Source organism: Streptacidiphilus sp. MAP12-16, assembly GCF_041262165.1.
In the GTDB taxonomy this organism is placed as follows: Bacteria; Actinomycetota; Actinomycetes; order Streptomycetales; family Streptomycetaceae; genus Streptacidiphilus.
On record NZ_JBGCBY010000031.1, the window covers coordinates 1 to 56,351 of the forward strand.

Below are 56,351 nucleotides of genomic sequence, written 5' to 3' on the forward strand. Positions count from 1 at the left end.
TAGTACACCCCCGGCTGCTCCACCTCGTACACCGGCACCACCATCACCAACCCCAGCTCCCGCGCCAACGCCCGCATCCGCGTCACCGTCGGCCCCTCGGGCACCGCCTCAGCCCACCGGTAGTGCTCCTCCTCCTGCACCTGGCAGAAGTACGGCGCATTGAACACCTCCTGGAACCCGATCACCTGCGCCCCCTGCGCAGCCGCCTCCCGCGCAAACCGCTCATGCAGATCCACCATCGAGGCACCATCCCCCGTCCACTTCGTCTGGACCAAGGCGGCACGAACAACACGGGCTGCGGACATGACACACCCTCGCCTTCCACCGGACAGGTCCGGCACTTCCGTTAGGGACGGGTCTCGCACACGCACGTCGATCTACGTGCGTAGAACCTAGGACTGCCACCATCAAGCTGGCAATACGTCGGTCGTAACACGGCGGAGACGTTCATGTTTCCCACCCCGCCGGAAGATCACCCTCATGGCTGATGAGATCCTTTGCTCCCGTACCGAAGGAGACTGCCCCAGTGCCACGCCTCGTCACCCCGCGCCGTTCCGCCGCCGCCACCGCAGCGGTGGGAGCGTTGGCTCTGCTCACAGCCTGCTCCTCGGGCGGCGTCAGGACCACCGCGGCAGGCACTCCCTCGGCCGGCACCAGTGCGAGCGCGACCACCGGACCGAGCCCCACGGCGGCACCCTCCACCGCGCCCCCTTCCCCCTCGCCGACCCCGGCTCCCTCGCAGACCTCGTCCGTCGCCGTCCCGTCCGGCGCCCCCTCCGCCGTCGCGTCCCCTGCCGACGCGGCGCCGACGGCCGGACTGTTCTCAGCGCCGTCGGGCCGGGCCCAGCCGACCTGCGGCGCCCCGGCCGGCGAGAGCTGGGTGTCCGTCTACGCGGCCCCGATCCAGGACGGCGAGGGCGTCTACGTCCTGAGCAGGAAGACCCTGGCGTCCTGCGACGCCGGCCTGGACCCGACCGTGACCGTGACGGGGACCAACAACACGTCCTACTACCTTCCGGCGAGCGCCCAGGTCATCCTGCTGACCACCGCGCACACCGAGGCCCCGGCCTCGGTGTCGGACTTCCAGAAGCTGGTCACGGCCCATGCCGCGGGGAAGAACAGCTCGGGCAGCTACCTGTGGCCGACGAACGGCATCTTCACCCTCAGGGTGGACGGGAACCAGCACATCACCTTCGTCGGCGACGGACCCCGTTCGTCCTGACGCGCGCCGTCAGGTCCGCCAGAGCGAGCTGATCAGCGCCCGTACGGAGACGGTGAACAGCCGGTCGGGGTCCGGTGGTTGAGCCAGAACGCCGGCCAGCGCCGGATCCTGCTCCGCCGTCTCCGCATCCCACAGATCCGGCTCCGCCGGATGCTGCCTGGGCGCGCGCTCCCGGTTACGTTCCACCAGCACAAAGCCCACCACCTGGAACTGCAGCGCCCGCACCGCCTCAGCCGCCGCCGCGCCGCGCAGCCCTGCGGCGTGCGCCTCGTGCACCAGGGCCCGCTGCGCCGGGAGCATCATCAGCTCGGTCAGGCCCCGCTCGTGCACCAGCGCGATCAGATGCGGTCGCTCCCGCAGCTTGCGGCGCAGCGCCAGCGCCACCGACTCGGCGCGCAGCGCGGGCGTCGCGCCCCGCGCCCGGATCTGCCCCATCTCGCGCACGGTGCGCTGCACCAGCTCGTCCAGCAGCGCCTCCCGGTTGCCCACATGCCAGTAGATCGCGGTGACGGCGGTGCCCAGCTCCGCGGCGAGCCTGCGCATGGTCAGCGCCTGCGGGCCCTGCGTCCGAACCAGCTGCTCGGCGGTCGCGAGGACGGTCTCGCGACCGATCGACGGCGCGGTCCTGCGTGACTGACGATCCATCACCTTTGGTCCCTCCCCTGGAAATCACGCTCAGGCACGGCTCTTTACCCTTCGCGCGGATCGGAGTAACAGTGTTACAGACCGACGCGAGGAGAGGATGGTCCAGCCATGGCCCGAGTACGGTACGGCCCGCGCAGCGAGGCGGAGATCCAGGCGGCGAAGAGCAGTCGCGCCGTCCTGCCCGACATCTGGTCCACCGGCGTGGTGGCGGTCTGGGAGAGCGACCCCGAGGCGGTCGCCCAGGTGCTGCCGCCACCGCTGAAGCCGACCGAGCGGGCGCTGGTGCGGGTGAACATCAGCCAGGTCGACCTGTTCGGCACGCCGCTCGGCGCGGGCTCGTTCGCGGTGAGCGCGCAGCACGGGGCGCACACCGGGTGGTACCCGCTGGTGATGCCGATGAGCACGGAGCGCGCCCTGATCGGCGGCCGAGAGGTTTTCGGCGAACCCAAGAAGCTCGGCGAGATCACCGTGTCGCGCGACGGCGACCGGGTCACCGCGACGCTCGCCCGGCACGGCATCACCTTCGTCGAGGTCCGCGGCCGGGTGAGCGGCGAACTGCCGCTGCCGGAGCCGGTGGAGAAGCTGGACTTCTACTTCAAGTTCCTGCCCGCCGTGGACGGCGAGGGCTTCGACCTGGAGCCGGTGCTGGTGCACTGCCTGCGCAACGAGCGGGTGCGGCGGCTGGAGCGGGTCGACGGCGAGGTGGTCCTGCGGGAGTCCCCGTACGACCCCGTGGTGGACCTGCCGGTGCGCCGGCTGCTGGAGATCACCATCGGCGAGAAGACCTCCGACCAGCGTGGGCGGGTGGTCGAACGGGTAAGCGCGCAGGCGCTGCTGCCGTACATCCACCAGCGTTACGACGACGTGCAGCAGGTGCTCGACGCCCCCGCGACGCCCGCGTCCGCCGGGAGCGAGTAATGGAACTGGTGCCGGGTCAGGTCGCCGTGGTCACGGGTGCGGCGAGCGGTATCGGCCTGGCCATGGCCGAGCGCTTCGCCGCCGAGGGCCTGCGCGTGGTCCTCGCCGACGTCGAGGAGCCCGCGCTGGACAAAGCCGTCGCAGGGCTGCGCGAGCGCGGCGCCGAGGCGGTCGGCCAGGTCACGGACGTGTCCGAACGGACCTCCGTCGATGCGCTGGCGGACGCCGCGTACGCGGCCTACGGCGCGGTGCACGTGCTGTGCAACAACGCGGGCGTCGGCTCGGGCGCCGAGGGCAGGATGTGGGAACACGAGCCCAACGACTGGAAGTGGGCCTTCGCGGTCAACGTCTGGGGCGTCTTCCACGGCATCCAGGCGTTCGTGCCCCGGATGCTGGCCGGCGGCGCGCCCGGACACCTCGTCAACACCTCCTCCTCGGACGGCGGGATCGCGCCACTCCCCACCGCCTCGGTGTACGCGGTGACCAAGGCCGCCGTGGTCACCATGACCGAGTCGCTGTACGCGCACCTGCGCGCGGAGCGGGCCCCGATCGGCGCGTCCGTGCTCTTCCCTGGACCGCACATGCTCCGCACCGGGCTGTGGGAGTCGCACCGCAACCGGCCCGAGCGCTTCGCCAAGGAGCGGCCGAGGAGGACGCCGTACCGCAGCCTCGCGCAGTGGGAGGCGGCGATGAGAGCCGCCGGACAGGAGATCGACTTCACACCGGTCGAGGCCGTGGCCGGAACGGTCGTCGACGGCATCCGCGCGGACCGGTTCTGGATGCTGCCCGCGAGCGAGCACAGCGACCGGCAGATCCGGGCCCGCTCGCAGTCGATGCTGGACCGCAGCAACCCCGCCTACCTGGAACGCTTCATCCTGGAGGAGGACTGATGGACAGCCAGCAGCCCTACCTGATCATCTCGTCCGACTGCCACGCCGGGCTGCCCACCGAGCAGTACCGGCCCTATCTGGAGTCGGCCCACCACCGGGCCTTCGACGCGTTCCTGGCCGAGGCGGAGGGGCGGCGCGAGCAGGCCACCCGGCTCGGCGTGCGCAACGAGGCGTTCGCACAGAAGTGGTTCGAGGAGCACGAGGAGGGCCTGCGCGGCGGCTGGGACGCGGCGCAGCGCGACAAGGAGTTGGACGGCGACGGCGTCGCGGGTGAGGTCGTCTTCCCTGACGCGGACGCCGTGGACAGCACGACCGCCGCGCCGTTCGGTGTCGGTCTGGGACTGAGCGGGGACCAGGACCCGGTGCTGGGCATGGCCGGGGCGAAGGCGCACAACCGCTGGCTGGCGGAGTTCATCGCCGACGGCGCGAACCCCGAGCGGCACTGCGGGGTGGCGCTGCTGCCGATCACCGGCGAGGTGGACGGGGTGGTGGCGGAGGTCCGGCGGGCGCACGCGTCCGGGCTGCGCGCCGTGATGATCCCGTCCATGTGGGTCGACAAAGCGCCCTACCACGACCGCCGCTACGACCCGGTGTGGGCGGTCTGCGAGGAGCTGCGGATGCCCGTGGTCACCCACTCCGGCGCGGCCCCGCGCCACGAGTACGGCGACCACCTGGGCATCTACGTCACCGAGGTGACCTTCTGGCCGTCCCGTCCGCTGTGGTTCCTGCTCTGGTCGGGCGTGTTCGAGCGCTTCCCCGGCCTGCGCTTCGGCGTGGCCGAGTCCGGCTGCTGGTGGCTGCCGAACCTGCTCTGGTTCATGGACCGGCTCTACCTGGGCGCACACGGCGGCAAGAAGCTGTCGCCGTTCTCGGAGCTCACGATGGCCCCGAGCGCCTACGTCGACCGCAACTGCTTCATCGCGGCGACCAACACCAAGCGGCGGGAGCTGGCCTACCGCTATGAGATCGGCGTCGACAACATCTGCTGGGGCAGCGACTTCCCGCACCCGGAGGGCACCTGGCCCAACACCCGGCAGTGGATGCGGACCACCTTTCACGACGTGCCCGTCGCCGAGACCCGGCGGATGCTGGGCCTGTCCTGCGCGGAGGTCTTCGGCTTCGACCTGGAGAAGCTGCGGCCGGTGGCGGCGCGGATCGGACCGACCCCCGCGGAGCTGGGCCAGCCCGAGGACCAGTCGGCCGTCGACGCCGCATGGGCGCCGGCGAAGGACGTCGGCCGGCACTGGCTGACCGGGCACGACTTCCCGTTCATCGGGACGGCCGCGCCGACCGAGGGGAGGACGCTGTGACGCACGCTCAGGAGCAGCCCGAGCGCTACACCGTCGTGTCGGCCGACTGCCATGCGGGCGCGGACCTGCTCGACTACCGGCCCTACCTGGCCTCCCGACACCACGACGCCTTCGACGCCTGGGCCGCGACCTACGTCAACCCCTTCGCGGACCTGCAGGCGCCGGAGGCCGATCGCAACTGGGACTCCGCGCGGCGGCTCGCCGAGCTGGAGCAGGACGGCATCGTGGCCGAGGTGGTGTTCCCCAACACCGTCCCGCCGTTCTACCCCAGCACCTCCCTGACGGCCGCTCAGCCGACCGCCGAGGAGTACGAGCTGCGCTGGGCGGGGCTGCAGGCGCACAACCGGTGGATGGCGGACTTCTGCGGCCTGGCGCCCGGGCGCCGGGCAGGCACCTTCCAGATCCTGCTGAACGACGTCGGGGCGGCCGTGGCCGAGGTGCGCCGCTGCCACGCGGCCGGACTCACCGGCGGCGTCGTGCTGCCCGGCGTGCCGCCCGGGTCGCCCGTGCCCGAGCTGTACTCGCGGACGTACGACCCGCTGTGGGCGGCGTGCGCGGAGCTGGACCTGCCGGTGAACCACCACGGCGGCTCGGCGGGTCCCGAGCTGGGCGACGAGCCCGCCGCGCGGGCCGTGTTCATGGTCGAGACGACGTGGTTCTCGCACCGGGCGCTGTGGCACCTGATCTTCGGCGGGGCGTTCCGGCGGCATCCCGGGCTCACGCTGGTCCTCACCGAGCAGGGGTCGGGTTGGATTCCCGGTGTGCTGGACATGCTCGACTACTACCACCGGCGCCTGGTCGGGGCCGCGACCAGGGCGGCCACGGCCCCTGGTGCCAGGACCGCGGAGTCGAAGTTCGGTGCCGGCCTGGCCGAGGCGATGGGCGACGGGCCACGCACGGTGTGGGAGCGCAACTGCTACGTCGGCGCGAGCTTCATGCGGGCGCACGAGGTGCCGCTGCGTGAGCGGATCGGCCTCGACAAGATCATGTGGGGCAGCGACTTCCCGCACGACGAGGGCACCTGGCCGTACACCACCGAGGCGCTGCGCACCGCGTACGCGGGCCTGCCGTACCCGGAGGTGGCCGCGATGGTCGGCGGAAACGCGGCGCGGGTCTACGGGTTCGACCTGCCGGCCCTCGACGCGCTCGCCGCCAAGGTCGGCCCGCTCGTCAGCGACGTGGCCCGGCCGCTGGCCGCTCCCCCACCGGGCGCGACCAGCCCGGCCTTCGCTTCGGGAGGCTCCGTCCGGGTCTGGTGAGGTCATCGGGTCTGGCGAGGTCATCGGGGCAGGACGGGGGAACGACAACCCTACGGGTCGGTAACAACCTCTAGCCAGCGGCGTTCCCCCGTTCTACGCTGCGGATCATGCCGAACCTGCCCGATGCCGTGCTGTGGTCCGTGCCCGCGTTCGTCCTGCTGACCGTCGTGGAGATCATCTCCTTTCTGGTCCACCCGGACGAGGACGAACAGGGGTACGCGCGCAACGACACCGCGACCAGCCTCACCATGGGGCTGGGAAGCCTGGTGACCAACCTCGGCTGGAAGATCCCCGCCTTCGCGCTCTACAACCTGCTGTACGCGATCACTCCGCTGCGGATACCCGTCCACTGGTGGACGACCGTGCCGCTGATGCTGCTGGGGCAGGACCTCTGCTACTACTGGTCGCACCGCAGCACGCACCGGGTCCGCCTGCTCTGGGCGCAGCACGTGGTGCACCACTCCAGCAGGCACTACAACCTGTCCACCGCGCTGCGCCAGCCCTGGACCGACCTGACCTTCGGCTTCTTCTACCTGCCGCTGATCCTGCTCGGGGTCTCCCCCGCCGCCGTGGCGTTCTGCGCGTCCGTCAACCTGGTCTACCAGTTCTGGATCCACACCGAGCGGATCGACCGGCTCCCGCGCCCGTTCGAGTTCCTGTTCAACACCCCCTCGCACCACCGGGTCCACCACGCCTCCCAGGGCGGCTACCTGGACCGCAACTTCGGCGGCATCCTCATCGTCTGGGACCGGCTGTTCCGGTCCTTCACCCCGGAGACCGACCGGCCCGTCTACGGCCTCACGAAGAACATCACCACCTACAACCCGCTGCGCGTGGCCACCCACGAGTACGCGGCGCTCGGTCGCGACCTCGCCTCGGCCCGCAGCTGGCGCGAGCGCGCCGGATACCTGTTCAAGGGGCCGGGCTGGCGCCCCGCCGACCTGGCGGCCGTCCCGGCCGAGGACACGCGGGTCGCCGCGTGAGGCGCCCGCGCCTCACCGCGAGGTGGGCGACGGGCTATCCGGTGGGGTACACGGCACTGGCGGTCGCCCATCTGGCGTTCATCCTGGCCGGGCTGACGCTGGGTCGGGACATCACCAAGCCGCTGCTGATGCTTGCGCTCTGCGCCGCCGTGGGCGGCCTGCGGGCGCCGCGGCTGCTACTGGGCGCGCTGCTCGCGTCCTGCGCCGGGGACACCTTCCTGATCTTCGGCGGGAACTGGTTCCTGCTCGGCATGGGCGGTTTCGCCATCGCCCACGTCTGCTTCGTCACCGTATTCGTCAGGAACGGCGCGCTGCGCGACCGGCCCCGGCTGCTGCGCACGGCCGCCCCCTACGCCATGGCCTGGGCGGTGCTGATCACCCTGCTCTGGCCGGACCTCACTCCGGCGCTGCGGATCCCGCTCGCCTGCTACAGCCTGCTGCTCACCGCCACTGCCGTCACCTCCGCCTGCGCGGGGCTGCGCACCGGAATCGGCGGCGCGCTGCTCCTGCTCTCCGACACCCTGATCGCCAGCGGGCTGGCGGGCTGGCCGCAGCTGCCTGCCGCCGGCTTCTGGGTGATGTCGACCTACCTGGTCTCCGAGTACCTGCTCGCCACGGGCGTCCTGGCGCTGGAGCCGCGCGGGGCGGTTGCCGCGGCCGAACGGCAGGACGCGACGCAGAACGTGACGCCGTCCGTCAGCACGTCCTGAGCTCCGGCCCGCGTAACCGGAACCGTCAGGGCCGGGGCCGGGTGCTGGAGGAAGCGTTCGGACCGGCCGAGGACGACTGACCGACCGTCACAACGCCAGATCGACGACCACCGGGGCGTGATCCGAGGTGCCCTTGCCCTTGCGCGCCTCCCGGTCGACATAGGCGTCCGAGACCGCGGCGACGAAGGGCTTGTTGCCGTACGCCAGGTCGATCCGCATCCCGTTGTTCTTGGGGAAGGCCAGCGCCCGGTAGTCCCAGAAGGTGTAGGGGCGGTCGTACTTGAGAGCCCGCGGGAAGACGTCGGCCAGCCCGCCGTCACGCAGGTCGGCGAGAGCCTGCCGCTCGGCCGGGGTGACATGGGTGCTCTCGGCGAACACGGCCGGGTCCCACACGTCCTCGTCGGTCGGGGCGACGTTGAAGTCCCCGAGGACCGCGAACGGCCGCTCCCCCGCCGCGTCGTCCCGGACCGCCTCGCGCAGCGCGGCCAGCCACTCCAGTTTGTAGGCGTAGTGGGCGTGCCCGACCTCACGCCCGTTGGGCACGTACACCGACCACACCCGAACCGGGCCGCAGGTGGCGGCGATGGCGCGGGCCTCCTGTTCGGGCTCGGGAGCGATCAGCGCCTCCTCGGTACCGGCGTCGTCGGCGAGGAAGCCGGGCTGGGTGGGCAGCCCGCGCACCACGTCGTCCAGTCCGATCTTGGAGAGGATCGCCACGCCGTTCCAGCGTCCGGTGCCGTGGGCGGCCGTCTCGTAGCCGAGCTCGCGGACCGCCTCGTAGGGGAAGGCGTCCGTGGCGCACTTGAGCTCCTGGAGGCACACCACGTCGGGAGTGGCCGAGGCGAGCCACTCCAGGAGCTTGGGCAGGCGGGCGTTGACCGAGTTGATGTTCCAGGTGGCGACGCGAACGGTCATCGGCAGACTGCTTCCGTGCGGTGGCGGGCGGGTGGGTCTCGAGCACTGACCAACCTACCGCCCGCCACTGACAACGGTCCGCTACTGCGGTCCGACCGGCCACACCACCGCTGCCGCGCCGCCGCCCCGGCGGACCGGCTCGGCCGCCGCCTGGAGCCTCCCGTCCGGGAGCGACTGGATGCCCGTCGCCGCGCCGATCTCCGGGTTGGGTGCGAACACCTCGCCGACGGCGGTCAGTGCCGCCGCGTCCGGCGAGGCCAGGAACGCCGGCTCCGCGTCGGACCGAGCGCCGTTGCGCTGGCTGGCCCGCGGCGCGGCGATCGCCTGCTCCAGGCTGAGGCTCCGGTCGACGTGGCCGAGCAGGGTCTGCAGCACCGTGGTGATGATGGTCGAGCCGCCGGGCGAGCCCAGCGCGAAGTCGAAGCGGCCTCCCTTGAGCACGATCGTCGGAGACATCGAGGAGCGCGGCCGCTTGGCCGGTCCGGGCAGGTTCGGGTCGGGCACCCCGGCGACGGCGGGGGTGAAGTCGAAGTCGGTGAGCTCGTTGTTGAGTAGGAAGCCCCGCCCCGGCACGACCATGGCGCTGCCGCCGGTCTGTTCGATCGTCAGGGTGTAGGAGACGACGTTGCCCCAGCGGTCGGCGACCGTCAGATGCGTGGTGTTGGTTCCCTCGTAGGTGGTGGGTGCCGCGATTCCGGCGGACGAGCAGGTGGGCGACGGGTGGGCCGGATCGGCCGGGGCCAGCGGGCTGGTCAGGCTGGAGTCGGGCTTGATCAGGCAGGCCCGCGAGTCGGCGAAGCGCTCCGAGAGCAGTCCCGGTGTCGGCACGTCGACGAAGCGCGGGTCGCCGACCCACCGGTTGCGGTCGGCGAAGGCGATCCGGGTGGCCTCCAGGTAGTCGTGCAGGTACTGGCTGGATGAGGCGTGCCTGAGGTCGAAGTGGCTGAGGATGTTGAGGGCCTCGCCGACCGTGGTGCCTCCGCTGGAGGAGGGTGCGATCGAGTAGACGTCCAGGCCCCGGTAGTCCACCTCGGTGGGTGCCTGCCTGCGTACCTGGTACGCGGCCAGGTCGGCGGTTGTCAACTTCCCGGGCCGGGCGTTCCAGCCGGAGGCCGGGTCGACCTGCGGGTGCTGGACGAGCGACGTGACGTCCCGTCCGATGTCGCCCCGGTAGAGCGCCCCGGTGCCCTCGCGCTCCAGCTCGCGGTAGGTCGCCGCCAGGTCGGGGTTGCGGAACAGGGTGCCCACGGCGGGCGGCTTGCCGCCGGGCAGGAACAGGGCGCGGGTCGCGGGGAAGGCCGCGAAGCGGGTGGCGTTGGCGGCGGTCTGCTGCGCGAACGTCCCGTCGACGACGAAGCCGTCCCGGGCGAGCTTCTCGGCGGGCTTGAGCGAGTCGGCGAAGGAGCGGGTGCCCCAGAGCCGCAGCGCCTGCTGCCAGGTCTGCGCCGTGCCGGGAGTGCCGACGGACAGTCCGCTGCTGACGGCGTCCGCGAAGGCCAGCGGCTTGCCGTTCTCCAGGAACAGGCTCTGGTCTGCCGTGGCGGGGGCGGTCTCGCGCCCGTCCAGGGTGCTGACCCGATGGGTGCGGGCGTCGTAGTAGACGAAGTACCCGCCGCCGCCGATGCCCGAGGAGTAGGGCTCCGTCACGCCGAGCGCGGCAGCCGCCGCGACCGCCGCGTCCACGGCGTTGCCGCCGCGGCGCAGCACCGCGATGCCGATGTCGGTGGCCTCGGCCGACACGCTGCTGACCGCTCCGCCGTACCCTGCCGCCTCCGGCGACTTGGGCGCGGGCGGGAGTAACCCGCCGGCGCGGGCGGCGGGTGCGGTGGTCAGCGCGACCAGGGCGACGGAGAGGAGCAGGGCTGGTGCGAGACGTCCGAGTGCTCTCATACGTGCCTCCCATGACGGTGTACGGACCATTCCGTCACAACGCACAGGGGTCCCACAAGAACGCCTTGACACTCCTCACCGGTCGAACGGGGGGTCGGTGGCGGGAGGGCGCGCGGGATCGGCGATGATGGCGTGGCGCGAAATGCGGCGAAATCCGGATCAGCGGTCGCCGGATCAGCAGTCAGAGTTCCCAGGCAGAGTTCAGAGGCGGGCAGGCGAGGGTGATGGCAGTTCTTGCGGTCGGCTACTCAGGACCGCCCGCGTGGCAGTGGTCCGACACGGTGGCGTCGTGGACGCTGGAGCCGGTGGTCGTGGCGCTGTCCGTGGTCCTGGGCGCGCTGTACGCGGTCGGCGTGCTGCGGGTGCGCCGCCGGGGCGACCGCTGGCCGCTCGGCCGTACCGTGGGCTGGTTCTCGGGACTGCTGCTGTGGGTGTGGGTGACCTGCTCGGGCGTCGGGGTGTACGAGCGGATCCTGTTCACGGACCGTGCCGCGCAGGTGATCCTGCTGCTGATGGTGGTGCCGCTGCTGCTGGCGATGGGCGCGCCGGTGTCGCTGGTGGTGGAGTCGGCCTCGGAGCGGGGCCGGGAGCGGATGCTGCGGCTGCTCCGCAGCGGCCCGTCGAAGGTGCTGATGTTCCCGGCGGTGTCGACGGCTCTGCTGATGCTCCCGCCGTGGCTGTACTACTACACACCCTGGTACGAGCACACCATGACGAGCTCGGGCTGGAACATGGGGCTGCATGTGGCGCTGGTCGCGCTCGGCCTCGCCTACTTCTGGCCGCGCCTGCAGATCGACCCGGTCGGGCACGAGTACCCGGCGCTGGTCGGCGTGTTCATCACCATGGCTGAGGTGATCTTCGACGCGGGTCTGGGCATGCTGCTGATCTACGGTCGTGGAACGGTGGCGCAGCACTACTACGAGGCCCTCGGCCGTCCCTGGGGTCCGACGATCCATCAGGACCAGGTGTGGGGCGGCAACGCCCTGTGGGTGCTGGGCGACCTGGCCGGGCTGCCGTTCCTGGCGGCGCTGGTGCGGCGGATGATGGTGAAGGGCCGCGCCGAGACGGCGGCGGTCGACGCCGCGATCGACGCCCAGCTGGCCGCGCAGCGCACGGCGCTCGAGGAGGCTCCCGACGGCGAGCGGAGCGCTGGCATCCCCGCCGACCCGGAGCGGATGCGGCCGTGGTGGCTGGACGATCCGAACCTGGCGCACCGCTACGGCGGCGAGCGCGGCTAGGACCGACTGGCACGTGGTGGCTGCGCGCTACCTGCGGCCCTTCATGTAGTCCTCGTACATCCTGACGATATCCTCGGTCGGGCCGTCCGCGTTGATCACTCCGGACTCCAGCCAGATGGTGCGGTCGCAGGTGTCGCGGATCGAGTTGTTGTTGTGCGACACCAGGAACACCGTCCCGGCCTCCTTGCGCAACTCCCGGATCCGGTCCTCACTGCGCTTCTGGAACGCCGTGTCCCCGGTCGCCAGCGCCTCGTCGATCAACAGCACGTCATGCGTCTTGGCCGCCGCGATCGAGAACCGCAACCGCGCCGCCATACCCGACGAATACGTCCGCATCGGCAACGAGATGAAGTCCCCCCGCTCGTTGATCCCCGAGAAGTCCACAATGCCCTGGTACTTCTCCCGCACCTCCGCATGCGACATGCCCATCGCCAGACACCCCAGCACCACGTTCCGCTCACCGGTCAGATCGTTCATCATCGCCGCGTTCACCCCCAGCAACGACGGCTGCCCATCGGTGTAGATCGACCCCGACGCCGTCGGCAGCAACCCCGCCACCGCCGACAACGTCGTCGACTTACCCGACCCGTTCGAGCCGATCAACCCGATCGCCTCACCCTTGTACGCGGTGAAACTGATCCCCCTGACCGCATGCACCTCCGACAACGCCGGAGACGCCTTCCGCTTCACGATCCGCGACAACGCCGACGTCGCCGAACCCCGCCCCGCACCCGCCCCATAAATCTTGTAGATGATATGGACATCGTCCACGATCACCGTCGGAACCCGCCCGCCGTAGTCAGCCACGGCCGTACTCCTCCTCCGCCTTCCAGAAGAAGACGTACCCGCCGAGACCGATGCCCAGCGCCCAGGCGAGGGTCAGCAGCCAGACATGGCGGGGCAGGCTGCTGGCGGGAACGGAGGCCATCAGGGCGTAGCGCATCAGGTTGTTGAAGATCAGCGCGGGGTTGTTCTCGAGGATCACCGCGACCCAGTGCGGAGCCTTGTGGGTGAAGGTGTTGACGCTCCAGAACACGCCCGAGGTGTACATCCACGTCCGCATGATGAAGGGCATCAGCTGCGCCATGTCGGTGGTCTTCGCCCCGATCCTGGCCATGAACATCGCCAGACCCGCGTTGAACATCGACTGCAGCAGCAGAATCGGCGCCACCAGCAGCCAGCGCAGCGTCACCGGCTCCCCAGTGACCAGGATGATCACACCCAGCACGCCCATCGAGAACATCAGCTGCTGCAGCTGGATCACCGTGAACGCGATCGGCAGGCACGCCCGCGGAAAGTGCAGCGCCCGGATCAGCCCCAGGTTGTCCGCGATCGACCGCGTCCCTGACAGCACCGCCGACTGCGTGAACTGAAACACGAACACGCCCACGCACAGATAGGCGACGAAGTTGGGGATCCCGTTCCTGGTCCCCAGCAGCACACCGAAGATCAGGTAGTAGACGGCCGCGTTCAGCAGCGGCGTCATCACCTGCCAGATCTGCCCCAGCTTCGCTGCCGTGTACATCGCGGTCAACCGCGCGGTCGCGTACGCCACGATGAAGTGCCGCCGCGACCACAGCTGCCGGGTGTACGTGACGAGGTCGGGCCTGCGACCGCTCACCGAGAGCCCGTACTCGGCCGCCAGCTCGGCCGCGCCGACCGACCTGACCGGCTTCTCCACTGTGCCGCTGTACTCGGTCACCTACCGACGTTCTCATGTTCCGAGCGCGACGGCAGCGCGGGTACGGCCATCGCGGGCACGGCCGGCGGCCGTGCCCGCGACGCTGCGACGAGCGCTCAGATGACGGGCGGACGCCCGAGCATGGTCATCCGCCAGACGGTCCGCCAGCTGATCGGCCGGCGCGGCCCGCAGGGCTTGCGCCAGCCCTCGGCGAATCCGGCGAACCAGGCGCGGAGCGCGTCCGCGGGCGGCCGCCGGACCAGCGTGAGCAGCATCCACGTGCCCAGGTAGAGCGGGACCAGCGGCGCGGGCAGGTTGCGCCGCGCGAGCCAGACCCGGTTCCGGGCGACGTTGTGGTTGTAGACGGCGTGCCTGCTGGGCAGGGTCTTCGGGTGGTGCAGCACGATGTCCGCGCGGTACTCGATGTCCCAGCCCGCATCGAGCGCCCGCCAGGCCAGGTCGGTCTCCTCGTGGCCGTAGAAGAACTCCCCGGGGAGCTGTCCGGCCTGGGCGAAGACGGCGCTGCGAACCGCGCAGGCACCGCCGAGGAAGGTGGTGACCTTGGACGAGTGCAGCGGGTCGGCGGCACGTAGCCGGGGGACGTGGCGGCGCTGCGTCTCCCCGGTCTCGGGATCGGCGATGCGGAAGCTGACGATGCCCAGGCGGGGCTCGGCAGCGAAGGCGGCGCGAACCTTCACGACGTCGTCGTCCTGCGGCAGCAGGCCGTCGTCGTCGAGGAAGAGCACGATGTCCACGTCGGAGCCGTCCGGGCCGAACGCCTCGATGCCGACGTTGCGCCCGCCGGGGATGCCGAGGTTCTCGTCGGTCCGGACGCCGCACACCCCTGCGGGCAGCGGCGGGACCTCGACGCCGTTGGCGACGACGACCACCTCGACGGCGGGGCCTTGCTGGGCGGCGACGGAGTCCAGCAGCGCCTTGAGCTCCACCGGTCGGGTGCCCTGGGTGAGCACGACCGCGCCGACCCGCAGCTCCGCGCCGGCCATGGCACTCACCTCAGCCTGCTGGACAGGACGATGCTGAGCAGGTGCAGGAGCGTCTGCAGTACGGCGATGGCGGCGAGCGCCGCCACGGCGATCCGGGTGAACAGCAGGTCGCCGTGGACCGTGTCGGCGATCCCGGCCGCGAGCAGCACCAGGGACGCCTCGACGCCGCCGATGAGGCGGTGGAACTTGAGCGCCGCTGCTAGCTTGCGGGCCTTGGCCACGCCGGATGCGCGAGGCACGGAGGCGGAGTCCTCGACGGCGGTGAGGCCGCGCCGGATCCGGGCGACGTCCACGAGGTCCGTCTCGGCCTTGATCAGGATCGCGCCGAGCGCGGCGACCGTCCCGAGGAAGGCCCACATCCAGGCCGGTCCGCCGTGCTGCTTGAACAGGTCCGCGGCGCGCAGGCCCGCGCCGGTGAGCAGCGCGGCCTCGGACAGGTAGTGGCCGACCCGGTCGAGGTACACGCCGGTGGTGGAGGTCTGCTTGCGCCAGCGGGCCAGCTCGCCGTCCACGCAGTCCAGGCCCAGGTAGACCTGGATGAGCAGGGCCGCGAGGACCGCCCCGGCGAGACCGGGAACGAGCAGCGCCGCGCCGGCGAGGACACCGGTGAGCATCATCAGCCAGGTCAGCTGGTTGGGGCTGACCGGGGCGTTGACGAGGTGCCTGGTGACGCGCGAGGAGATGCGGCGCATGTAGATGCGCCCGGCCCAGTGCTCGCCCGAGCGGCGGTCGAGCAGGCCCTCGGGGTGGGCGACGGCGCGGAACTCCGCGAGCGTGGGCTTGCTGCCCTTGCCGCTGTTGCCGCCGTTGCCGTTCATGTCGTTCTGGGGCCGTTCAGGAGCTGACGTGTTTGACATAGTCGGTGTACGCGTCCCGGATCGCAGAGGGGTCGAGGTCGAGGTGTTCCAGGATGGTGAACCGTCCTGGGCGGGTCTGCGGAGCGTAGTGCACTGCGGCGACGAACTCCTCGTCGCTGAAGCCCATCTGAGTAGCTGTCACGGGCAGGTTGTGCCGGGCCAGGACGGCTCCCATCTGCCCGGCGAGGTCCCGCTCGCCGCGCAGGTAGGTGGCGAAGGCCGCGCCGAGGCCCACCTGCTCGCCGTGCTGGGCGGAGCGCGTCGGGTGGAGGATGTCCAGGGCGTGGCTGATCTCGTGGCAACCACCACTCGCGGGGCGGCTGCTGCCCGCGACGTTCATGGAGATCCCGGTGAGCACCAGAGCCTCGGCCAGGGCGCCGAGGAGGTCGTCGTCCGCGATCGTGCCGGGATGACGAAGGATCGTGTTGCCGGCGGTGCGCGCCATCGCGGCGGCCAGGCCGTCCACGCTCTCCCCGGTCTCGCGCTGGGAGAGTTCCCAGTCGGCGATGCAGGAGATGTTGGAGATGGCCTCGCCGATCCCGGCGGCGACGAAACGCGCGGGAGCCTGCCTGATCACCTCCAGGTCGATGATGATGCCGATGGGGCTGGGCACCCCGTAGGAGCCGCGCCCGGCGTCGTTGTCCAGGGTGGAGACCGGGGAGCAGATGCCGTCGTGGGCCAGGTTGGTGGCCACCGCGACCATGGGCAGGCCGACCCGCGCGGCGGCGTACTTGGCCGCATCGATGATCTTGCCGCCGCCGAGGCCGACGACTGCGTCGTAGTGCCCGGAGCGCATCTGGTCGGCCAGCTTCACGGCCGAGTCCAGCGTGCCGCCCGCGACGGAGTACCAGTCCGCGCCTGGCAGTTGCGGGGTGAGCCGCTCGCGGAGGGCAGCGCCGGAGCCTCCGCTGACCGCGACGGCGAGCCGTCCCGAGGCGGAGATCCGCTGGTCGGCGAGGATCACCCCGAGGTCGTTCAGTGCCCCGGCCCTGATGTCGACGACCAGCGGCGAGGGAACCAGACGCGTCAGTACCGGCACGCGATCTCCCGTCCCTTGGCCAGGTCGTCGTGGTTGTCGATCTCGACCCAGGACACGTCGCCGATCGGCTGCACGTCGACGCGCTGGCCCCGGTTCACCATCTCCTGGTAGCCGTCCTCGTAGTACAGCTGCGGGTCGCGCTCGAAGGTGGCCTGCAGCGCCGACGTCAGATCCCCGGCCGCCGAGGGGTTGATCACGGTCAGGCCGATGTACTCGCCGGTCGCGTCGGCCGGGTCCATCAGCTTGGTGATGCGGCGCGCGCCCAGCGCGGGGTCGACGACGACCTTCATCTCCTCGTCGGCGAGCTTCTTCACCGTGTCGAGGGCGAGCAGTATGCCCGGAGCGTTGCCCTCGGCGGTCAGCCGCTCGTTGGAGTCCAGCATGGTGCGCTGCACCGACGCGGGGTGAACGGTGTCGCCGTTGGCGAGCAGCAGGCCCTCGGTGAACAGGTCACGCGCACACCAGAGGGAGTAGGCGTTGTTCCACTCCTCGGCCTTGTCGTTGTCGACCAGGTGGAGGGTGAGGCCGTACTGCTGCTCCAGGGCTGCCTTGCGCTCGTACACGGCCTCGGCACGGTAGCCGACCACGATCGCGACGTCCTTCATCCCGACCTCGGCGAAGTTGCCCAGGGTGAGGTCGAGGATGGTCCGGTCGCCGTCCACCGGCACCAGGGCCTTGGGGAGGGTGTCGGTGTAGGGGCGCAGACGGCGTCCGGCGCCGGCGGCCAGAACGAGGCCGATCATGTGGTTCTCCGGTCCTTTTTGGCGTGCGTGAGCGAGCTCGGCCGCGCCCATGGGGCGGGCGTGCCGTTGCGATCGTAGGCGAATACCGACTCCCGGCGATAAGCGGAGTCCTGCGCACCGTCTCCGCACGGCCTGGGCCGGCTCCGCCAACGATGATCACTATCGGCGGTCATCATCGCGGACCGTGACACCGGGCCACAACCCGCGACGGCCTCCACCCTTCCGTCCGGGCCCCGTTTCCGGATCCCGATGGGGACCTTTGCGGTGATCCGTTGGGTCCGGTACGGCAGACTGTTCGCTGGCGGGCTCCGTCGTCGACGCCGGTGGCGCGCCAATCGCGCTCCCGGCCGCCTCAAGTCGAAAGGTCCTGCATGTCGACCAGTGAACCGACCACCCTGACCGCCACCGGGACCGTCGCGTCCGCGCCTGCCGCGGCCGAGATCCTGCTGGAGTTGGTGGACGAACAGGGCCACACCATCGGAACGGCGGAGAAGCTGTCCGCCCACCTGGCCCCCGGTCGGCTGCACCGTGCCTTCTCGGTGTTCCTCTTCGACGCCGAGGGCCGGATGCTGCTGCAGCAGCGCGCCCTGGGCAAGTACCACTCCCCGGGTGTCTGGTCGAACACCTGCTGCGGCCACCCCTACCCCGGGGAGTCCCCGTTCGCGGCGGCGGCACGCCGCACCGCGGAGGAGCTCGGAGCGGCGCCGGTGCGCCTGCAGCAGGCCGGAACGGTCAGCTACGACCACCCCGACGAGGCGACGGGCCTGGTCGAGAAGGAGTACAACCACCTCTTCGTCGGCATCGCCGCCGCCGAGCAGAACCCAGACCCGGCGGAGGTGGCGGGGACGCGCTTCGTCACCGCCGCCGAACTGGCGGAGCTACGGACATCGAAGCCCTTGTCGGTGTGGTTCGACACCGTCCTGGAGGCGGCCCTGCCCGCCGTCCGCGAGCTCGCCCCGGACGCGGGCTGGTGACGCCGACCACGCAGCGCTGAGCCCCCCGCTCGGTCGCGGGGGGCCTGCGGCGGCGGATCAGTGGGTGAGCGTGCGCAGCACCCCCCGGACGCGGGCGAGGTCGGACGGGACGTCGGCGCGAACCGCGTGGCCGTCCAGGGTGACGGCGGGGGTGACGGCGGAGGCGAGGTAGGCGTTGAGGCCGGTGACCAGGAAGTCGTCCAGCTCGCCGTCGGCTATCCGGAGCACGGCCGCGCCCCCCTGGGCGCTCTCGACGGTGACGGTCGCCGCACGCTCGCCCAGCGAGAGGGCGATCGTGACCGGGCCCTCGTTGTCGCTCTGGACCAGGACGGTGAGGTAGCCGGAGTCGGAAGTGGAGTCCGGGCCCGGGCCGACCGTGCGCCAGTAGGCGTCGGCGTGGCCGGTGAGGACGCGCACCGGACCGGGATCGACGGCAGCCTCGGCAGGCGCAGCCGCCCTCAGTGCGTCCGCGAGCAGCGCGCACGGTCGCAGCCGCTCGTCCAGGTGCGGGACGTCGCCGGTGAGCTCGACGCGGTGTCCGGCCGCGAGGTGGTCGGCGAGCAGTTGCTGCACGTGAGCGTGCATGAACGCGCCGCCGTGCAGCACCAGGTGCGGGTGCTCGGCGAGCAGCCCGGGGGCTGCGCTCTCCAGGTCGAGGATGCGGTAGTCCCGCCCCTCGCTGCGCATCCGCTCGTGGAAGGCCCGCAGCGGACGGCCGCAGGCGGGGCCCGACAGGTCGTCGGCCGGGGCCCAGGCGGCGATGGCCGCGTAGGGGGCGTAGAGGCCCCAGGTCGGTCCGGTCGCGGGCCGAGCAGCGAGGAACTCGGCGCCGTGAGCGTCGAAGAAGTCCGCGAGCATGCGTACCGTTCCGGCCTTGGCCGTGGCTCGGCCCTGGGCGTCGATCGGCGGGCAGTCCGGATAGGGCGCGGCGTGCATGATGTCGAGGTCGTCGCCCCAGCCGGAGGTGGCGACGCCGGTATAGACGTTGATGCCGGTGGCCCCGGCGGCGAGGGCGAGCAGACTCTGGTGGAAGCTGGTGGCCCCGGCGGCGTAGGCGCGGTCGTACAGCTCGGAGAAGCCCCAGTTCTCCTCCAGGTTGGGGCCGGGCGCGCGCTTGGCGGCGACGACGTAGCGGGCGTGGGCGTCGCGACTGGTCGACACGACGCCCATCCAGTTGGTGAAGCCGTATTCGATGCCGTTCCAGCGCTCCGGGCGGACCCGGGCGAGCCAGTCGTCCAGCGCGTGGTGCTCGCCGGCCGGGGGGTTGAGGTTGACCAGGACCGGGACGCTCGGGCCGAGGGCCTCGGTCCAGGTGTGGTAGGCCTCGGCCAGCAGGTCGGCTTGGTAGCGGCCCCAGTCGGCGTAGGCGAGCTGCTCGCCCAGGCCGACCGCCGCCCCGGCGGCGTACTGCTCGCGCGGGGGTTCGATCCCGGTCCAGTCGGCGTGGTCGGTGCCGTGGATCTCGTTGTAGGCGTCGAGGCTGCCGTAGTGCTCGCGCAGCCCCGCGCGGAAGAAGTCCAGGCCCGGCGTGCTGTAGTCGTACGCCCACAGGGGCAGCGCGCCGTCGGTGAACAGGCCCTCGTTGGCGATCTGGACCAGGACGACCGGGCCGTCGGGTGCGGTCGTGGCCTGCAGGACCTCCTTGCCCACCGCGCGCAGCCAGTCGCCCACGCGCGAGGCGAAGTGCGCACCGAGCGGGGCGGGAAGCGGCCAGCGCTCGACCTTGCCGTCCGCGCCGCGGCGGGATCCGGACCAGCGCACGGTGTGTCCCCGCGCGTCGAGCGAGGGTTCGACCTGATCGTTGTTCAGCGGGCAGATCCAGTCGGGGAGACCGCCGTAGTTGGTCTCGGCGTGGATGAAGGGACCCGGCTTGGCGATGACGCTCAGGCCGAGCTCCTGGCAGATGCGCAGATAGCCGAGCAGGTCGCGGTCGGGGCGGGTCGCACCGGTGAAGTCCGGGGGCGTATCCGGGTCCGGCTGGTGGTGCCGCCAGGGAAAGTAGCTGGTCACGACGCGGATGCCGGTGGCGTCGCGCAGGGTGCGCAGCCGTTCCCGCCACACCGACGGGTGGTCCCGGTAGTACGGGTAGTCGGCTGTGGCGAGCAGGCCGGGGGCGCCGTCGGTGTGCAGTACGCCGTCACGGAGCTCGATGCGCACAGGTATTCCTCTCAGGGCAGGCCGAAGCGGGGTGGGGCAGATCGGGTTTGCGGCCGGTCGGACGTGAACTGCCGGGCGGTCAGCGGTCGTTGTCGAGCGGGCCGGTCTCGGCTTCGCGGCTGCGCCGGATGTTCTCGCTGAACCAGCGGCCGCTCTGCTTGACGGTGCGCCGCTGCGTCTCGTAGTCCACGTGGACGATGCCGAAGCGCTTCTCGTATCCGTAGCCCCACTCGAAGTTGTCCATCAGGGACCAGGCGAAGTAGCCCCGGACGTCCGCGCCCGCGTCGCGCGCGGCTGCGACGGCCTCGACGTGCTCGGCGAAGTAGGCGGTGCGGTCGGCGTCGTCGACGCCCCCGTCCGCGCCCGGACGGTCGTCGAAGGCCGCGCCGTTCTCGGTCACGTACAGGGGCACCGCCGGGTAGTCGCGGCCGAGCCGTACCAGCATGTCGGTGAGGCCCTGCGGGATGATCTCCCAGTCCATTGCCGTGACCGGCAGGTTCTGCGAGACCGTGCGGCTGACCGGCAGGCCGTCCACCAGCTCGCTGCCGTGCTCGTCCGTCCCCGAGAAGACGTGGCTGGTGTAGTAGTTGACGCCGAGGAAGTCGAGCGGCTGGGCGATGACGGCCAGGTCGCCGTCCTGGACCGGCAGGCGGACGCCGCGCACGGCGAGGTCGTCCACGACGTCGGCCGGGTAGCTGCCGCGGATCAGCGGGTCGGTGTAGACGCGGGTGCCGAGGCCGTCGGCGCGGCGGGCCGCGTCGCGGTCGACGGCGGAGCCGCTGGCCGCGATCGCGTGGGTGGTGTTGAGGGTGATGCCGACCTGGATCGGCTCGGGCGCGGTCTCGCGCAGTCGCTGGGTGGCGAGGCCGTGGCCGAGCAGTAGGTGGTGCACGGCGGACATGGCGTCGCCGAAGTCCTGCCGCCCGGGGGCGTGCCGGCCCGTCTCGTAGCCCAGCATCGCCGAGCACCAGGGCTCGTTGAGCGTGGTCCACCAGCGGACCCGGTCGCCGAGTGCACTCATCGCGATCTCGGCGAAGTCCGCGAAGCGGTGGGCGGTGTCGCGGGCCGGCCAGCCACCGTCGTCCTCCAACTGCTGCGGCAGGTCCCAGTGGTAGAGGGTGATCCAGGGCAGGATGTCGCGGGCGAGCAGTTGGTCGACCAGGCGGTCGTAGAAGGCCAGCCCGCGCTGGTTGGCGGGGCCCCGGCCGCCGGGCTGGATCCGGGGCCAGGACAGCGAGAACCGGTACGAGTCGACGCCGAGTCCGGCGATCAGGGCGACGTCCTCCGGCATCCGGTGGTAGTGGTCGCAGGCGGTGTCGCCGTTGTGTCCTCCGAAGACCGCGCCGGGGACGCGACTGAAGGTGTCCCAGATGGAGGCGGTGCGCCCGTCCTCGAACGCAGCGCCCTCGATCTGGTACGCGGAGGTGGCCACGCCCCAGAGGAAGTCGGCGGGGAAGCGGGTGCTGTCCACTCCCCCGCGCGGCTCCGGCGCGGCCGATCGGTCGGTGCGGGTCGTCATGGTTCTCCACTCGGGGTTGGCGCTCGGGCGCTGCAACTGGGTTTCTGGATCTGGGTTCTGGATCTGAGCTTCTGGATTCGGGCTTCTGGCATTCGGCACGGGGAAGTGAGCGCTGGGTGAACGATCAAGAGAGAGCGCTCTCTCGCCTAATGGGAGTGTTGCGCCACTTCTCCACGACCGTCAAGGGCCCCGCTCCAAAGCTCCCCTGCGTGCGAGAGATGAAGACAGGTCACATCCCTGCAACATCCCTGACTTCGAGTCTTGACAGCAACCGCGCCCCGCGCCAGGCTCCGAACAAGCGGAGAGCGCTCTCTTGGCATCTCCGCCGAGTTAACTCTTTGTTGCCGGAACGTGATTGACGTGACGCAGATTACCCTGGTTGACTCCGCGACGGAACCGGTTACGGAACCGGTTCCCGCACAGCCGCTCAATGATCAACGACCACCGATCAACGACGAACGGAGGCGGACGTGCCGATCACCATCGCCGATGTGGCCGCCCATGCCGGGGTCAGCAAGACAACGGTCTCGCGGGTCCTCAACGGCAAGGGCGAACTCAACGCCGCCACCGCCGCACGGGTCCGCCAGGTGATCGCGGAGCTCGGGTACGTTCCCAGCGCCGGTGCAGTGGGACTGGCGCGAGGACGCACCCAGATCGTCGGCATGCTCGTTCCCTCGCTGACCTGGCCCTGGATCGGCGAAGTACTCCAGGGCGTGATCGACGTCGTGGAGGCCGACGGCTTCGGCCTGCTGCTGTTCACCTGCAACCGCGGGGAGGAGTCGCTCCGCCGCTTCGCCCAGCAGGTGTCCGCGAAGTCCTTCGACGGGCTGCTGGTGATCGAACCCGAGGGCACCCTCGACTACATCACCGAGCTGCACCACGCCGGCCTGCCGGTCGTCCTGATCGACGACCGGGGCCACCAGCCGCTGTTCCCCTCGGTCGCCACCACCGACCGAACCGGCGGCGCGTCGGCAGCCCGTCACCTGCTGGAACTCGGCCGACAGCGCCCCGCCGTCGTCACCGGGCCCGAGCACTTCGGCTGCACCCAGGAACGCTTGGCCGGTTTCGCCGAGGTCTACGCGGCGGCGGGACTGCCGCTGCCGCCGGAGCGGATCCTGGTCGGCGACTTCACCTACGAGGGCGGGCGCACCGCGGTCGCGCCACTGCTGGACGGCAGTGGCTTCGACTCCGTGTTCGCCCAGAACGACCTCTCCGCGACGGGCGTGCTGCAGGCCCTGCGCGAAGCAGGTCTCCGGGTCCCGCAGGACGTGGCCGTGGTCGGCTTCGACGACGTGCCACTCGCCTCGTACAGCGACCCGGCGCTGACCACCGTGCACCAACCGCTGCGCGAGATGGGCGAAGCGGCCGCCCGGATGCTGCTCGCGCACTTCCGGGGCGCGCCGCTGCCCACTGTTCCGAACGTCCTCCCCACCAGCCTGATCGTCCGGGACTCCACCCGGTCCCGGACCTGACCCGAGCAAGGCACCGCGCGTCCGGCCGGACCACTCCGTGCACCCCGGCCGCGATACGTCACACCCAAAACACGCCCCCTCGGCACCACCCCGCACCGTCCCGCAGCACCCCGCACCACACCCGGCTCGACCTCAACCCCCGTCTACCCTCGTCTGACATCTTCATGAAGTGGGGATCCATGCGCCTCAACCGCTCCATCACCGCGCTCTTCGCGGGCAGCCTGGCGATAACCTGCCTCGCCGCCTGCAGCAGCAGCAATCCCGGGACCAAGGGCAACAACTCCGCAACCGGCGCTACCGTCCTGAAGATCGGTATGCCCGACGGGGCGATCACCGCCAACAGCAACCCCTATCTCAACTCGTCTGCGAGCGCGGCGCTGGGCTACCGCTACATGATCTACGAGCCGCTGGCGATGCCGAACGACACCAAGCCCGCCGACCCGGCCAAGCCGTGGCTCGCGACCAAGTGGGACTGGACCAACAACTTCAAGACCGTCACCTTCACGATCCGTGACGGCGTGAAGTTCTCCGACGGCTCCCCGATGACCTCCGACGACGTGGCCTACTCCTTTCAGATCCTGAAGGACAAGACGGCGCTGAACTTCAACGCGCTGGACATCGCCGACGTCAGTGCCAGCGGAAGTACCGTCACGGTCAACTTCAACACTTCGCAGTTCGTCACCCAGGCCAAGGTCCTCAAGACCTTCGTGATCCCCAAGGCGATCTGGTCGAAGATGTCCGACCCCACCACGGACGCGGTCGCCAACCCGGTCGGCACCGGCCCCTACACGCTGAAGTCGATCACCACCCAGAACGCCACCCTGGACCTGCGGAGCAGCGGCTACTGGCAGGCGCTGCCGAAGGTGAAGGAGCTGCTGTACACCTCGTACACCGGCAACGACACCATGACCACCGCGCTCACCAGCGGTGCGGCGGAGTGGTCCTACGTCTTCATCCCCAACGCCAAGACGGTCTTCGTGGCCAAGGACCCCGCGCACTTCAAGCTGTGGTTCCCGCCGACCCTGAGCGCCGACGGCCTGTGGATCAACACCACGGTCAAGCCGTTCGACAACGCGGCGCTGCGCAAGGCGATGTCGATGGTCATCAACCGCGACGACATCTTCAACCAGGGCGAGTCGGGTTACTTCAAGCCGCTGGTCTCCAGCGTCACCGGTCTGCCCACCCCGGCCGGCAACCCCTTCATCGCGCCGCAGTACGTGGGCAAGAACGCCACGGTCGACGTGGCCGGCGCCAAGGCGGTACTGACCGGAGCCGGGTTCAAGTTCAACGGCAGCTCCCTGGTGGACCCGACCGGCAAGCCGGTCACCATCACCCTGACCGACCCGGCCGGTTGGTCCGACTACCAGACCGACCTGAGCATCATCGCCGACAACTTCTCCCAGATCGGGATCAAGGCCACCATCGACAAGGCGGACGAGAACGCCTGGACCAAGAACATCGGCGCGGGCAACTTCCAGGCCGCGATGCACTGGAGCAACGGCGGGGCCACCCCGTACGACATGTACGAGAACATCGTCGACGGCGCCAACGTCAAGCCGATCGGCACCGACAGCCCCAACGGGAACTACGGGCGCTTCAACAGCCCCGCGGCGACCCAGGCGCTCAAGGACTACGCCAACGCGCCCGACGACGCCAGCCGCGCCAAGGCACTCAGCACCCTCGAGGACATCATGGTGAACCAGGTACCCATGATCCCGACCTCGGCGGGCAACGTCGGCGCTGAGTACTCCACCAAGAACTGGACCGGCTGGCCGGACGACTCCAACGCCTACGCGGGCGGGCAGCTGACCCAGGTCGGCGCCCTGGACGTGGTCCTGCACCTGACCCCCTCCACCAAGTAACTCCCCGGCCCGCAGCACAGGTACCAGAGCACACACCCTCCGCCCTCCGGTCCTCCACCCCCTCGTTCGGGGTGGAGGACCGGAGGGCACCGACACACGATGGGAATCCGGGATGACGTTGAGTCACACGTCAGAGCCGCCACCGGCGCCGCCAGACACCGAGACGGTCCTGGAGGCCGACGGCCTCACCAAGCACTTCGCGGTGCGCCGCGGCGGACGGCAGGCCATGACGCGCGCTCCACGTGTCGTCCACGCCGTCGACGACGTCACCCTGACCCTGCGGCGAGGGCGGGTGACCGCCCTGGTCGGTGAGTCGGGCTCGGGGAAGTCCACCGTGGCGCGGCTGCTCGCGCAGCTCTACCCGCGCACGAGCGGCGACATCCGGCTGCACGGCGAGTCGGTGACCGTGCGCGGGGGCAGGCGCTTCCGGGCGTACAACCGCAAGGTCCAGATGATCTTCCAGGACCCGTTCGCCTCGCTCAACCCGGTCCACACCATCCGCTACCACCTGACCCGGGCGCTGCGGATCCACGGCAACGCCGGCAGCGGTCGCGGCAGTGCCGGCGCGGCCGAGCTGCAGCAGGCGCTGGAGAAGCTGCTGGAGCGGGTACAACTCACGCCCGCCACCCGCTACCTGGACAAGTTCCCGCACGAGCTCTCCGGCGGCCAGCGCCAGCGCGTCGCCATCGCCCGCGCCCTGGCCGCCGACCCGGAGGCGCTGCTCGCCGACGAGCCGGTGTCGATGCTGGACGTGTCGATCCGGCTCGGCGTGCTCAACCTGCTGCGCGACCTCAAGGAGCGGCTGCACCTGGCCATCCTCTACATCACCCACGACATCGCCTCGGCACGCTACTTCGCGGACGACACCATGGTGATGTACGCCGGGCGGATGGTGGAGGGCGGCGACAGCGAGACCGTCACCCAGCATCCCGCCCACCCCTACACCCAGTTGCTGATCAGCTCGGCGCCCGACCCGGACCTCGTCCTGAACGCCGGCGGCACCCGCGGGGACGCCGTTGACGGCACCGAGGACGCCTGCGGCGGCGAGCCGCCGAGCCTGATCGACCCGCCGTCCGGCTGCCGCTTCCACCCGCGCTGCCCGCACGTGATGGACGTCTGCCGTACCGAACTGCCCCCGCGCTTCGACGTACCGGCACCCTCCACCGGGACCGACGCGGCCGAGGGTTCCGACTCCCTGCACGGGTCCCACTCCCCGCACTGGGCGGCCTGCTGGCTTTTCGACCAGACCCGCGCAACGGCGGCGGCCGGGACGGAGGCGTCCCGGTGAAGTACTTCCTGCAGCGGCTCGCCTTCTACCTGTTCACCGCATGGGCCGCGATCACGGTCAACTTCTTCATCCCCCGGCTGATACCCGGCGACCCGGTGATGGCCCTGATCAACAAGAACCGGGGCCAGATCGACACCAAGGCGATCGCCTCGCTCTACGTCCTGTTCGGGCTGAACAAGCACCAGGGCCTGTGGTCGCAGTACATGTCCTACTGGAGCCAGCTCTTCCACGGCGACCTGGGCATCTCCTTCTCCAACTTCCCGACGCCGGTGTCCAGCATCCTGATGCAGAGCGTCCCGTGGACGGTCGCCCTGGCCGGCGTCGCCACCGTCGTCAGCTTCGCCACCGGCACCTTCCTCGGGGTCCTCTCAGGCTGGCTGCGCGGCTCCCGGCTGGACTTCCTGCTGCCGGTCACCACCTTCATCTCCTCCATCCCCGCCTTCTGGCTCGGCCTGCTGACGGTCGCCCTGGTGATCGCCGTCGGCAGCTCCTTCCCGGTCTCCGGTGGCTACGACCCAGGCCTGGTGCCCCACTTCGACACCACCTTCATGGGCAGCGCGCTGCAGCACAGTTGGCTGCCGCTGGCGATGCTGGTGGTCACCACGATGAGCGGCTGGATCCTCAGCATGCGCAACATGATGGTGACCGTCGGCGCCGAGGACTACATCACCGTGGCGCACGCCAAGGGACTGTCCGACCGCCGGGTCATGCTCGGCTACGCGGCCCGCAACGCGCTGCTGCCGAACGTGTCGGGGCTGTCGCTGGCCCTGGGCCAGATCCTGGGCTCCACGCTGCTGGTGGAGATCGTCTTCAACTACCCCGGCATCGGCTTCGAGATGCTGCAGGCGGTGGGGTCGACCGACTACCCGCTGATGCAGGGCATCTTCCTGTTCATCACCTTGGCCGTGCTGCTGGCGAACCTGCTGGCCGACGTCGCCTACCTGATCCTCGACCCGCGCACCCGTAGGGAGGGTTGAGCCATGGCCACCGCGGCATCCAACATCACCGTGCTCGCTCCGCAGGACCCCGAGGCGACCGCCCCCGACTCGACTCGGCCCAAGCGCCGCCACCTGCGCTTCCTCTCCAGTCCCAAGGCGGCCACCGGTGCCGGGCTGCTCCTCTTCTTCACCCTGATCGCGATCATCGGCCCGTCGATCTCGCCCTACGACCCGTCGGCACGCAGCAACGACCTGCTGCAGGGCCCGTCGGGCAAGCACTGGTTCGGCACGACGCACCTCGGCCAGGACATCTTCAGCCAGGTCGTGGACGGCACCCGCAGCGTGATGTACGTGGGCCTGCTCGCCGGTGCGGTCGCCACCGCGCTGGCGGTGCTGATCGGGGTGAGCTCCGGCTACCTCAGCGGGATCGCCTCCGACGTCCTCTCGGCGCTGACCAACGTCTTCCTGGTCATCCCCGCGCTGCTGCTGATCATCATCATCACCTCCAGCCTGCCGAGCGGCGGCGAGACCCTGGTGGCCCTGGTCATCGGCTTCACCTCGTGGGCCTGGGGCGCGCGAGTACTGCGCGCGCAGACACTCTCGCTGCGGCGGCGCGACTTCATCGAGGCCGCCCGGGCGACCGGCGAGTCGACCTGGCGCATCATCATCTTCGAGCTGCTGCCCAACCTCAGTGCCGTGATCATCTCCGGCTTCATCGGCACGGTGATCTACGCGGTGATGAGCGAGATCATCCTGGCCTTCATCGGCGTCCCCGGCCTGGCCAACTGGAACTGGGGCACCATTCTCTACTGGGCTCAGAGCCAGCAGGCCCTCGCCCAGGGCGCCTGGTGGTGGTTCGTGCCCGCCGGGCTCGCCATCGCGATCCTGGGGACGGCGCTGTCGCTGGTGAACTTCGGCATCGACGAGTTCGTGAACCCGAGGTTGCGCAACAACGGCGAGCGCGGCGCGAAGGCCGCCGACGGCCGCCCGGTCCGGATGCGGGTCGGCTTCACGCCGGTCGTCATCCGTCCGGTGGAGACTCCGCTGGAGAGTAAGGAAGACGTGCTGTGAGCAGCAAGGAGCCGGTACTCGAGATCCAGGGCCTCTGCGTCGACTACGGCCTCGGCGCGAACGCCGTGCAGGCGGTACGGGACGTGAGCCTGACCCTGCACCGGGGCGAGGTGCTGGGCCTGGCCGGGGAGAGCGGCAGCGGCAAGTCCACTCTGGCGTACGGGCTGACCCGGCTACTGCCGCCGCCGGGGGTGATCAGCGGCGGCAAGGTGATCTACCACCAGCCTGGTGGCGATCCGGTGGACGTGCTGAGGCTGAACGACGCGGGGCTGCGGGCATTCCGCTGGGCCGAGACATCGATCGTGTTCCAGGGGGCGATGAACTCGCTCAACCCGGTGCACCGGATCTCGACGCAGCTGACGGACGTACTGGCGGCGCACCAGCCGGGCATGAGCAGGGCCGCGCGGCTGGCTCGGGCGCGGGAGTTGCTCAAACTGGTCGGGATCTCCGCCGACCGCCTGGACAGCTACCCGCACCAGCTGTCCGGCGGGATGCGGCAGCGGGTGATGATCGGGATGGCGCTGGCGCTGGAGCCCCAGGTCGTCATCATGGACGAGCCGACCACCGCGCTCGACGTGGTGATGCAGCGTCAGATCCTGCGCCAGCTGGTGGACCTGCGGGAGCGACTGGGCTTCTCGGTGCTGTTCATCACCCATGACCTCTCGCTGCTGGTCGAGTTCTCCGACCGGATCGCCATCATGTACGGCGGACGGATCGTGGAGGAGGCCCCGGCGGCGCAGCTCTACCGGGACTCGCTGCACCCCTACAGCGACGGCCTGCTGCACGCCTTCCCGCCGCTGCGGGGTGAGCGCCGGGAGCTGACCGGCATTCCCGGATCGCCGCCGGACCTGCGATCGATGCCGAGCGGCTGCGCGTTCCACCCGCGCTGCCCCAAGGCGTTCGATCCCTGCGGCAGCGAACTCCCGTTGCTGGGCGTCCCCGTGGACCGTCCGGACGAGAGTCGTACGGTTGCCTGCTGGCTGCATCCAGGCGCCTGACCGCGCGCTCGCGAAGGGGCGCGGTCCCACTGACCCGGCTCGGCCGGCGGCTCCTGAGGGGGTGCCGCCGGTCGGGCCGCTCGCGCCGTGCGCCGCAGCAGCAGGACGGCGGCCGCCACCAGCAGCAGCGCCGCCGCGGCCCCCAGCACCGGCGCGGACGCAGCGGTCACCTGCGGGTACGCGGCCCCGACCAGGTACCCCGTCCCCGCCTCCGCCGAGGCCCAGACCGCCCCCGCGACCAGGCTGTACGGCGCCAGCTGCCGGTAGCGCAGCCCGGCCGACCCCGCGAGATGCGGCGCGAGAGTCCGCACCACCGGCAGGAATCGGCAGAAGAACACGGCCGCGCCGCCACGCCGCGCGAGTAGCCCGTACGTACGGCCGAGCACCCCGGAGGGTATCCGCCGTCCGAGCCGTCCCGTGCCCAGCCGGGGCCCCAGCCGCCGGCCGGTGCGCTGCGCCAGCAGGTCGCCGGCGACGACCGCGCCCACCGCGCTGACGATTACGAGCGCCAGCTGCACGGTGCCGACCCGGGCGAGGAAGCCCGAGGCGAGGAGCGTGCTGAAGGTCGGCGCGAAGGCACTGAGCAGCAGCACCGACTCGGCGAGCACGATCGCGATGATGGCCAGGTAGATCGCCGGGGGCGGCAGGTGCAGCAGCAGGTTCGCGATCCAGCTCATCGCGGTGTGCCCCTCGGGACCGCGGGATCGGCGGGACTGCGCGGTCTCAGCGCTGTGCGCCAGCTGTCACGCAGCGCGGCGAGGGCAGCGAGCGCCGCCTCCCCCAGGAACAGCCATCCGTCGGCGTCGCGTTGGGCAAGTACCCGTCGGTCGATGCTCGCTTGGTCCATGCCGTCGACGCTAACGACCTTGCCCGGACGCCGGAGTCACCCCTGAGGGCGCGGCCGACCCCCAGGAATCTCAGGGTCGTACCCCCGTCGGGTACATCTGCGGACGGAGACCGGTTCGCTCCATTCGGATGCACGAGGGTGGCCGCCGTACTCGGACGGCAGGACACTCGAAGTGAATCCCGTCCTCGGACGATCGGCACCATCGGACGATCGGAACCAGAGGTCTCGCCCATGACCACTCAGCCACCCGGGGAAGACCCTGGCCGACTACTGGCCGGTCGCTACCTGCTCGGCGAGCGGCTCGGCCGCGGTGGCATGGGCATCGTGTGGCGGGCACACGACCAGCTGCTCGACCGCGAGGTCGCGGTCAAGGAACTCAACGTCGGCTCGCTGCCGGAGGCGGAGCTGAGCACCCTCCACGCGCGGATGCAGCAGGAGGCGAGGGCGGCGGCCAGGATCGGCCACCCCAGCGTGATCACCATCCATGACGTGGTGGAGCAGGACGGTCGGCCCTGGATCGTGATGGAGCTGGTCGAGGGACGCTCGCTGGCCGAGATCATCACCGCCGAGGGCACGCTGTTGCCGCGCGACGCTGCCCGGGTCGGCGTGCAGGTCCTCTCCGGGCTGAGCCAGGCGCACCGGTTGGGCGTGCTGCACCGCGACGTCAAGCCGGCCAACGTGCTGATCGACCGCCGCGGGCGCGTCGTGCTCACGGACTTCGGCATCGCCATGTTCGAGGGGGCCAGCGGGCTCACCCGGACCGGAGAGATCGTCGGCTCGCCGGACTACCTGGCGCCGGAGCGGGTCACCGGCCACCGGCCGGGCCCGGAGTCGGATCTGTGGGCTCTGGGCGCCACCCTCTACGCGGCGGTCGAGGGCCAGTCCCCGTTCCTGCGCAACACCACCATCAGCACGCTTCAGGCGGTGATCGCCGACCCGCTGCCCGAGCCGCGCAACGCCGGGCCGCTGTTCCCGGTGATCGAGGCCCTGCTCCGCAAGGATCCGGTCGAGCGTGCCACCGCGGACGAGGCGCTGCGGATGCTGGAGGAGGTCGCGCAGGGCCGCACCCCGCCCACCCCGACCCTGCTCTCGCCCCGCTCCGGCCCCGACGCGGCTCCCGGCGGGCCCGCGCCCCAGGACCAACGGTCGTGGCAGCGCACCCAGTCGACCCCGCCGGCTTCCATGCCCGCCCCGTCGCCGCCCGGCGTGGCGCCCGGCCCTCCTCCGGTCCAGGTGCCCGGACCTCCGTCGATGTCGACCCCTCCGCCGATACCGGGCCCTCCGCGGACGCCGGCGGCGCCGTACACCCCTGGCCCGCCGTCCCCACCGGCGTACGGCCCTGCATACGGGTACGGCATGGGCACGCCGCCGACGCCGCCGTCCGGGTCGGGCGGCTTTCCTGCCGCGCCCGGCGGCCCCGGCGGGCCGGAGCCGGAGCGCCGCAGGCGGCGGGCCTGGATTCTGGTCTCCGCTGCGGCGCTGGCCGCCGCTCTGATCGGCGGCGGAACCGCGATCGCCGTCCTCGCTTCACATTCGCACCAGCGCACCCAGGCCACGTCCTCCTCCGCACCCCCGGTCGGCACATCCGTCGCGCAGTCCAACACCCCTGCTGCCGCGAGCCCGACCAGCACCACGCCCTCGCCCTCAGCGCCGCCCACCACCGCGGCGGCATCGTCGCCCGCCGCACCCGTGCTGGATCCGGCCTCGACGGTCAGCGCCTACTACTCCGCGATCAACGCGCATGACTACCGCACCGCCTGGAACCTGGGCGGCAAGAACCTCGGCGGGTCCTACAACTCCTTCGTCAACGGCTTCGCCGACACCAGCTCCGACTCGCTCACCATCGACAGCGTGAGCGGCCCCGTCGTCTACATCCACCTCCACGCGGTGCACACGGACGGCTCGGCTGCCGACTACTCAGGCTCCTACACGGTGCAGAACGGCGTCATCACGCAGGCCGCCATCCACTAGGCCGCCATCCACCAGAGAGGGCACCGTCCACCAGGGCGGCGGGAAGCTCGGCGAGTCCGCTGATGTTTCACCCGTCGTGATGGTTGAACAGGAAACGGACGTTGCGGTGATCGGTGCCGGCCAGGCCGGCCTGGCTGCGGCCTTCCACCTGCGACGACGCGGCCTGCAGCCGGGAACCGGATTTGTCGTGCTGGACGCCGACACCTCCCCCGGCGGCGCCTGGCAGCACCGGCCGCCCACCTTGACCATGGCCGCCGTGCACGGCTTCCACGAACTGCCCGGGATGCCGCTGCCGCCGTTCGCCGCGCAGCGCCCGGCCCGCGACGCCCTGACCGAGTACTTCGCCGCCTACGAGCGCCGCTACGACCTCCCGGTACTGCGCCCGGTCCGGGTACGGGCCGTGCGCCCCGCCGCCGACGGACGGCTGCTCGTCGAGTCGGACACCGGACGCTGGACGACGCGAGCGGTCATCAACGCCACCGGGACCTGGACCCGACCCTTCGTGCCGTTCTACCCGGGGGCTTCCGAATTCCAGGGACGGCAGCTGCACAGCTCCGAGTACCGGGGCCCGCAGGACTTCCGGGGACAGCGCGTCCTGGTCGTCGGCGGCGGCGCGTCGGCGATCCAGATCCTGGCCGAGACCGCGGCCGTCGCCGAGACCCTGTGGGTGACGCGGCGTCCGCCCGTGTTCCGCGAGGCGGCGTTCACGCCCGAGATCGGCCGCGCCGCCGTGGCCATGGTCGCCCAGCGGGTACGGGACGGGCTGCCGCCCGCAAGCGTGGTCTCGGTCACCGGACTCCCGCCCACCCCCGCCCTGCTACGGGCCCGCGAGCTGGGCGCACTGCACCGGCTGCCGCTGTTCGAACGGATCACGGCGGACGGCGTGGTGTGGGCGGACGGACGTGCCGAACACGTCGACGCGATCGTCTGGGCCACCGGATTCCGACCCGAGGTCGCCCACCTCGGACCGCTGGGCCTGCGGGAGGCGGGCGGCGGAATCCGACTGGACGGAACCCGCGCGGTGGCGGACGAACGCGTCCACCTCGTCGGCTACGGTCCCTCCGCCAGCACCGTCGGCGCGAACCGCGCCGGACGGGCGGCCGCGGTGGCAGTGGACCGGCTCCTCGCTGCGGAACGCGTCGCCGCCTGAACCGGGCCCATCGCCCACCGCGGCGCATCCTGCGCGAAAACCACTGTGCCGATCCCCTCCCGTACCGGATCATCTCCTCCATGACACTTCTGCATCAGGCCGCTCCGGGCGACGGGACGGCTGCCTCCGTCGAGCCCGCCGACCTGCTGCCATTGCGTATCACGCTGGACGACGGGGACAGCCCCGGCGACGTCGTGGACGCCCTCGCGCTGGCCTCGTTCACCACCGGCGCGCAGCCCTGGGCGCGTTCCGCCTCGGTGAGTCCGGCGCGCCCGGACGCCACGCTGCTCCCGCCCGGTGCCCGGGTGATCCGCCGCAGCGAGGCCGACAGCCGTACCGTGCTGCTGGCCGAGGGGCCCGGCTGGACCCTCAAGGCGTCCTGGTGGCACAACGGTGGCACGGTGAACGCCGACGTCACTGTCACCGCCGCGGACGACGACCTCGCGCAGACCGTACTGGCGCAAGCAGTTGACGGTGCGGAGGAGGAGAAGCCGACCGAGGACGACGTCGTCGCCATGGGCTTCTGGCACCTCGCCGCCGGGCGCGGCCCGGTCCGGGCCCGCCGGCGGATCGAGGCGCCCGGCTGGGACGCGGTGCGCGGCAACTACACCCGCACCGTCGCGGACGCCTTCGACGGACTGATGCGGCTCAAGCCCGACCAGGTCGCGGGACGGCTCCTGCTGATGCACGGCCCGCCAGGCACCGGCAAGACCACGGCGTTGCGCACCCTCGCCCGGGCCTGGCGCGACTGGTGCACCGTGGAATGCGTCCTCGACCCCGAGCGGCTGTTCGCCGACCCCGGCTATCTCATCGAGGTCGCCCTCGGTCCGCAGCGCCAGCACCACGGCAGCCCGGACGACAGCGGGGAGGAGCAGTGGCGGCTGCTGCTACTCGAGGACTGCGACGAACTGATCAGGGGCGGAGCCAAGCGGGCCGCAGGGCAGGCGCTCTCGCGGCTGCTCAACCTGACCGACGGTCTGCTCGGCCAGGGACGCAAGGTCCTGGTGGCGGTGACCACCAACGAGGACCTCGAACGACTGCACCCGGCCGTGGTCCGTCCCGGCCGCTGCCTGGCCCGGGTCGAGGTCGGCCCGCTCACCGAGTCCGAGGCGGGCACATGGCTCGACGGCGTGTCGGCCACTCCGCCGGGTGGCGCGACCCTGGCCGAGCTCTACGCCCTGCGGCAGGGACCGGGCAACCTGCTGCCGGCCCCCGCCGCGCCCCGCGACGGGCTCTACCTCTGACCGTCCGGTCAGGCCCCGGCGAGCAGCTTCTGCTCCTCCGCCGGCGACAGCCCGCACTCCAGGGGCGGCTCTCCGCGTTCGCGGTCCCAGGCCAGCACATCGGCCGCGGTCACCGCGAGCGGCGTGGCGGGCATGCCGGCGGCCCGGGCCCGCGCCGGGCTGCGCTGCTGCGTCGGCCACATCGACTCCGGGCGGATCAGCGGGAAGAACGGGGACACCGAGTCCGCCGGCACCGGCACGACCTCGACCTCGCTGCCGGCCGCCCGGGCGCAGGTGGTGATCAGTTCTGCCATCGTGGTCGGCTCGGCCGGGCCCACGGCGTGGAAGGCGCCGGGCCGCTCGTCGATCAGCAACCGCACCACGAGGCGCGCCAGGTCGCGTGAGTCGATCAGTTGGATCGGCTGCTCAGGGCGGCCCGGCAGGGCCACCCGACCGCCCCGCGCCGCTCGGCGCACCCAGTAGGTGAGGCCGTCCTGCACGTCGTGCGGCCCGGCGACCTTGCCAGGCCGCACGACGGTCGCCCGCGAGCCGTACCGGGCGACCACGTCGTCCTCGCAGGCAGCCTTGAGCGGCCCGTAGGTTTCCTCGAGCAGTTCCTCCGTGTCACGCACGGGCGCCCGGCGCGGCGTGTCCTCGTCCGAGCCCGGCCCGACACCCGTCCGCGCGTACACCGCGTGGCTGGAGATGAACAGGTACCGGCCGATCCGGTCCCCGAGCACCTCCATCGCCTGCCCGACGTGGCGCGGCACATATCCGCTGACGTCCACGACTGCGTCCCAACTGCCGTCGCGCAGCGCCGCGTAGTCGCCGGTGTCCCGGTCGCCGATGCGGCGCGGCACGCCCGGGAACAGGTCCGTGCCGGTCCTGCCACGGCCGAAGAGGGTCACCTCGGCGCCCTCTCGCAGGGCGTCGTCCACGATCGCGCGGCCCACGAACGACGTACCACCAAGAACCAGAATTCGCATGGTGCCCGACACTACCGACCCGATCGGACGGCCTCGACCGTATTTCCGGGGCGCGGCGGAGCCGTCAGCCGGTGGTCCGTCAGATGGTGGCCGTGTCGATCACGAAGCGGTAGCGCACGTCGCTGGCGACGACGCGGTCGTACGCCTCGTTGATCCTGTCGGCGGAGATCAGCTCGATCTCGGCGCCCAGGCCGTGCTCGGCACAGAAGTCCAGCATCTCCTGGGTCTCCCGGATGCCGCCGATCATCGAGCCGGCCAGGCTGCGGCGACCCCCGATCAGCGAGAAGACGCTCAGCGAGACCGGGTGCTCCGGCGCGCCCACGTTGACGAGGGTGCCGTCGACGCGCAGCAGGGACAGGTACGCGTCGAGGTCGAGGTTGGCTGAGACGGTGTTGACGACCAGGTCGAACTGGCCCGCCAGGGCCGTGAAGGTGCTCGCGTCGCTGGTGGCGTAGTACTGGTGTGCGCCAAAACGTTTGGCGTCGTCCTGCTTGCGCAGGCTCTGGCTGAGCACGGTGACGTCGGCACCCAGCGCGCCGGCGATCTTGACGCCCATGTGGCCGAGGCCGCCCATGCCGACGATCGCGACCTTCTTGCCCGGTCCCGCGTTCCAGCGCCTGAGCGGGGAGTAGAGGGTGATGCCGGCGCACAGCAGCGGTGCGGCGACGTCGAGTTCGATGCCGTCCGGGATCCGCAGGACGTAGTTCTCGTCCACCACGATCCGGGTGCTGTAACCGCCGTAGGTGACCTCGCCGTCGCGGCCGGTGGCCGCGTAGGTGCCGGTCATCCCATTGAGGCAGTACTGCTCGTCTCCGGCGAGGCAGTTGGCGCACTCGCGGCAGGAGTCGACGAAGCAGCCCACGCCGACCCGGTCGCCGACGGCGTAGCGGGTGACGCCGGGGCCGACCTCGGCGACGACGCCCGCGATCTCGTGGCCGGGAACCATCGGGAAGAGCGCGTCGCCCCACTCCTCGCGGGCCTGGTGGATGTCGGAATGGCAGATGCCGGCGTAGCGGATGTCGATGAGGACGTCGTGCTCGCGCACGGCGCGGCGGGTGATGGTGGTGCGCTCCAGCGGGGCCTTGGCGGCGGGGGCTGCGTAGGCGGGGACGGTGGTCGTCATCGGGCCCGTGTCTCCAGGTAGTCATCAGTGTCGGTGGTTCCGCCGCCCCCGGAGGGAGTGGCGGTGGTGTCGGGACGCGACCTCGGCCGGGCAGGGCCCGGTAGGGTGAGGTTGGCCAACAGTTGCAGCGCGGTCTCGGAGGCCGAGCCCGACTCGGTGGTGTAAACGAAGAGGGTCTGGTCGGCGTCACCGGGCGGAGTGAACGCCTCGTAGGCGATGGTGATCTCACCGACGAGCGGGTGCCGGTAGCGCTTGCTGCCGTGCGACCGGCGGCTGACGTCGTGGGCGGCCCACGCCGTGCGGAACTCCTCACTCTTGACCGCGAGTTCACCGATCAGCTCGCAGAACAACCGGTCCTCGCAGTCCCGTCCCGCGTCCAGGCGCAGGACGGCGGCGGTCTCCGCGGCGACCCGCTCCCAGTCGACGTACACCTGGCGGGCCGACTCGTCCAGGAAGATGAACCGGGCCAGGTTGCGCTCGCGCTGCGGTAGCGCCTCGAAGTCGGTGATCAGCGCGCGGGCCAGCCGGTTGCTCGCCAGCACCTGCAGGCCGCGGCCGACGATGAACGCCGGCGTCCAGCCGTCGAGGGTCTCCAGCATCCGGTGCAGCCCCGGGCGTACCCGCTGCGGACGCGAGGGGGCGCGCCGCACGGTGCGCGGCTGCGGCTGGGCCAGCTGGACCAGGTACGTGTGCTCCACCTCGTCCAGGCGCAGGGCGCGGGCGACCGCGTCCAGCACGCTGCCGGAGACGTTGCGGTGCCGCCCCTGTTCCAGGCGCGAGTAGTAGTCGGTGCTGACGCCCGCCAGGTGGGCCAGCTCCTCACGGCGCAGCCCCGGCACCCGGCGCGCGGAGCCGCTGACCGGAACCCCGGCCTCCTCCGGTCCGAGGCGGGCCCTGCGGGAGCGGAGGAACTCTCCCAGTTCGACGTTGTGGTCCAAACCCATGACTCAAGTATCCGGGTGGCCTGACCGGTCCCCGGCGCCCAAGGTGGTTCTGTCAGACCCACCTCCAGAAGCATAAGCATTTCTTTGCTCTGAGACGCAAAAACCGCTGTAGACTTATGAGACAGTTGGAGCCATGCTGCTGTCATGACGTTCTCCACGGATCTGATTCCCTCGCTGGCCCCGGCCGAGTTCGCCCCGGACACCAGCTACCTCAACACCGCGTCCATGGGGCTGCCGCCCGCGCGCACCCGTTCCGCCATGGAGGCGGACCTGGCCGCGTGGGCGGCCGGGCGCAGCGACCCGGTCGGCTACGACGTGCCGGTCGGCGCCTCCCGCGCGTCCTTCGCCCGGTTGGTCGGCGCCAGGACCGAGAACGTCGCGATCGGTGGCGCGGTGTCGGGGCTGGTCGGGCTGATCGCCGCTTCCCTGCCCGGCGGCGCCGAGGTGCTGCTCGCGGCAGGCGACTTCACCTCGCTGACCCAGCCGTTCCGCAGCCGCGACGACCTGTCGGTGCGCACCGTCCCGCTGGACCGGCTCGGCGAGGCAGTCGGTGAGCGCACAGCGCTGGTGGCAGTGAGCGCCGTGCAGTCCGCCGACGGCCGGGTCGCCGACGTGTCCGCGCTGCGCGCCGCGACCCAGCAGCACGGCGCGCGACTGCTGGTCGACGCGACCCAGGCGGCGGGGTGGCTGGAGCTGCGGGCCGACCAGGCCGACTTCCTCGTCTGCGGCGCCTACAAGTGGCTGCTCGCGCCGCGCGGCACCGCGTTCCTGGCCGTCTCGCCCGAGGCCGCCGAGACGCTTCGCCCGATCGCGCCGGGCTGGTACGCCGGGGAGGACCCGTGGGCCAGCTGCTACGACAGCGTCACGTTCGCGACCGACGCCCGCCGTTTTGACATCTCCCCGGCCTGGTCGGCCTTCGTCGGGACGCAGACCTCCCTGGAGCTCGTCGAGGAGCTCACCCCCGCCCGTATCGGCCGGCACGACCTCGCCCTCGCCGACCGGTTCCGAACCGGTCTGGCGACGCTCGGCCACCAGGCCACCCCCGGGCGCTCGGCGATCGTCTCGGTGCCCGGCCTGGGAGGCGCCGCGGCGGCGCTCGCCCGCGCCGACGTCGTCCTGTCGGCGCGGGCGGGCAACCTGCGCGCGGCCTTCCACCTCTACAACTCGTCGGCGGACGTCGACCGCGCCCTGGACGTGCTGTCCTGCCTACCGGTCGGATGACGTGACGCGTACCGGCAGTTGCGCGGTCCGGCCGAGCAGAGCGGGGATTCGCACCGCGGAGGTGCCGAGGCCGGTCGCCTCCGGCCAGGGTGTGGGCGACGGTGCCTGCAGCGCCCCTGCCCGGCGCAGCAGTGTCGGCTCGTCGTACCGGAAGCAGAAGCGGTGCCAGTTGAGGATTCCGACCAACCAGTCCTTCAGTTCGCCGGCGTAGCCGTCCAGGACCCGCCGGGCCTCCGGGCCCAGCCCGAAATCCTGGTAGAGGGCCGGGAGTTCCAGCGTGACGATATGCTCGAACTGCCGCATCCTGGACGTCATCAGGTCGTTGACCACGCGCAGCGCCGTGGGCAGGTCGCAGTCGAGGAAGTTCTGGACGACGAGGACCCCGTTGTGGATCTCGCCCTCGAACTGGATCTCCTTCTGGTAGGAGAAGACGTCGTTGAGCAGGCAGGCGTAGTCCGCCGCCGCGTGCTCCATCGCCTGGATCGGTCGGCTGCGGTAGACCTCCGGCGGGACGGTCTGCCCATGGCTCAGCCGGGACAGGTTCATGGTCAGGTCCGATCCGAAGGTCCTGCGGCGCATCTCGACGTAGTCGACCGGGTCGGGGATCCGGTTCTGCCGCTGGTTGTCCAGCTCCCACAGCCAACTCTCGGTCATGCTCTCGACCGTGGCGCGGAAGGAACCGCGTGCGCTCGGCGTCATCGGGCCCGCCGTGCGCACCCACAGGTCGGCCAGGGCGCGTTCCAGCGCGTTCACCGGTGCGGGGACGGGGGCGGCCAGGTCCAGCGGCATGAACTGCGAGAACCGCGCGTTGCTGGCCTTCGCGCCGCCGAGGTCGAGGGTCCGCCCGAAGACGACCGGGTAGTAGTCGTCGGCGTAGGTGCCCCAGGTGAGCCAGTCGGTCGTCAGGTCGAGTTCGTCTGCGGACGCGTCCGGGTGGATCCCGGCCGAGCACAGCGCGAAGTCGAACCCGCGCAGCCCTTGCTCGTCCCACAGGCCGGGGCCGGGGACGCCTGGCAGGGGGGCGAAGAATCCCATCTGCCGCGCCCACTCGGTGTTGTGACGGCGTGACGCGTCGAGGTGGGGGCTCAGCCGCAGGGTGTACGGCATGTGGAAGTCGGGCAGCGGCAGGTGGCCCACGGGCTGGTGGGGGACGTGGGCGTGCCGCTTCAGGCGTCCGGGCAGGGAGGCGGCCAGCGAGGGGACGAGTCGGGCCGCGGAGGTGCCGAGGCCGAACGGGCCGCTCAGGGCGCTGAGGCCGTTCACACCGGCCGCACCGGCCGCACCGGTTGCACCCGCCGAGTCATCCGCACTGCCGTTCATGTACCGACTCGAGCGCATGTGCCACTCGTGCCCGCCCGACTGCCAGTCCTGCAGCCCCTTGACGTAGGCCGCGACGTCCAGGCAGGACTGCGGGTCCAGGCCGCTCTCCTGCAGCAGTGGCGGAAGCTCGAACAGGGCGGTGTGTTCGAACTGCTGCAGCCGGGAGGTGAGGAGCTCGTTGACGAGGTCCGCCGCCTGCTGGGTGTCGCAGCCGAGAAACTGCTCCAGCACCAGCACGGCGTTGGCCAGTTCGCCCTCGTCCTCGACCTCCCGCTGGTACGAGAACAGGTCGTTGCGCAGGTGCACCCCGTCGGAGAAGGTGTCCTTGAGCACCCGCATCGGCCGGGACGCCGCGATCACGGCGGGAACCTCTGCGCCCACGGCGTGCTCGACCAGGCCGGCGGACCAGGGCGCGCCGCCGACCTTGCGCCGCATCTCGATGTACTCGACCGGGTCGGCGAGCCGGCCCTCGCTGATGTTGGAAAGCTCCCACAGCGACTCCTCCAGGAGGTGGCGGGTGCTCTCGGTGAATCGTTCCCGCCAGTCGGTCGACATCGTCGGGGCCGTGCGCGCCCACAGGTCGGCGAGACCTTCCTCCACCGCATTGGTCGCCACCGGGGCCTCCCCGTCGGCGTAGGTCGCCATGAAAGCGGGCAGCCGGTCGAGGTACGCCTTCGCGCCGACCATGTCCCGGCTGCGCTTGAAGATGTCGAGGAAGTGGTCGTCGAAGAAGAACACCCACACGTACCAGTCGGTGATGAGCGCGAGTTCCGTTCCGGAGGCGTCGGGATGGGTGTAGGCGCAGAGCAGGGCGTAGTCGTGGGCGTCGAAAGTGGCTTCGTCCCAGATTCCCGAGCCCTCGATCATCCCCATTCCACGGGCCCATGCCTTGGAGTGCTCGCGCGCCGATTCGAGATGGGGGTTCACCCGTGCCGGATACGGCATGTAGAAGTCTGGGAGCGTGAAGGGCTGCGCCATCCGTGCCTGGCCTTTCCTCGTTCTTTCCCGCGAACCGGAATCGCCCCGATACTGACGGTGCGTCATCTCCAGGTGTTGAAAGGGCGATCGGCCGAACCATCCGCATGGTGGTCCGTATTCACACTAGGTCGGCGATCAGCGCCGAACAACGAGGAGCAACGCCGCTCCCCCGATCAGGTGAATTCGGTGCACGCCATGATTGGACCGGCGACAATCGGGACCGCGGCGCGCCCGAGGAGGCCTGTCCCGGGCCGGGACGGGCCGGGCGGCGCGTCCATGGATACCATCTCCCCCACGACGCCCCCGCACGAACGGCCCACCGCGCGATGAGCAGCCGCAGCCCCGACCTGATACCGACCTCGCCCTCGGACGACGGCTCCCCCCCGGCCTCGTCGCCGTCCGGAACCGAGGCGGGGCGGGGCCGTGCGCGACGGTTCCTCGGCCTGCTCTGGCCGGCAGTGGCCGTCTACGCGCTCTCCGCGGTCGCACACGTACTGGTGCTGTCCGCGATGATCCGACCTGGCGGCCCGAGCGTCCACGACCGGCTGCTGGCCTGGGACGGCGGCTTCTACCTCGACATCGCAGCCCACGGCTACCCGCACGGCCTCTCGTACGGCGCCGACGGTCAGCTCGTCGGCAACAACCTCGCCTTCTTCCCGCTCTACCCGATGCTGGTCCGAGCGGTCCACGCGGTCACCGGACTGGACTACGGCACGGCCGGCATCGTCACCGCGCAGCTCGCCCTGGTCGCCGGTCTGGTCGTGGTGCACGCCCTGGTCACCCGGCTGTACGGGCGGCGCACAGCGACGATCACCATCGTCCTGCTGGCCGGAGCGCAGCCGATGTCCCTGGTCTTCCTGATGGCCTACAGCGAGTCGCTGTTCCTGGCCCTGGCCGCCGGGGTGCTGCTCGCCGCCCACCGCCGAGCCTGGCTGACCGCGGGCCTGCTCGCCCTGCTGGCCGGGCTGACCCGGCCCGCCGCCGTGGCCGTCGTCGCCGCCCTGGGTGTCGCCGTGCTGGCGCACCTGCTGCGCGAGCGGCGAGTCAACTGGCGTCCGGTGGCGGGCCTCGCCCTCGGCTGCGCCGGGATGCCGCTCTACCTGTGGTGGGTGGGTCAGCGCGTCGGCAGGGCCGACGCGTGGTTCACCATCCAGAGCGCGGGCTGGGGCACCCAGTGGGACAACGGCCGCGCCATCTGGGACTTCCTGGTGCAGACCCTCGCCAGTGGCGACGGGTGGGTACCGGTGAGCACTGCCGTGCTGCTGATCACGCTGGTCTGCGCCACTCTCGTCACCTGGCGGCGCGGGACCTGGCCGCCGCTGCTGGTGTACGGGACCAGCATCGTCGTTCTGACGCTCTGCCAGAGCAACTACTACCACTCCAAGCTGCGGCTGCTGCTGCCCGCGCTGCTGTTCCTGATCCCGGCTGCCCGCGCCCTGGCCCGCGCCCGCACCGGCAGCGCGGCAATCGCCCTGGTCGCGGCCACTGCCTTCGGCTGCTGGTACGGCGCGTACATGCTGACGATCTGGGCCTACGCGATCTGATCCAGCTGTCAGTGGCATGGATTACGGTTGCCGAGTGAGTGGGCCGGGCGGTGATCGGGCAGGTCCGATCAGGCAGGTCCGATCAAGAACGGGGGGGTCGACATGAAGCGGGCGGCGACGGGGGCGCTTGTGGGCATGGCGATCGGGGACGCCATGGGCTTCCCGACGGAGTTCAGGACGATGGAACGGATCGCGGCCGAGTTCGGCCCGTGGCGGGAACTGCCGCTGCCGGTCTCCTCCGGCACCGCGTATGTCACCGACGACACCCAGATGACGCTGGCCCTCGGCGAGGGACTGGTGGCGGCACTGGCCGGCGGCCCGCTGACCGCGGCGCGGATGGAGCCGCCGGTCCGCGAGGAGTTCGTCTCCTGGTGGCGTTCCCCGGACAACAACCGTGCGCCCGGGATGACCTGCCTGCGCGCCTGCGAGCTGCTGAGCCACGGCGGCCGGTGGCAGCAGGCCAGCCAGATCGACTCCAAGGGCTGCGGTGCCAACATGCGCGTCGCACCGATCGGCCTGATACCGGGCCTCACCGCCGAGCAGCGCTCGGGCGCGGCGCAACTGCAGTCCGCGCTGACCCACGGCCATCCGACCGCGCTGGCCGCCAGCGACCTGACGGCGTACACCGTCCTGCTGCTGGCGCAGGGCACTGCGCCGGGCGAGCTGCTGCCGCTGCTGCGCGCCTACGCCGAGCAGAACCGCGAGCTCTACCGGACCGACTGGCTCGGCGACCTGGCCGAGCAGGCACACGACCAGGACCGGGCCGCGTTCGCCGCCCGGGGCTGGGACGACTGCCTCGGCGTCCTGGACCGGGTCGGGGCGGCGCTGACCGCACCCGACCCGGACGCCGACCCGTGCCTGGCCACCGGCGAGGGCTGGATCGCGGAGGAGGCGTTCGCGGCCGGTCTCTACTGCTTCCTGCTGATGCCGGACGATCCGCAGTCGGTGGTGCGCCGTGGCGCGTACTCCTCCGGTGACTCGGACTCCATCGCCGCCCTGGCCGGCGCCTTCGTCGGCGCTCATCTCGGCGCCGACGCCTGGCCGGACGCTTGGACCGAGGTCATCGAGTACCGCGAACGTCTCCTTGCCCTCGGCGAAGCCTGGGACGGGTTGGTCCCGGGCGGGGCGAACGAGTAGCGCACCCGACCGGGCCTCCGCGCCGAGGCACTGCGCGGGCGGCGCGGGGCCGGACTTGTCGTCCGCGTCCAGCCGCCGTCCCGCCACCTGGTCCACGTCGGGAGAGTTTCGTTCTACCTCAGGAGTTTCGCCGCGAAGTCCGGGACGTACTGCTGCAGGTCCCGGGGCGGACGCTGATAGCCCCGGGACGACGGACGCTTGGGGATTTCCACCTTCTGCGTGGGGATCTCCTGGTAGGGGACGGCGGCGAGCAGGTCGGCGATCATGTTGATGCGGGCGCGGCGCTTGTCGTCGCTCTCGACGATCCGCCAGCGGGCCTCGGGGATGTCGGTGTGGACGAACATCTCGTCCTTGGCCCGGGAGTAGTCCTCCCAGCGGGTGATGGACTCCAGGTCCATCGGCGAGAGCTTCCAGCGGCGCATGGGGTCGTTCGCGCGCGCCCGGAAGCGCCGCTGCTGCTCGGTGTCGCTGACGGAGAACCAGTACTTGTACAGGTAGACGCCGTCCTCGACGAGCATCCGCTCGAAGATGGGGCACTGGTGCAGGAACCGGTGGTACTCGTCCTGGGTGCAGAAACCCATCACCCGCTCCACCCCGGCACGGTTGTACCAGCTGCGGTCGAACAGACTGATCTCACCCGCGGCCGGCAACTGCTCGATGTAGCGCTGGAAGTACCACTGGCCGCGCTGGCGCTCGGTGGGCACCGGCAACGCCACGATATGGGCGACCCGGGGGCTGAGGTACTCGGTGACCCGCTTGATCACCCCGCCCTTGCCGGCGGCGTCGCGGCCCTCGAAGACCACGACCACCCGGGCACCGGTGCTTCGCACCCACTCCTGCATGGTCACCAGCTCCGCCTGGAGCCGGTACAGCTCGCGCTCGTAGGGCTTCTTCGGGAGTCTGCTCACCGCAGCGTTCCCCGCAGCGGCGCCTTCCGCCGACTTCTTCGCCACGTCCGGTAGCCCCCTTCTCGACGATCCGCCCACCTGCCCGTGCGGCTGCGTGCCACCGTACGTCCCTGCGGCCTGGCGACTCGTGAACTCGGCGTCCCGGCGCGCCGAGGCATGCCCGCCGCGCGCCCCGGGGATGATCGGGGAATGTCTGCCCTGAATCTGTCCGGTGCGTTCATCACCTTTTTCGCGGTGATCGGACCGCCCAAGGTGCTGCTGGCTTTCGCGCATCTGAGCCGGACCCGGAGCGTACCCGAGCTGAACCGGATCGGACTGCTGGGCTCTGCGGTCGCCGCCGGGGTCGGCGTCGTGGTCGCGTACACGGCCAGGGTGCTGACGAAGTTCTTCCACGTCAGCTTCCAGGCTCTGGAACTGGCCGGCGGGGCCATCTTCTTCATCTACGCGGTGGCCCTGGTGCTCGGCATCCACCTGGGCGGCGGCCGGCCCGAGGACGAGGGGTCGGAGGCGTCCAACCCGGTGGCCGAGGGCATCCGCGAACTGATGCTTCCCTTCGTGGTCAGTCCGCTCGCGATGACCGCTGTCCTGGTGGAGTCGCTCGGCAAGGACAGCTGGACCTGGTGGACCACGGTCGCCGGAGCCTATGCGGCGGTCATCGTGATCGACTGTGTGTGCGTCCTGCTCCTTTCCCGGCTGATGAAGCAGGCGCACACGACGACGCTGGAGGTGCTCTCGCGACTGCTCGGGCTGCTGCTGGCGGCAGTCGGCGTGGAGTTGTTCCTGCAGGGGCTCGGCGCGCTGGGCCTGCTGCCGCCCGCCGCGCTGAACCGGGAGTGATCCCCCACCTGGTGCAGCGCCGTGGGCGTCCTGACGACTACTTGGCCAGCCTGCCGAGCAGCGAGGACGCCGCCGCGATGCCCAGCAGCGCGGCCACCACCAGCACGGTGAAGTCCGTCAGCAGATGCGCCGGGCTGCCCAGCAGCAGCCCGCGCAGGGCGTCGACCTGGTAGCTGAGCGGGTTGGCCTTGCTGACCGCCTGGAGCCAGCCCGGCATGACGGAGACCGGGTAGAGCGCGCTGGAGCTGAAGAACAGCGGCATCGTGATGGCCTGCCCGATGCCCATCAGCCGGTCCCGGGTGAGGACGATGCCGGCGATGGTCATCGAGAGGCAGGAGAAGAAGGCCCCGCCGAGCACCACGACCACCACCACGGCCAGCAGCTTCAGCGGGTTCCAGGTGAGTCCGACGCCCAGGATCGCCGCGAAGACGACCACGACCAGTGCCTGGATCACCGCCTTCACCCCCGCCGCGAAGGCCTTCCCGGTGACCAGCGCCGCCCTCGGGGTGGGAGTGACCAGGAGCTTGGTGAGGACACCGGAGTCCCGCTCCCAGATGATCATGATGCCGTAGAAGATGGCGATGAACATCGCGGACTGGGCGATGATGCCCGGGGCGAGGAAGTCGAGGTAGGGCATCCCGCCAGTGGGGATGGCGTGGATCCGGTTGAACGTCTCGCCGAAGATCAGCAGCCACAGGGCGGGCTGCACCGCGCGGGTGTAGAGCTCGGAGCGGTCGTGGCGGAGCTTCTGCAGTTCCACCATGCACATCGCGCCGACTCTGGCCGGCACGATCCGCCACCCGGTCCTCGGGCGGGGCGGGACCAGCAGCAGCGAGAGGACCGACGCCGCGGTCGGCGGCTGAGCCGACGCCGGGCCCGGTTCCAGGACGGGTGCCGACATCGGGTCAGCCGACCCGGGACGCGGTGCGGCGGGTACGGCGGACATCGCGGAAGTCCTCTCCCTCGGCATTGTCGTCGGCGGACCGGCCGCCCTGGAGGCCACTGCCGGCGTGGTGCCGGAACACGTCCTCGAGCGTCGGCGCCGCCAACTCGCCGACCAGGTCTGCCTTGAGCCGCTCGGGCGTGCCGAGCGCGCGTATCCGTCCCCGGTGCATCAGGGCGACCCGGTCGCAGTACTGCTCGGCCTCGTCCATGTAGTGGGTGGTGACCAGCACGGTCATCCCGGTGGCGTCTCTGATCTCGCCGATCCGGTCCCAGACGCTGGCGCGGGCGATCGGGTCGAGGCCGATCGTGGGCTCGTCCAGGATCAGCAGCCGGGGCGCGCTGACCAGGGCCTGCGCAAGTTCCAGGCGCCGGATCATGCCGCCCGAGTAGGTCCCGGCGAGCCGGTCTGCGGCTTCGGTGAGCGCGACGGCCTCCAACGCCTCGGCGACGCGCGCGGAGCGTTCGCGGCGGGAGACGTCGAAGACCCTGGCGAACAGGGTGACGTTCTCACGCCCCGTCAGCCCGCCGTCGGCGGACAGCTGCTGCGGTACGTAACCGAGGAGGCGGCGGACCGCCATCTTCTCCCTTGCGGCGTCGTGGCCGAAGACCCGGACCATCCCGGCCGGCACCGGAAGCAGCGTGGTGACCGCTCGGATGGCGGTGGTCTTCCCCGCACCGTTCGGGCCGAGCAGACCGAAGGTCTCACCGGTGCGCACGGTCAGGTCCAGCCCGTCCACGGCCTTGGTGCTGCCGAAGGAGTAGTCGAGACCGGTGCAGCGCACAGCTGCCTCGGCTCCGGGTTCCGGGTCGCGCTCCGTGGGTGCTTCGTCCGACAGCTGTACGGTCATGTCCCCTCCAGCTCCTGGTGCAGCCCTTCGGCGAGTCTGCGCAGCGAGGGAAGCGCGGCGGCCAGGGCTGCCTGGTCCTCCCGCGCGAGTCCGGCGACCTGCCGCCGGACCAGGTCGCCGCGTCGGATGTCCCAGCCCTCCAGTCGTTCCTCCGCCTCCCGGGTGACCGTCAGCCGGACCGCCCTGCGGTCCTGCGGATCGGCCCCGCGTTCCAACAGACCTGCCGTCACCAGTTGGTTCACCAGCGTGGACACCGAGTTCCCGGCGAGGTGGAGTTCCTTGGCAGCGGCCGCCACCCCGATTCCGGGACGGGCCAGTACCAGCCGAAGCAGCTCCACCTGCGCTCCGCGCAGGCGGGGCCCGGTGAGGTCCTGGCGCAGCCTGCGCCGGATCAGCCGCTGGATGCCGACCAGCAGCTCCGCGAGGTCCTCAGCTTCATCCGGTCCGGTCACACAACCATTTTAGCTCTTAGTAAGAGCTAACGGAATCATGAAGCTCTCAGAGAGTTCCCACAGGCATTTCAGTGCCCCCGGCCACCATCGGTCAGGTGATGAGCGGAACAGATCACCCACGGGTGCCGATTCCGTCGCTGAACCAAGGAGCCACCGCATGACCGATCCGGACCCCGAAGCCCGTGCCACCTCTGCCACCCGGGGGCGTGCCGCCCGTCGGAGCCGGAGCAGGACTGCGACCGGAATCACCCTGGGGCTGCTGCTCGGCGCAGGGACGTTCGCGGTCGCGGGCGGGGCGAGCGGAGCGACCGGCGGAAGCCTGCTGCACGCCCTGGACACCGCGAAGCGCGTGGCTGCCACCCCGGCGGCGACCGCCACCACCCCCAAGGCCACGCCTTCGAAGGCCGCGACAGCCAAGGCCCCGACATCCACGGCAACGACAGCCAAGGCAGCCGCACCCGCGACCAGGCCCGCAGCAGTCACCGGTCTCCGCACCGCCGGTCACCACCGCAGGACAGTCACTCACCCTCACCCGGGCCCAACAGCCCAGCCAGGTCGGCGCGCTGTTCTCCGGCAGCAGCCTGTCGAGCGGCCACCACTGCACCGCCAGCGTGGTCGACAGTCCCGCCGGGGACCTCATCGTGACCGCCGCGCACTGCATGAGCTCCGGCTCGACCGGCGACGTCTTCGTCCCGGCCTACCGCGACGGCTCCGCGCCCTACGGCGTCTGGCAGATCTCCGACGTGGTCGAGGACTCCGCCTGGACCAGTAGCCAGGACCCGGACGACGACGTGGCCTTCGCCGTGGTCAAGCCGCTGAACGGGCACAGCGTCCAGTCCGTCGTCGGCTCCTACGGTCTGAACACCAGTGGGGTCACCGGAGGGCAGGTCCAGATCACCGGCTACCCCGGAAGTACCGACGAACCGATCACCTGCTCGAACACCAGCTCAACCTTCAGCTCCAGCCAGCTGAAGATCTACTGCACCGGGTACACGAACGGCACCAGCGGCAGCGGCTGGGTCTCCGGCTACGACCCGGCCAGCGGCTCCGGGACCCTGGTCGGAGTCATCGGCGGCTACGAGACGGGCGGCGACACCCCCGACGTGTCCTACACGCCGCTGTTCGGCAGCGCCGTCCAAAGCCTCTACCAGCAGGCGGAGTCCGCGGCGGCGAGCTAGGGCCTGCCCGGCCGATCTTCGCGTGCGCCCACCGCCGCAGTGACACTGTGCGGCTCCGCCGCGTGGCGGCACCTCGCCGCGAAGGGGGCACCTCCCGGCCGAAGGCTGGGGGAGAAACGCCCTGGTGGCCCCGCTACGAAGGGCGCTCCGCCGCCTTGCGAGGCACCGCACCATACGGCGGGCGCCCCGCGGCGGAGCCGCTGATGCCCGCAGCCGCGAAGATCGGCCGGAGAGGCCCTTGTGGTGCTGTCAGCCGACGATCCCCTTCTCCCTGAGGGCGGCGACCTCCACGGCGTCGACACCCAGCTCGGCGAGGATCTGCTCGGTGTGCGTGCCGATGGCGACAGCCGGGGCCGGTTCGGCCGTCGGCGATCCGACGAAGCGGGGGGCCGGTGCGGGTTCGTACCCGCCGCGCGCACCCGGCCGGTAGGTGCCACGCGCCGCGTTGTGCGGATGCTCGGCGGCCTCGACCAGTGACAGCACGGGGGTCACGCACGCGCCCTGCCCCTCGAAGACCTCCGCCCAGGCGTCACGGCTGCGCTCGGCGAAGATCCGCTCCAGCCGGGCCCGCATGACCGGCCAGGCCGCGCGGTCCTGCTGCCGGGCGAAGTCGGGGTCGTCGGTGAGCCCGAGCACCCGCAGCAGCGCCGCGTAGAAGGGCCCCTCGATCGCCCCGAGCGCCACATGGCCCCCGTCCGCGCAGCGGTAGACGCCGTAGTAGGGGGCGCCGCCGTCGAGCACGTTGACGCCGCGTTCGTCCCGCCAGCCTCCCTGCGCCAGGAAGCCGTAGGTCATGGCGAGCAGCAGCGCCGTGCCGTCGGTCATCGCGGTGTCCACGACCTGTCCACGGCCGGTGGTCCGCGCGTGCAGGACGCCGCTGACCACGCCGAGCGCGAGCAGCATGCCGCCACCGCCGAAGTCGCCGACCAGGTTCAGCGGCGGTACCGGGTCGCCGTCGGCGGGGCCGATCGCGTGCAGCGCCCCGGCGAGGGCAATGTAGTTGATGTCGTGGCCGGGCTCCTGGGCCTTGGGGCCGTCCTGCCCCCAGCCGGTCATCCGCCCGTAGACCAGGCGGGGATTGCGGGCCAGACACGCCTCGGGGCCGAGACCCAGCCGTTCGACCGCGCCCGGGCGGAAGCCCTCGATGACGACGTCGCAAGTCGCGACCAGTTTCAGGACGGTGTCCGCGCCCGGCGGTTGCTTGAGGTCGACGGTCAGGGAGCGCCGGTTTCGGTGCAGCACCGGGAACGGACTCGTCCGTCCGGCCTCCTCCGGGCGGTCCACCCGGATCACCTCGGCCCCGAGGTCGCCGAGCAGCATCCCGCAGAACGGCACCGGGCCGATCCCGCCCAGCTCGACGACCCGGACTCCGGCGAGCGGTCCCTTTCTCCCCGACCCGTGGGAGGGATCGCGCGGAACGTCGTCGCGGCGTTTGGACGGGTTCGTGTCAGCCAACGAGAACTCCAAGGTCAGCGCGGGGCACCAGGGTCCGGGTGCCCGAACCCCGCCAAGGTACGCACCGCGCCCGCAACTGTCACGTACGCAGCGCGGCCTTCCTGCTGCGGCGGTAGAGGGCGTATCCCTTCGTCAGGGCACGGTCCCTCAGGAAGAGCCGTCCCACGCCCCTCCCCTGTACCAGCTGCCGGAAGTCGCCTTCCGTGGTGCCCTCCCGAACCGTCAGCCGGGCCAGCGCGTACGGGCCCTGCCGCTCGGGTGCGGCCAGGGCGTTGCTGACGGCGCAGGCCCCGACGTAGCCCGCCTCGCGCACGGCGACGCGGACCCGGCGGTCGGAATAGCCGTAGGGGTAGCCGAAGGTGGTGACCGGCTGCTGCAGGCGGTCCTGCAACAGCTCGCGGTTGCGGGCGAGTTCGCCGCGCAGCTCGGCCGGGCGCAGCCGGTCCAGCTGGGGGTGGCTGTGGCTGTGGCCGCCGACCTCGACGCCCTCCGACGCGATCTCGGCCAGCTGTCCCCAAGCGAGCATGGGCCCCAGCGGCCGCCCGGCCCGGTCCGGGCCCGCATCGGCGAGCCAGCCGGTGGTGACGTAGAGCGTGGCGGTCGCACTGTGGCTCCGCAGCAGCGGCAGGACGACGCTGTGGAAGTCCTCGTAGCCGTCGTCGAAGGTCAACACGACCGGACGCGCGGGGAACGGCTGCCCCGGGAATGACTCCGCGGGCAGCCCAGCGGCCTGGCGACGCCAGTGCTCGACCAGCGCGGACAGAGTGACGGTGACGCACCCGAGCTCTGCCAGCACCTGGAGCTGCGTCTCGAACGCGGCTGCGCGCACGGCCAGCGCCCGTGTCCCCCTGGTGGGTTGATCGCCGACGGAGTGGTACATCAGCACGGGGACCGACTCGGTGATCGGCACGGGGCTCACTGCGCGCCGCCCGTCCCTCCGCCGTCGGGGCGTATCCGCCGCAGACTGCCGACCGCGTAGCCGGCAGCCGTGACCAGTCCGCCGACCGTGATGGCCCCGGCGCTGCCGAGGCCCGCGAGGTCGCCGCGAACCGCCCGCACCAGTCCTCGGGCGATGCCGGAGGGGAGGGTCCGGGTGACGTAGCGGCGCTCGCTGGACAGGCCGTCGCCCGCCCCGACGCTCCCCGCGACCTGCGCCTTGGACAGGCCCTCGGCCCAGCAGCGGGTCCGGAAGTAGCCGAAACGCTCACGCTGGCGGGGAACCTGATGGTGGATCACCGAGCGGTCGTCGAAGAGGAACACGGCCTCGGGGTCCGCCTGCTGGATCCGGATGCAGAGCTCGGTCTCCTCCCCGCCCAGCGGCTTGCTCTCCCCGGGCCGTCCCGCGTCCGCGCCGCGTCCGATGCCGGCGTCGAACCCGCCCGCGACGTCGAACGCCCGGCGGCGGAACGAGGCGTTGCCGCCGAGCACGTTGCGGACCCGGGCCCGGCCCGTGGGCATCCCCCGGTAGGTAGCTCCGTGCACCCAGTCGAACTCCTCGGGGTACCAGCGCGGGCGGCGGCCCGACGCCCACACCGGGAGGGTGAGGCCGCCCACGCCCATCACCGCCGGGTCGGCGTACCCGTCGGCGTTCCAGCTCAGCCAGTCCGGCTGGGCGACGGCGTCGTCGTCGAGGAATGCCACGATCTCGCCTCGGGCCGCGGCGACTCCGGTGTTGCGCCCGCCGGACAGACCCCTGGTGCCCGCGTTGGCGAGCACCGTCACGTCGGGCGTGCTCGCGAAGCGATCGACCAGGCGGTCCAGCAGCACCTGGTTGTGGTCCACCACGACCAGCACGTCGACCGGCGGCAGGTCCTGCCTGAGTGCCGAGTCCACGGCGGCGAGCAGGCTGTCCCAGCGCTCCTCGGTGTAGACGCAGATGACGACGGACACCGCGATACGACTGCGGTCGGACAGACTTCGGTCGAACAAACTGTGCTCAAGCATCAACTGGCCCCCCGGTTGCGGCGCGCGCACGACTCCCCCACGCGCTTCCTCTTCGACGGTACAAACGCTTGGAGGAACCTGGCAAGGTCGTTGGACCTGTGCAAGCGCCTCGTTCTCGGGGGCTCCGCTCCGTATGCTGGGATGCCAGTGCAGAAACACGGGCCTCTGGGGGGATGGACCGAGGATGCAGGAAATCGGCGCCGGTACGGCGGCTCAGGCGGACGGGGCGGCAGCGGACGCCGTCGGCGAGATGCAGCCCGAAGCCGCGCCTCCGTCCCCGTTGGGCGCCGAACCGACCGCCGAGCCGACCACAGAACCGACTGCCGAACCGAGTGCCGAAGCAACCGCCGAACCGATCACCGAGCCGGCCGGAACCGTCCCGACGCGAACCCCACTGCTCAGGCTCCGCGAACTCCGAGACCGAGCAGGAACTGTGACTCGCCGTCAACTCCTGCTCCAGCTGGGCCTCGCAGCGCCGCTCCTGCTCGGCCTGGGCCTGTGGGCCTGGTCCCTGCCGACCACCAGGACCCGTGTCGACGACCTCGGCGGCTTCGGCCTGGCGGCGGCCGTCCCCTGGATGTTCTGGGCCGGCCTGGGCCTGGTCGTCGCGGGTTTCGCGCTCACCCTGCACCGCCCGGCGCGCCGCCCGCTGTGGCCCGCGGCGTACACCGTCGCCCTGCTGCTGGTGCAGCGCGCCACCCAGGCACTGGTCTACCCGACGCCGCTGTACGCCTGGGCGTGGAAGCACATCGCGATCATCGACCGGCTGCTCGCCAACGGTGGGCACCTGGACATCGGCAACCGCCTGGGAGCGATGGCGCCGTACGACCAGTGGGCCGGGTTCTTCGCCGGGAACGCGACGCTGATCCGCCTGGTCGGGCTGCACAGCGCCCTCTCCTACGCGGCGTGGGCGCCGTTCGTCTCCAGCCTCCTCCTCGTTCCGCCGCTGCTCCTGGTGTTCCAGGTGTTCAGCCGGGACCGGCGCCTGGTCTGGTCCGCCCTCTGGATCTTCTTCCTCGGGAACTGGGTCGGCCAGGACTACCTCTCCCCGCAGGCCTTCGCCTTCTTCCTCTATCTGGGCGTGCTGGCGCTGGTCTTCCGCAACCTCGCCCGCAGCGTTCCTCCCGGCAGGCACGGCGAGGCGGATGCGGCGTACCCACTGGGCGCGCCGCCCCGACCGCAACTGCCCGCGAACGAACGCCGCCTGTGGCTGCTAGTGCTGGCCGCGCCGATCGGCGCGATCGCGATCTCGCACCAGCTCACCCCGGTGGCACTGGGGGTCGGAGTACTGGTGCTCGCGGTCAGCCGCCGTTACCGCAACCCGTGGCTGATCCTGCTGGCGCTGATGATCCCCGCCGCATGGGACGCGACCTCGGCACTCTCCTTCTTCAAACTGCAACTCCCGATCATGGCGCGCACCTTCGGCGATCTCCTCGCCAACTCGCAGCCGGGGGACGGCGCCACTCCCACCGGAGCCGGTCCGGTCACCGTCGCCTGGCTGGATCGCGGACTCTCCGGCGCGGTCGTGCTGCTGGCGCTGATCGGCCTGCTTCGGCATCCCCCGCTGCGGCGCTCCGCCCTGCCGGTGCTGCTGGTCGCGGCCGCACCACTGCCGCTGGCCGTCGCCAACTCCTATGGCGGCGAGATGGTCTTCCGGGTGTTCATGTTCGCGCTCCCGGGCCTCTCCTTCTTCGCCGCCGCCGCCCTGTTCCCCCGCCCGCGGCAGTCCACGGAGTCCACAGAGTCCGCGGCGTCCGAAGAGTCCGCGGCGTCCACGGAGTCGGTGCAGACCGGGAGCCGATGGTCCGCGCTGAGGTCCGGTGCCCTGGGATTCACGGTGCTGGCCCTGCTCGCAGCGGTGTTCGTCCCCAGCTACACCGGAAAGGACCGTACCGACTACTTCCCGCGCGGCGAGATCCAGCTCGTGGACCAGCTCGTCGCCAAGGCGCCCCCCGGCTCCTTCATCGTCGGCGCCGACGTCAACTTCCCGGACGCCTACCTCGGTTACGAACGCAACCAGTACTGGTGGCTGTCCGACGAGACCGGTACGGGTCGCCAGTCGCTGCTGGCCGATCCGGCGCGGTACCTCGCCCGGAACATGGCCTGGGCCGAGCCGGCGGCGCACGCCTACTTCGTCGTCACCCGGGCGCAGCTCGCCGACGTCCAGATGCAGGGGCTGCTCCCACCAGGCGCGCTCCAGCGGATCGAGCAGTCCGTCGCCGCCTCGCCCTCGTTCAGGCTGATCCTGCAGAGCCCCGACGGCGTGGTCTACCAGTACGTTCCGACAACCACCGGGGTGAATGGATGAGCGCACGCCCCCTTCCCGCCCGTATCGCGCTGGCCGCGTCCGGCTGGCTGGCCATGCTCACTGCCGCGAACCTCGCCGACGCCGCCCCGCTGCGGATCGCCGTCCTGCTCGGCTTCGCCCTGCTGTGCCCGGGCGCGGCCGTGCTCGGGCCGTTGCTTCCCGCCCGGGACGGCGGCACGCAGACCTTCCTGCTGGTGGTGATGCTCAGCCTGTCGGCACTGGTGTTCGCGGCCACAGCGCTGATGCTGATCGGCTGGTTCACCGCGTTCCGCACCCTGCTCGTCCTCGCCGTGCTCACCACCGTGACGGCGCTGCCCCCGGCGCGCTCATGAGCCATGCCAGGGAGCGAGAGCGGGCCGGCCCACGCAGGCCGGTCCCGCGCACGCTGTTCCTGGCGCTGTTCGTCGTCGTCGTGCTGTTACTGCTGCAACTGCTGCACGCTCAGGGCCCCGCCCGTGGCTCGGGTACCGGCCGGACCACCGGCGCAGCCGCCGATCCCTGCGCGGCGACCCGCCTGCTGGCCCCGCCGTGCGGTGCCTGGTGGGGTGCCTATGTCCCGCCGGGCCCGCAGGGGCTGGCAGCGTCCGTGGCCGCGTTCGAGCGGCGGGCGGGGCGCCGGCTCGACATCGTCTACGCCTACCACGACATGGGGCCGGGAACCGACGGCCAGCTGCTCACTCCTGACGAGCGGTCACTCGGCCGCAACCATCTGCTGATGCTCTCCTGGGAGTCGGACGTCTGGGGCGCGGCGAACAACGGAAGCGCCAGTCTCCCCCTGGGCTGGAAGAAGGTCGCCGCCGGGGACTACGACGCGACGATCATCGATCCGGGGGCCGAGCGGATCAAGGCCTACGGCAAGCCGATCCTGCTCTCCATCGACCAGGAGATGGACCTGCGCACCCCTGCGAACGGGACCCCGGCCGACTACGTCGCCGCCTTCCGGCACCTGCACGACCGCTTCCGGCAGTTGGGCGTGACCAATGTGGTCTGGGTCTGGACCGTCACCGGGTACCTTCCGAACGCCGCCCTGATGAGCGCGTCCTACCCGGGGAACGCGTACGTCGACTGGATCGCCTATGACCAGTACAACTACTACGCGTGCAAGCACGACCCCGACTGGGAGTCCTTCGCGCAGACGCAGGTGCCCAGCTACACCTGGCTGCGGCAGCACATCTCCGCGACCAAGCCGCTGATGCTCGCCGAGTTCGGCACCGCCGTCGACCAGGCGCACCCGCAGACGCAGCAGCAGTGGTACCAGCAGGTCCCGCAGGTGGTGAAGCAACAGCTGCCCGGGGTGCGGGCGGTGCTCCAGTGGGACTCCTCGGTACCGGGCCCCGATTGCGACCTCTCCGTCAACCCCGGCCCCGCCATGGCGGGTTACGCCCAGGCCGGCACCGACCCCTACTTCCACCAGCCGCTCCCGCTCCAACGGTGAACGTCGTCGCACCC

Annotated in this window: 50 protein-coding genes and 1 pseudogene; 26 read left to right on the plus strand and 25 right to left on the minus strand. The window is 71.2% G+C overall.

Annotated features, from left to right (window positions below; genetic code table 11):
- A partial coding sequence (locus tag ABIA33_RS31075) for a nitrilase-related carbon-nitrogen hydrolase (protein WP_370086019.1) occupies positions 1-305 on the minus strand: 305 nt, incomplete at its 3' end.
- Positions 306-526: 221 nt separating this feature from the next.
- Here ABIA33_RS31075 and ABIA33_RS31080 point away from each other — a divergent pair.
- Complete coding sequence (locus ABIA33_RS31080) at positions 527-1,222, plus strand: hypothetical protein (protein WP_370086020.1); 696 nt, start codon at positions 527-529, stop codon at positions 1,220-1,222.
- A 9-nt stretch (positions 1,223-1,231) separates the two neighbouring features.
- Here the strand turns inward: ABIA33_RS31080 and ABIA33_RS31085 are convergent, their stop codons facing one another.
- Positions 1,232-1,867: a TetR/AcrR family transcriptional regulator gene (locus ABIA33_RS31085; protein ID WP_370086021.1), complete on the minus strand. Its 636-nt coding sequence runs from the start codon at positions 1,865-1,867 to the stop codon at positions 1,232-1,234.
- A gap of 108 nt (positions 1,868-1,975) precedes the next feature.
- Between ABIA33_RS31085 and ABIA33_RS31090 the strand changes: the two genes are divergently transcribed.
- The 6 genes from ABIA33_RS31090 to ABIA33_RS31115 all read left to right on the plus strand — a co-directional run bounded on the left by ABIA33_RS31090 (position 1,976) and on the right by ABIA33_RS31115 (position 7,937).
- Entirely contained in the window at positions 1,976-2,785 is an 810-nt protein-coding gene (locus tag ABIA33_RS31090; protein ID WP_370086022.1) for an acetoacetate decarboxylase family protein, read from the plus strand.
- On the plus strand, positions 2,785-3,675 hold the full coding sequence (locus ABIA33_RS31095; RefSeq protein WP_370086023.1) for an SDR family NAD(P)-dependent oxidoreductase: 891 nt from the start codon (positions 2,785-2,787) through the stop codon (positions 3,673-3,675). The genes ABIA33_RS31090 and ABIA33_RS31095 overlap by 1 nt, the downstream gene beginning before the upstream one ends.
- On the plus strand, positions 3,675-4,985 hold the full coding sequence (locus ABIA33_RS31100) for an amidohydrolase family protein (RefSeq protein WP_370086024.1): 1,311 nt from the start codon (positions 3,675-3,677) through the stop codon (positions 4,983-4,985). Before ABIA33_RS31095 ends, ABIA33_RS31100 begins: the two co-directional genes overlap by 1 nt.
- Positions 4,982-6,244 carry an amidohydrolase family protein gene (locus tag ABIA33_RS31105; RefSeq protein WP_370086025.1) on the plus strand — a complete coding sequence of 421 codons (1,263 nt, stop codon included), beginning with the start codon at positions 4,982-4,984 and terminating at the stop codon, positions 6,242-6,244. Before ABIA33_RS31100 ends, ABIA33_RS31105 begins: the two co-directional genes overlap by 4 nt.
- A 107-nt stretch (positions 6,245-6,351) precedes the next feature.
- Positions 6,352-7,227 carry a sterol desaturase family protein gene (locus tag ABIA33_RS31110; protein ID WP_370086026.1) on the plus strand — a complete coding sequence of 292 codons (876 nt, stop codon included), beginning with the start codon at positions 6,352-6,354 and terminating at the stop codon, positions 7,225-7,227.
- Positions 7,224-7,937, plus strand: a complete 714-nt coding sequence (locus ABIA33_RS31115) for a lysoplasmalogenase (protein ID WP_370086027.1) — start codon at positions 7,224-7,226, stop codon at positions 7,935-7,937. The genes ABIA33_RS31110 and ABIA33_RS31115 overlap by 4 nt, the downstream gene beginning before the upstream one ends.
- Positions 7,938-8,024: 87 nt before the next feature.
- On the opposite strand, the gene ABIA33_RS31120 is transcribed toward ABIA33_RS31115, so the two are convergent.
- Together ABIA33_RS31120 and ggt are read right to left on the minus strand one after the other, a co-directional pair.
- A complete protein-coding gene (locus ABIA33_RS31120) occupies positions 8,025-8,852 on the minus strand; it encodes an exodeoxyribonuclease III (RefSeq protein ID WP_370086028.1) in 828 nt (275 codons plus the stop codon).
- Between the two features lie 81 nt (positions 8,853-8,933).
- On the minus strand, positions 8,934-10,742 hold the full coding sequence (gene ggt, locus ABIA33_RS31125) for a gamma-glutamyltransferase (RefSeq protein ID WP_370086029.1): 1,809 nt from the start codon (positions 10,740-10,742) through the stop codon (positions 8,934-8,936).
- 224 nt (positions 10,743-10,966) lie between these two features.
- Between ggt and ABIA33_RS31130 the strand changes: the two genes are divergently transcribed.
- Positions 10,967-11,980, plus strand: coding sequence for a cytochrome c oxidase assembly protein (locus ABIA33_RS31130; RefSeq protein WP_370086030.1), 1,014 nt, complete (start codon positions 10,967-10,969; stop codon positions 11,978-11,980).
- 27 nt (positions 11,981-12,007) lie between these two features.
- Here the strand turns inward: ABIA33_RS31130 and ABIA33_RS31135 are convergent, their stop codons facing one another.
- From ABIA33_RS31135 to ABIA33_RS31160, 6 genes are all read right to left on the minus strand, one after another.
- Entirely contained in the window at positions 12,008-12,787 is a 780-nt protein-coding gene (locus tag ABIA33_RS31135; RefSeq protein WP_370086031.1) for an ABC transporter ATP-binding protein, read from the minus strand.
- Positions 12,780-13,682 (minus strand): ABC transporter permease, encoded by a 903-nt coding sequence (locus tag ABIA33_RS31140; protein WP_370086032.1) that lies wholly within the window; start codon positions 13,680-13,682, stop codon positions 12,780-12,782. The genes ABIA33_RS31135 and ABIA33_RS31140 overlap by 8 nt, the downstream gene beginning before the upstream one ends.
- Positions 13,683-13,777: 95 nt before the next feature.
- Positions 13,778-14,650, minus strand: coding sequence for a glycosyltransferase family 2 protein (locus ABIA33_RS31145; protein WP_370086104.1), 873 nt, complete (start codon positions 14,648-14,650; stop codon positions 13,778-13,780).
- Positions 14,651-14,670: 20 nt separating this feature from the next.
- A complete protein-coding gene (locus ABIA33_RS31150; RefSeq protein WP_370086105.1) occupies positions 14,671-15,357 on the minus strand; it encodes a CDP-alcohol phosphatidyltransferase family protein in 687 nt (228 codons plus the stop codon).
- 142 nt (positions 15,358-15,499) lie between these two features.
- Positions 15,500-16,561, minus strand: coding sequence for an iron-containing alcohol dehydrogenase family protein (locus ABIA33_RS31155; RefSeq protein WP_370086033.1), 1,062 nt, complete (start codon positions 16,559-16,561; stop codon positions 15,500-15,502).
- Positions 16,549-17,304, minus strand: coding sequence for a sugar phosphate nucleotidyltransferase (locus ABIA33_RS31160; RefSeq protein WP_370086034.1), 756 nt, complete (start codon positions 17,302-17,304; stop codon positions 16,549-16,551). The genes ABIA33_RS31155 and ABIA33_RS31160 overlap by 13 nt, the downstream gene beginning before the upstream one ends.
- A gap of 371 nt (positions 17,305-17,675) precedes the next feature.
- Between ABIA33_RS31160 and idi the strand changes: the two genes are divergently transcribed.
- Positions 17,676-18,278, plus strand: a complete 603-nt coding sequence (gene idi, locus ABIA33_RS31165; RefSeq protein WP_370086035.1) for an isopentenyl-diphosphate Delta-isomerase — start codon at positions 17,676-17,678, stop codon at positions 18,276-18,278.
- Positions 18,279-18,335: 57 nt separating this feature from the next.
- On the opposite strand, the gene ABIA33_RS31170 is transcribed toward idi, so the two are convergent.
- Both ABIA33_RS31170 and ABIA33_RS31175 read right to left on the minus strand, forming a co-directional pair.
- A complete protein-coding gene (locus ABIA33_RS31170; RefSeq protein ID WP_370086036.1) occupies positions 18,336-20,435 on the minus strand; it encodes a beta-galactosidase in 2,100 nt (699 codons plus the stop codon).
- Positions 20,436-20,514: 79 nt separating this feature from the next.
- On the minus strand, positions 20,515-21,954 hold the full coding sequence (locus ABIA33_RS31175) for a GH1 family beta-glucosidase (RefSeq protein WP_370086037.1): 1,440 nt from the start codon (positions 21,952-21,954) through the stop codon (positions 20,515-20,517).
- A gap of 470 nt (positions 21,955-22,424) precedes the next feature.
- Here ABIA33_RS31175 and ABIA33_RS31180 point away from each other — a divergent pair, with 470 nt between their 5' ends.
- The 6 genes from ABIA33_RS31180 to ABIA33_RS31205 all read left to right on the plus strand — a co-directional run bounded on the left by ABIA33_RS31180 (position 22,425) and on the right by ABIA33_RS31205 (position 29,583).
- Positions 22,425-23,426, plus strand: a complete 1,002-nt coding sequence (locus tag ABIA33_RS31180; RefSeq protein WP_370086038.1) for a LacI family DNA-binding transcriptional regulator — start codon at positions 22,425-22,427, stop codon at positions 23,424-23,426.
- Between the two features lie 164 nt (positions 23,427-23,590).
- On the plus strand, positions 23,591-25,288 hold the full coding sequence (locus tag ABIA33_RS31185; protein WP_370086039.1) for an ABC transporter substrate-binding protein: 1,698 nt from the start codon (positions 23,591-23,593) through the stop codon (positions 25,286-25,288).
- A gap of 112 nt (positions 25,289-25,400) precedes the next feature.
- Entirely contained in the window at positions 25,401-26,576 is a 1,176-nt protein-coding gene (locus tag ABIA33_RS31190) for an ABC transporter ATP-binding protein (protein ID WP_370086040.1), read from the plus strand.
- The gene (locus tag ABIA33_RS31195) at positions 26,573-27,553 is read left to right on the plus strand and encodes an ABC transporter permease (protein ID WP_370086041.1); all 981 of its coding nucleotides are present in this window, start codon (positions 26,573-26,575) and stop codon (positions 27,551-27,553) included. The genes ABIA33_RS31190 and ABIA33_RS31195 overlap by 4 nt, the downstream gene beginning before the upstream one ends.
- Before the next feature lie 3 nt (positions 27,554-27,556).
- Positions 27,557-28,585 (plus strand): ABC transporter permease, encoded by a 1,029-nt coding sequence (locus tag ABIA33_RS31200; RefSeq protein WP_370086042.1) that lies wholly within the window; start codon positions 27,557-27,559, stop codon positions 28,583-28,585.
- Positions 28,582-29,583 (plus strand): ABC transporter ATP-binding protein, encoded by a 1,002-nt coding sequence (locus tag ABIA33_RS31205; RefSeq protein ID WP_370086043.1) that lies wholly within the window; start codon positions 28,582-28,584, stop codon positions 29,581-29,583. The genes ABIA33_RS31200 and ABIA33_RS31205 overlap by 4 nt, the downstream gene beginning before the upstream one ends.
- A 254-nt stretch (positions 29,584-29,837) precedes the next feature.
- Here the strand turns inward: ABIA33_RS31205 and ABIA33_RS31210 are convergent.
- Positions 29,838-30,260 (minus strand): annotated as a pseudogene (locus tag ABIA33_RS31210) (DedA family protein); the annotation flags it as partial.
- Entirely contained in the window at positions 30,257-30,430 is a 174-nt protein-coding gene (locus tag ABIA33_RS31215; RefSeq protein ID WP_370086044.1) for a hypothetical protein, read from the minus strand. The gene ABIA33_RS31215 and the pseudogene ABIA33_RS31210, both read right to left, overlap by 4 nt.
- 231 nt (positions 30,431-30,661) lie before the next feature.
- Between ABIA33_RS31215 and ABIA33_RS31220 the strand changes: the two genes are divergently transcribed.
- From ABIA33_RS31220 to ABIA33_RS31230, 3 genes are all read left to right on the plus strand, one after another.
- On the plus strand, positions 30,662-32,401 hold the full coding sequence (locus tag ABIA33_RS31220; RefSeq protein ID WP_370086045.1) for a serine/threonine-protein kinase: 1,740 nt from the start codon (positions 30,662-30,664) through the stop codon (positions 32,399-32,401).
- Positions 32,402-32,480: 79 nt separating this feature from the next.
- Positions 32,481-33,551, plus strand: a complete 1,071-nt coding sequence (locus ABIA33_RS31225; RefSeq protein WP_370086046.1) for an NAD(P)-binding domain-containing protein — start codon at positions 32,481-32,483, stop codon at positions 33,549-33,551.
- Between the two features lie 80 nt (positions 33,552-33,631).
- Positions 33,632-34,795: a DUF5925 domain-containing protein gene (locus ABIA33_RS31230; protein ID WP_370086047.1), complete on the plus strand. Its 1,164-nt coding sequence runs from the start codon at positions 33,632-33,634 to the stop codon at positions 34,793-34,795.
- 8 nt (positions 34,796-34,803) lie between these two features.
- On the opposite strand, the gene ABIA33_RS31235 is transcribed toward ABIA33_RS31230, so the two are convergent.
- The 3 genes from ABIA33_RS31235 to ABIA33_RS31245 all read right to left on the minus strand — a co-directional run bounded on the left by ABIA33_RS31235 (position 34,804) and on the right by ABIA33_RS31245 (position 37,827).
- Positions 34,804-35,760, minus strand: a complete 957-nt coding sequence (locus ABIA33_RS31235) for an NAD-dependent epimerase/dehydratase family protein (RefSeq protein ID WP_370086048.1) — start codon at positions 35,758-35,760, stop codon at positions 34,804-34,806.
- Between the two features lie 79 nt (positions 35,761-35,839).
- On the minus strand, positions 35,840-36,883 hold the full coding sequence (locus tag ABIA33_RS31240; RefSeq protein WP_370086049.1) for an NAD(P)-dependent alcohol dehydrogenase: 1,044 nt from the start codon (positions 36,881-36,883) through the stop codon (positions 35,840-35,842).
- Positions 36,880-37,827 carry a helix-turn-helix domain-containing protein gene (locus ABIA33_RS31245; RefSeq protein ID WP_370086050.1) on the minus strand — a complete coding sequence of 316 codons (948 nt, stop codon included), beginning with the start codon at positions 37,825-37,827 and terminating at the stop codon, positions 36,880-36,882. Before ABIA33_RS31245 ends, ABIA33_RS31240 begins: the two co-directional genes overlap by 4 nt.
- 144 nt (positions 37,828-37,971) lie before the next feature.
- Between ABIA33_RS31245 and ABIA33_RS31250 the strand changes: the two genes are divergently transcribed.
- Entirely contained in the window at positions 37,972-39,048 is a 1,077-nt protein-coding gene (locus tag ABIA33_RS31250; protein ID WP_370086051.1) for an aminotransferase class V-fold PLP-dependent enzyme, read from the plus strand.
- Here ABIA33_RS31250 and ABIA33_RS31255 read toward each other — a convergent pair.
- On the minus strand, positions 39,034-41,346 hold the full coding sequence (locus tag ABIA33_RS31255; protein WP_370086052.1) for a family 2 encapsulin nanocompartment cargo protein terpene cyclase: 2,313 nt from the start codon (positions 41,344-41,346) through the stop codon (positions 39,034-39,036). The two genes, ABIA33_RS31250 and ABIA33_RS31255, sit on opposite strands and share 15 nt — an antisense overlap.
- Positions 41,347-41,672: 326 nt before the next feature.
- On the opposite strand from ABIA33_RS31255, the gene ABIA33_RS31260 reads away from it, so the two are divergent.
- A complete protein-coding gene (locus ABIA33_RS31260) occupies positions 41,673-42,890 on the plus strand; it encodes a hypothetical protein (RefSeq protein WP_370086053.1) in 1,218 nt (405 codons plus the stop codon).
- A 102-nt stretch (positions 42,891-42,992) separates the two neighbouring features.
- Positions 42,993-44,027, plus strand: a complete 1,035-nt coding sequence (locus ABIA33_RS31265; protein WP_370086054.1) for an ADP-ribosylglycohydrolase family protein — start codon at positions 42,993-42,995, stop codon at positions 44,025-44,027.
- Between the two features lie 113 nt (positions 44,028-44,140).
- Here the strand turns inward: ABIA33_RS31265 and ppk2 are convergent, their stop codons facing one another.
- A complete protein-coding gene (ppk2, locus tag ABIA33_RS31270; RefSeq protein WP_370086106.1) occupies positions 44,141-44,869 on the minus strand; it encodes a polyphosphate kinase 2 in 729 nt (242 codons plus the stop codon).
- Between the two features lie 255 nt (positions 44,870-45,124).
- On the opposite strand from ppk2, the gene ABIA33_RS31275 reads away from it, so the two are divergent.
- The gene (locus tag ABIA33_RS31275; protein WP_370086055.1) at positions 45,125-45,772 is read left to right on the plus strand and encodes a MarC family protein; all 648 of its coding nucleotides are present in this window, start codon (positions 45,125-45,127) and stop codon (positions 45,770-45,772) included.
- A 37-nt stretch (positions 45,773-45,809) separates the two neighbouring features.
- On the opposite strand, the gene ABIA33_RS31280 is transcribed toward ABIA33_RS31275, so the two are convergent.
- Genes ABIA33_RS31280 through ABIA33_RS31290 form a run of 3 tightly spaced genes read right to left on the minus strand, consistent with a single transcriptional unit; the run spans position 45,810 to position 48,017 of the window.
- The gene (locus ABIA33_RS31280; RefSeq protein WP_370086056.1) at positions 45,810-46,673 is read right to left on the minus strand and encodes an ABC transporter permease; all 864 of its coding nucleotides are present in this window, start codon (positions 46,671-46,673) and stop codon (positions 45,810-45,812) included.
- A gap of 4 nt (positions 46,674-46,677) precedes the next feature.
- A complete protein-coding gene (locus tag ABIA33_RS31285; protein ID WP_370086057.1) occupies positions 46,678-47,565 on the minus strand; it encodes an ABC transporter ATP-binding protein in 888 nt (295 codons plus the stop codon).
- Positions 47,562-48,017, minus strand: a complete 456-nt coding sequence (locus tag ABIA33_RS31290; RefSeq protein WP_370086058.1) for a MarR family winged helix-turn-helix transcriptional regulator — start codon at positions 48,015-48,017, stop codon at positions 47,562-47,564. Before ABIA33_RS31290 ends, ABIA33_RS31285 begins: the two co-directional genes overlap by 4 nt.
- Positions 48,018-48,223: 206 nt before the next feature.
- Between ABIA33_RS31290 and ABIA33_RS31295 the strand changes: the two genes are divergently transcribed.
- On the plus strand, positions 48,224-49,195 hold the full coding sequence (locus ABIA33_RS31295; protein WP_370086107.1) for a serine protease: 972 nt from the start codon (positions 48,224-48,226) through the stop codon (positions 49,193-49,195).
- 249 nt (positions 49,196-49,444) lie between these two features.
- Here the strand turns inward: ABIA33_RS31295 and ABIA33_RS31300 are convergent, their stop codons facing one another.
- The 3 genes from ABIA33_RS31300 to ABIA33_RS31310 all read right to left on the minus strand — a co-directional run bounded on the left by ABIA33_RS31300 (position 49,445) and on the right by ABIA33_RS31310 (position 52,594).
- Positions 49,445-50,650 (minus strand): CaiB/BaiF CoA transferase family protein, encoded by a 1,206-nt coding sequence (locus ABIA33_RS31300; protein WP_370086059.1) that lies wholly within the window; start codon positions 50,648-50,650, stop codon positions 49,445-49,447.
- 79 nt (positions 50,651-50,729) lie between these two features.
- Complete coding sequence (locus ABIA33_RS31305) at positions 50,730-51,560, minus strand: polysaccharide deacetylase family protein (RefSeq protein WP_370086060.1); 831 nt, start codon at positions 51,558-51,560, stop codon at positions 50,730-50,732.
- A 5-nt stretch (positions 51,561-51,565) separates the two neighbouring features.
- Positions 51,566-52,594, minus strand: coding sequence for a glycosyltransferase family 2 protein (locus ABIA33_RS31310; protein WP_370086061.1), 1,029 nt, complete (start codon positions 52,592-52,594; stop codon positions 51,566-51,568).
- 184 nt (positions 52,595-52,778) lie between these two features.
- Here ABIA33_RS31310 and ABIA33_RS31315 point away from each other — a divergent pair, with 184 nt between their 5' ends.
- From ABIA33_RS31315 to ABIA33_RS31325, 3 genes are read left to right on the plus strand one after another with little or no spacing between them, the layout of a single operon-like run.
- Positions 52,779-54,902 carry a PT domain-containing protein gene (locus ABIA33_RS31315; RefSeq protein WP_370086062.1) on the plus strand — a complete coding sequence of 708 codons (2,124 nt, stop codon included), beginning with the start codon at positions 52,779-52,781 and terminating at the stop codon, positions 54,900-54,902.
- Complete coding sequence (locus ABIA33_RS31320; protein ID WP_370086063.1) at positions 54,899-55,234, plus strand: hypothetical protein; 336 nt, start codon at positions 54,899-54,901, stop codon at positions 55,232-55,234. The genes ABIA33_RS31315 and ABIA33_RS31320 overlap by 4 nt, the downstream gene beginning before the upstream one ends.
- Entirely contained in the window at positions 55,231-56,337 is a 1,107-nt protein-coding gene (locus tag ABIA33_RS31325; protein WP_370086064.1) for a glycosyl hydrolase, read from the plus strand. The genes ABIA33_RS31320 and ABIA33_RS31325 overlap by 4 nt, the downstream gene beginning before the upstream one ends.
- Positions 56,338-56,351: the final 14 nt, after the last annotated feature.

Bases quoted from the DNA above. Each gene is read 5' to 3' on its own strand.
- ABIA33_RS31085 (WP_370086021.1), bottom strand. From the start codon at position 1,867: ATGGATCGTCAGTCACGCAGGACCGCGCCGTCGATCGGTCGCGAGACC.
- ABIA33_RS31090 (WP_370086022.1), top strand. From the start codon at position 1,976: ATGGCCCGAGTACGGTACGGCCCGCGCAGCGAGGCGGAGATCCAGGCG.
- ABIA33_RS31095 (WP_370086023.1), top strand. From the start codon at position 2,785: ATGGAACTGGTGCCGGGTCAGGTCGCCGTGGTCACGGGTGCGGCGAGC.
- ABIA33_RS31100 (WP_370086024.1), top strand. From the start codon at position 3,675: ATGGACAGCCAGCAGCCCTACCTGATCATCTCGTCCGACTGCCACGCC.
- ABIA33_RS31110 (WP_370086026.1), top strand. From the start codon at position 6,352: ATGCCGAACCTGCCCGATGCCGTGCTGTGGTCCGTGCCCGCGTTCGTC.
- ABIA33_RS31120 (WP_370086028.1), bottom strand. From the start codon at position 8,852: ATGACCGTTCGCGTCGCCACCTGGAACATCAACTCGGTCAACGCCCGC.
- ggt (WP_370086029.1), bottom strand. From the start codon at position 10,742: ATGAGAGCACTCGGACGTCTCGCACCAGCCCTGCTCCTCTCCGTCGCC.
- ABIA33_RS31130 (WP_370086030.1), top strand. From the start codon at position 10,967: ATGGCAGTTCTTGCGGTCGGCTACTCAGGACCGCCCGCGTGGCAGTGG.
- ABIA33_RS31150 (WP_370086105.1), bottom strand. From the start codon at position 15,357: ATGCGCCGCATCTCCTCGCGCGTCACCAGGCACCTCGTCAACGCCCCG.
- ABIA33_RS31160 (WP_370086034.1), bottom strand. From the start codon at position 17,304: ATGATCGGCCTCGTTCTGGCCGCCGGCGCCGGACGCCGTCTGCGCCCC.
- idi (WP_370086035.1), top strand. From the start codon at position 17,676: ATGTCGACCAGTGAACCGACCACCCTGACCGCCACCGGGACCGTCGCG.
- ABIA33_RS31175 (WP_370086037.1), bottom strand. From the start codon at position 21,954: ATGACGACCCGCACCGACCGATCGGCCGCGCCGGAGCCGCGCGGGGGA.
- ABIA33_RS31185 (WP_370086039.1), top strand. From the start codon at position 23,591: ATGAAGTGGGGATCCATGCGCCTCAACCGCTCCATCACCGCGCTCTTC.
- ABIA33_RS31190 (WP_370086040.1), top strand. From the start codon at position 25,401: ATGACGTTGAGTCACACGTCAGAGCCGCCACCGGCGCCGCCAGACACC.
- ABIA33_RS31200 (WP_370086042.1), top strand. From the start codon at position 27,557: ATGGCCACCGCGGCATCCAACATCACCGTGCTCGCTCCGCAGGACCCC.
- ABIA33_RS31215 (WP_370086044.1), bottom strand. From the start codon at position 30,430: ATGGACCAAGCGAGCATCGACCGACGGGTACTTGCCCAACGCGACGCC.
- ABIA33_RS31220 (WP_370086045.1), top strand. From the start codon at position 30,662: ATGACCACTCAGCCACCCGGGGAAGACCCTGGCCGACTACTGGCCGGT.
- ABIA33_RS31225 (WP_370086046.1), top strand. From the start codon at position 32,481: ATGGTTGAACAGGAAACGGACGTTGCGGTGATCGGTGCCGGCCAGGCC.
- ABIA33_RS31230 (WP_370086047.1), top strand. From the start codon at position 33,632: ATGACACTTCTGCATCAGGCCGCTCCGGGCGACGGGACGGCTGCCTCC.
- ABIA33_RS31235 (WP_370086048.1), bottom strand. From the start codon at position 35,760: ATGCGAATTCTGGTTCTTGGTGGTACGTCGTTCGTGGGCCGCGCGATC.
- ABIA33_RS31240 (WP_370086049.1), bottom strand. From the start codon at position 36,883: ATGACGACCACCGTCCCCGCCTACGCAGCCCCCGCCGCCAAGGCCCCG.
- ABIA33_RS31245 (WP_370086050.1), bottom strand. From the start codon at position 37,827: ATGGGTTTGGACCACAACGTCGAACTGGGAGAGTTCCTCCGCTCCCGC.
- ABIA33_RS31250 (WP_370086051.1), top strand. From the start codon at position 37,972: ATGACGTTCTCCACGGATCTGATTCCCTCGCTGGCCCCGGCCGAGTTC.
- ABIA33_RS31255 (WP_370086052.1), bottom strand. From the start codon at position 41,346: ATGGCGCAGCCCTTCACGCTCCCAGACTTCTACATGCCGTATCCGGCA.
- ABIA33_RS31260 (WP_370086053.1), top strand. From the start codon at position 41,673: ATGAGCAGCCGCAGCCCCGACCTGATACCGACCTCGCCCTCGGACGAC.
- ABIA33_RS31265 (WP_370086054.1), top strand. From the start codon at position 42,993: ATGAAGCGGGCGGCGACGGGGGCGCTTGTGGGCATGGCGATCGGGGAC.
- ppk2 (WP_370086106.1), bottom strand. From the start codon at position 44,869: ATGCAGGAGTGGGTGCGAAGCACCGGTGCCCGGGTGGTCGTGGTCTTC.
- ABIA33_RS31275 (WP_370086055.1), top strand. From the start codon at position 45,125: ATGTCTGCCCTGAATCTGTCCGGTGCGTTCATCACCTTTTTCGCGGTG.
- ABIA33_RS31280 (WP_370086056.1), bottom strand. From the start codon at position 46,673: ATGTCGGCACCCGTCCTGGAACCGGGCCCGGCGTCGGCTCAGCCGCCG.
- ABIA33_RS31285 (WP_370086057.1), bottom strand. From the start codon at position 47,565: ATGACCGTACAGCTGTCGGACGAAGCACCCACGGAGCGCGACCCGGAA.
- ABIA33_RS31310 (WP_370086061.1), bottom strand. From the start codon at position 52,594: ATGCTTGAGCACAGTTTGTTCGACCGAAGTCTGTCCGACCGCAGTCGT.
- ABIA33_RS31315 (WP_370086062.1), top strand. From the start codon at position 52,779: ATGCAGGAAATCGGCGCCGGTACGGCGGCTCAGGCGGACGGGGCGGCA.
- ABIA33_RS31320 (WP_370086063.1), top strand. From the start codon at position 54,899: ATGAGCGCACGCCCCCTTCCCGCCCGTATCGCGCTGGCCGCGTCCGGC.
- ABIA33_RS31325 (WP_370086064.1), top strand. From the start codon at position 55,231: ATGAGCCATGCCAGGGAGCGAGAGCGGGCCGGCCCACGCAGGCCGGTC.